This is a genomic window from Streptomyces sp. AM25 (assembly GCF_058146165.1).
In genome coordinates this window covers 1-56923 of record NZ_JBKIWN010000041.1, presented here as the reverse complement: position 1 = coordinate 56923, position 56923 = coordinate 1, and the positions used below count along the sequence as shown (strand labels likewise).

At 71.7% G+C, this 56923-nt stretch carries 49 protein-coding genes and 2 pseudogenes (1 of these 51 cut by a window edge); 28 read left to right on the top strand and 23 right to left on the bottom strand.

What is annotated here, in order from left to right; translation table 11 throughout:
* Positions 1–66, top strand: the 3' portion of a protein-coding gene (narI, locus tag ACLHRZ_RS33330; protein WP_490422348.1) for a respiratory nitrate reductase subunit gamma. It extends 678 nt beyond the left edge of the window; only the last 66 of its 744 coding nucleotides appear in the window; the start codon falls outside the window, past its left edge; its stop codon occupies positions 64–66.
* Positions 67–76: 10 nt separating this feature from the next.
* Here narI and ACLHRZ_RS33325 read toward each other — a convergent pair whose 3' ends face one another.
* Complete coding sequence (locus ACLHRZ_RS33325; RefSeq protein WP_490422347.1) at positions 77–637, bottom strand: hypothetical protein; 561 nt, start codon at positions 635–637, stop codon at positions 77–79.
* Positions 638–833: 196 nt separating this feature from the next.
* Between ACLHRZ_RS33325 and ACLHRZ_RS33320 the strand changes: the two genes are divergently transcribed.
* Genes ACLHRZ_RS33320 through ACLHRZ_RS33310 form a run of 3 tightly spaced genes read left to right on the top strand, consistent with a single transcriptional unit; the run spans position 834 to position 4182 of the window.
* On the top strand, positions 834–2234 hold the full coding sequence (locus ACLHRZ_RS33320; RefSeq protein ID WP_490422346.1) for a family 2B encapsulin nanocompartment shell protein: 1401 nt from the start codon (positions 834–836) through the stop codon (positions 2232–2234).
* On the top strand, positions 2231–3322 hold the full coding sequence (locus ACLHRZ_RS33315; protein WP_490422345.1) for a terpene synthase family protein: 1092 nt from the start codon (positions 2231–2233) through the stop codon (positions 3320–3322). Before ACLHRZ_RS33320 ends, ACLHRZ_RS33315 begins: the two co-directional genes overlap by 4 nt.
* Entirely contained in the window at positions 3319–4182 is an 864-nt protein-coding gene (locus tag ACLHRZ_RS33310) for a geranyl diphosphate 2-C-methyltransferase (protein WP_490422344.1), read from the top strand. The genes ACLHRZ_RS33315 and ACLHRZ_RS33310 overlap by 4 nt, the downstream gene beginning before the upstream one ends.
* A 20-nt stretch (positions 4183–4202) precedes the next feature.
* Here the strand turns inward: ACLHRZ_RS33310 and ACLHRZ_RS33305 are convergent, their stop codons facing one another.
* The 4 genes from ACLHRZ_RS33305 to ACLHRZ_RS33290 are packed head-to-tail and all read right to left on the bottom strand — an operon-like array spanning position 4203 to position 13577.
* Positions 4203–4910 carry a thioesterase II family protein gene (locus ACLHRZ_RS33305; protein WP_490422343.1) on the bottom strand — a complete coding sequence of 236 codons (708 nt, stop codon included), beginning with the start codon at positions 4908–4910 and terminating at the stop codon, positions 4203–4205.
* Between the two features lie 60 nt (positions 4911–4970).
* Positions 4971–6746 carry an amino acid adenylation domain-containing protein gene (locus ACLHRZ_RS33300; RefSeq protein WP_490422342.1) on the bottom strand — a complete coding sequence of 592 codons (1776 nt, stop codon included), beginning with the start codon at positions 6744–6746 and terminating at the stop codon, positions 4971–4973.
* On the bottom strand, positions 6739–7920 hold the full coding sequence (locus tag ACLHRZ_RS33295) for an FAD-dependent monooxygenase (RefSeq protein ID WP_490422341.1): 1182 nt from the start codon (positions 7918–7920) through the stop codon (positions 6739–6741). The genes ACLHRZ_RS33300 and ACLHRZ_RS33295 overlap by 8 nt, the downstream gene beginning before the upstream one ends.
* The gene (locus tag ACLHRZ_RS33290) at positions 7917–13577 is read right to left on the bottom strand and encodes an amino acid adenylation domain-containing protein (RefSeq protein WP_490422340.1); all 5661 of its coding nucleotides are present in this window, start codon (positions 13575–13577) and stop codon (positions 7917–7919) included. Before ACLHRZ_RS33290 ends, ACLHRZ_RS33295 begins: the two co-directional genes overlap by 4 nt.
* A 248-nt stretch (positions 13578–13825) precedes the next feature.
* Here ACLHRZ_RS33290 and ACLHRZ_RS33285 point away from each other — a divergent pair, with 248 nt between their 5' ends.
* The 5 genes from ACLHRZ_RS33285 (at position 13826) to ACLHRZ_RS33265 (ending at position 19284) form a co-directional block, all read left to right on the top strand.
* A complete protein-coding gene (locus tag ACLHRZ_RS33285) occupies positions 13826–14572 on the top strand; it encodes an HAD family hydrolase (protein WP_490422339.1) in 747 nt (248 codons plus the stop codon).
* On the top strand, positions 14569–16977 hold the full coding sequence (locus ACLHRZ_RS33280; protein WP_490422338.1) for a glycoside hydrolase family 65 protein: 2409 nt from the start codon (positions 14569–14571) through the stop codon (positions 16975–16977). Before ACLHRZ_RS33285 ends, ACLHRZ_RS33280 begins: the two co-directional genes overlap by 4 nt.
* 23 nt (positions 16978–17000) lie before the next feature.
* On the top strand, positions 17001–18224 hold the full coding sequence (locus ACLHRZ_RS33275; protein ID WP_490422337.1) for a M20 metallopeptidase family protein: 1224 nt from the start codon (positions 17001–17003) through the stop codon (positions 18222–18224).
* Entirely contained in the window at positions 18221–18733 is a 513-nt protein-coding gene (locus ACLHRZ_RS33270) for an O-acetyl-ADP-ribose deacetylase (RefSeq protein WP_490422336.1), read from the top strand. Before ACLHRZ_RS33275 ends, ACLHRZ_RS33270 begins: the two co-directional genes overlap by 4 nt.
* A gap of 128 nt (positions 18734–18861) precedes the next feature.
* Positions 18862–19284, top strand: a complete 423-nt coding sequence (locus ACLHRZ_RS33265) for a hypothetical protein (protein WP_490422335.1) — start codon at positions 18862–18864, stop codon at positions 19282–19284.
* A gap of 270 nt (positions 19285–19554) precedes the next feature.
* Here ACLHRZ_RS33265 and ACLHRZ_RS33260 read toward each other — a convergent pair whose 3' ends face one another.
* Positions 19555–20043 (bottom strand): hypothetical protein, encoded by a 489-nt coding sequence (locus tag ACLHRZ_RS33260; RefSeq protein WP_490422334.1) that lies wholly within the window; start codon positions 20041–20043, stop codon positions 19555–19557.
* A 205-nt stretch (positions 20044–20248) separates the two neighbouring features.
* Here ACLHRZ_RS33260 and ACLHRZ_RS33255 point away from each other — a divergent pair, with 205 nt between their 5' ends.
* Complete coding sequence (locus ACLHRZ_RS33255) at positions 20249–22378, top strand: PIG-L family deacetylase (protein WP_490422333.1); 2130 nt, start codon at positions 20249–20251, stop codon at positions 22376–22378.
* A gap of 24 nt (positions 22379–22402) precedes the next feature.
* On the opposite strand, the gene ACLHRZ_RS33250 is transcribed toward ACLHRZ_RS33255, so the two are convergent.
* Together ACLHRZ_RS33250 and ACLHRZ_RS33245 are read right to left on the bottom strand one after the other, a co-directional pair.
* Positions 22403–23341, bottom strand: coding sequence for an NADP-dependent oxidoreductase (locus ACLHRZ_RS33250; RefSeq protein ID WP_490422332.1), 939 nt, complete (start codon positions 23339–23341; stop codon positions 22403–22405).
* Between the two features lie 105 nt (positions 23342–23446).
* A complete protein-coding gene (locus ACLHRZ_RS33245) occupies positions 23447–23932 on the bottom strand; it encodes a hypothetical protein (RefSeq protein WP_490422331.1) in 486 nt (161 codons plus the stop codon).
* Positions 23933–24347: 415 nt separating this feature from the next.
* Between ACLHRZ_RS33245 and ACLHRZ_RS33240 the strand changes: the two genes are divergently transcribed.
* The 4 genes from ACLHRZ_RS33240 (at position 24348) to ACLHRZ_RS33225 (ending at position 27676) form a co-directional block, all read left to right on the top strand.
* Positions 24348–24728 (top strand): STAS domain-containing protein, encoded by a 381-nt coding sequence (locus ACLHRZ_RS33240; RefSeq protein ID WP_490422330.1) that lies wholly within the window; start codon positions 24348–24350, stop codon positions 24726–24728.
* Positions 24729–24894: 166 nt separating this feature from the next.
* Positions 24895–25635: a GAF and ANTAR domain-containing protein gene (locus ACLHRZ_RS33235; protein WP_490422329.1), complete on the top strand. Its 741-nt coding sequence runs from the start codon at positions 24895–24897 to the stop codon at positions 25633–25635.
* Between the two features lie 62 nt (positions 25636–25697).
* Positions 25698–26390, top strand: a complete 693-nt coding sequence (locus tag ACLHRZ_RS33230) for an ANTAR domain-containing protein (RefSeq protein WP_490422328.1) — start codon at positions 25698–25700, stop codon at positions 26388–26390.
* Between the two features lie 158 nt (positions 26391–26548).
* A complete protein-coding gene (locus ACLHRZ_RS33225) occupies positions 26549–27676 on the top strand; it encodes a hypothetical protein (RefSeq protein WP_490422327.1) in 1128 nt (375 codons plus the stop codon).
* On the opposite strand, the gene ACLHRZ_RS33220 is transcribed toward ACLHRZ_RS33225, so the two are convergent.
* The 5 genes from ACLHRZ_RS33220 to ACLHRZ_RS33200 all read right to left on the bottom strand — a co-directional run bounded on the left by ACLHRZ_RS33220 (position 27654) and on the right by ACLHRZ_RS33200 (position 35074).
* Positions 27654–30152 (bottom strand): collagenase, encoded by a 2499-nt coding sequence (locus tag ACLHRZ_RS33220; RefSeq protein WP_490422326.1) that lies wholly within the window; start codon positions 30150–30152, stop codon positions 27654–27656. The genes ACLHRZ_RS33225 and ACLHRZ_RS33220 overlap by 23 nt on opposite strands.
* A 149-nt stretch (positions 30153–30301) precedes the next feature.
* Positions 30302–31621 (bottom strand): cytochrome P450 family protein, encoded by a 1320-nt coding sequence (locus ACLHRZ_RS33215; RefSeq protein ID WP_490422325.1) that lies wholly within the window; start codon positions 31619–31621, stop codon positions 30302–30304.
* A complete protein-coding gene (locus tag ACLHRZ_RS33210) occupies positions 31618–33078 on the bottom strand; it encodes a class I SAM-dependent methyltransferase (RefSeq protein ID WP_490422324.1) in 1461 nt (486 codons plus the stop codon). Before ACLHRZ_RS33210 ends, ACLHRZ_RS33215 begins: the two co-directional genes overlap by 4 nt.
* Positions 33079–33123: 45 nt before the next feature.
* Positions 33124–33909: a hypothetical protein gene (locus tag ACLHRZ_RS33205; RefSeq protein ID WP_490422323.1), complete on the bottom strand. Its 786-nt coding sequence runs from the start codon at positions 33907–33909 to the stop codon at positions 33124–33126.
* A gap of 199 nt (positions 33910–34108) precedes the next feature.
* Positions 34109–35074, bottom strand: coding sequence for a LysR family transcriptional regulator (locus ACLHRZ_RS33200; RefSeq protein WP_490422322.1), 966 nt, complete (start codon positions 35072–35074; stop codon positions 34109–34111).
* A gap of 144 nt (positions 35075–35218) precedes the next feature.
* Here ACLHRZ_RS33200 and ACLHRZ_RS33195 point away from each other — a divergent pair, with 144 nt between their 5' ends.
* From ACLHRZ_RS33195 to ACLHRZ_RS33165, 7 genes are read left to right on the top strand one after another with little or no spacing between them, the layout of a single operon-like run.
* Positions 35219–36592 carry an aminopeptidase P family protein gene (locus ACLHRZ_RS33195; protein WP_490422321.1) on the top strand — a complete coding sequence of 458 codons (1374 nt, stop codon included), beginning with the start codon at positions 35219–35221 and terminating at the stop codon, positions 36590–36592.
* Between the two features lie 60 nt (positions 36593–36652).
* Positions 36653–37795, top strand: coding sequence for an NAD(P)/FAD-dependent oxidoreductase (locus tag ACLHRZ_RS33190; protein WP_490422320.1), 1143 nt, complete (start codon positions 36653–36655; stop codon positions 37793–37795).
* 40 nt (positions 37796–37835) lie between these two features.
* The gene (locus ACLHRZ_RS33185; RefSeq protein ID WP_490422319.1) at positions 37836–38150 is read left to right on the top strand and encodes a (2Fe-2S)-binding protein; all 315 of its coding nucleotides are present in this window, start codon (positions 37836–37838) and stop codon (positions 38148–38150) included.
* On the top strand, positions 38131–39606 hold the full coding sequence (locus tag ACLHRZ_RS33180; RefSeq protein WP_490422318.1) for an FAD-dependent oxidoreductase: 1476 nt from the start codon (positions 38131–38133) through the stop codon (positions 39604–39606). The genes ACLHRZ_RS33185 and ACLHRZ_RS33180 overlap by 20 nt, the downstream gene beginning before the upstream one ends.
* A 16-nt stretch (positions 39607–39622) precedes the next feature.
* Positions 39623–40531 carry a dihydrodipicolinate synthase family protein gene (locus tag ACLHRZ_RS33175; RefSeq protein ID WP_490422317.1) on the top strand — a complete coding sequence of 303 codons (909 nt, stop codon included), beginning with the start codon at positions 39623–39625 and terminating at the stop codon, positions 40529–40531.
* 28 nt (positions 40532–40559) lie between these two features.
* Positions 40560–41564 carry a proline racemase family protein gene (locus tag ACLHRZ_RS33170; protein WP_490422316.1) on the top strand — a complete coding sequence of 335 codons (1005 nt, stop codon included), beginning with the start codon at positions 40560–40562 and terminating at the stop codon, positions 41562–41564.
* Positions 41561–42931 carry an aldehyde dehydrogenase family protein gene (locus ACLHRZ_RS33165; protein WP_490422315.1) on the top strand — a complete coding sequence of 457 codons (1371 nt, stop codon included), beginning with the start codon at positions 41561–41563 and terminating at the stop codon, positions 42929–42931. The genes ACLHRZ_RS33170 and ACLHRZ_RS33165 overlap by 4 nt, the downstream gene beginning before the upstream one ends.
* A gap of 79 nt (positions 42932–43010) precedes the next feature.
* Here ACLHRZ_RS33165 and ACLHRZ_RS33160 read toward each other — a convergent pair whose 3' ends face one another.
* The gene (locus ACLHRZ_RS33160; RefSeq protein ID WP_490422314.1) at positions 43011–44243 is read right to left on the bottom strand and encodes an RNA-guided endonuclease InsQ/TnpB family protein; all 1233 of its coding nucleotides are present in this window, start codon (positions 44241–44243) and stop codon (positions 43011–43013) included.
* A gap of 153 nt (positions 44244–44396) precedes the next feature.
* On the opposite strand from ACLHRZ_RS33160, the gene ACLHRZ_RS33155 reads away from it, so the two are divergent.
* On the top strand, positions 44397–45071 hold the full coding sequence (locus ACLHRZ_RS33155) for a GntR family transcriptional regulator (protein WP_490422313.1): 675 nt from the start codon (positions 44397–44399) through the stop codon (positions 45069–45071).
* A gap of 248 nt (positions 45072–45319) precedes the next feature.
* Entirely contained in the window at positions 45320–45727 is a 408-nt protein-coding gene (locus tag ACLHRZ_RS33150; RefSeq protein ID WP_490422312.1) for a hypothetical protein, read from the top strand.
* A 64-nt stretch (positions 45728–45791) separates the two neighbouring features.
* On the opposite strand, the gene ACLHRZ_RS33145 is transcribed toward ACLHRZ_RS33150, so the two are convergent.
* The 4 genes and pseudogenes from ACLHRZ_RS33145 to ACLHRZ_RS33130 all read right to left on the bottom strand — a co-directional run bounded on the left by ACLHRZ_RS33145 (position 45792) and on the right by ACLHRZ_RS33130 (position 50023).
* Positions 45792–48329: an ABC transporter permease gene (locus tag ACLHRZ_RS33145; RefSeq protein ID WP_490422311.1), complete on the bottom strand. Its 2538-nt coding sequence runs from the start codon at positions 48327–48329 to the stop codon at positions 45792–45794.
* A 73-nt stretch (positions 48330–48402) separates the two neighbouring features.
* Positions 48403–49191 carry an ABC transporter ATP-binding protein gene (locus ACLHRZ_RS33140; protein ID WP_490422357.1) on the bottom strand — a complete coding sequence of 263 codons (789 nt, stop codon included), beginning with the start codon at positions 49189–49191 and terminating at the stop codon, positions 48403–48405.
* 381 nt (positions 49192–49572) lie between these two features.
* Positions 49573–49773 (bottom strand): annotated as a pseudogene (locus tag ACLHRZ_RS33135) (phosphotransferase); the annotation flags it as partial.
* Between the two features lie 100 nt (positions 49774–49873).
* On the bottom strand, positions 49874–50023 hold the full coding sequence (locus ACLHRZ_RS33130; RefSeq protein ID WP_490422310.1) for a lysozyme family protein: 150 nt from the start codon (positions 50021–50023) through the stop codon (positions 49874–49876).
* Positions 50024–50305: 282 nt separating this feature from the next.
* Between ACLHRZ_RS33130 and ACLHRZ_RS33125 the strand changes: the two genes are divergently transcribed.
* Together ACLHRZ_RS33125 and ACLHRZ_RS33120 are read left to right on the top strand one after the other, a co-directional pair.
* On the top strand, positions 50306–50695 hold the full coding sequence (locus tag ACLHRZ_RS33125) for an SSI family serine proteinase inhibitor (protein WP_490422309.1): 390 nt from the start codon (positions 50306–50308) through the stop codon (positions 50693–50695).
* A gap of 380 nt (positions 50696–51075) precedes the next feature.
* The gene (locus tag ACLHRZ_RS33120; RefSeq protein WP_490422308.1) at positions 51076–51462 is read left to right on the top strand and encodes an SSI family serine proteinase inhibitor; all 387 of its coding nucleotides are present in this window, start codon (positions 51076–51078) and stop codon (positions 51460–51462) included.
* A 154-nt stretch (positions 51463–51616) separates the two neighbouring features.
* Here ACLHRZ_RS33120 and ACLHRZ_RS33115 read toward each other — a convergent pair whose 3' ends face one another.
* The gene (locus tag ACLHRZ_RS33115; protein WP_490422307.1) at positions 51617–51958 is read right to left on the bottom strand and encodes a lysozyme family protein; all 342 of its coding nucleotides are present in this window, start codon (positions 51956–51958) and stop codon (positions 51617–51619) included.
* 769 nt (positions 51959–52727) lie between these two features.
* Here ACLHRZ_RS33115 and ACLHRZ_RS33110 point away from each other — a divergent pair.
* Positions 52728–52901: a hypothetical protein gene (locus ACLHRZ_RS33110; protein WP_490422306.1), complete on the top strand. Its 174-nt coding sequence runs from the start codon at positions 52728–52730 to the stop codon at positions 52899–52901.
* A gap of 72 nt (positions 52902–52973) precedes the next feature.
* Positions 52974–53267, top strand: a pseudogene (locus tag ACLHRZ_RS33105) (transposase); the annotation flags it as partial.
* On the opposite strand, the gene ACLHRZ_RS33100 reads toward ACLHRZ_RS33105, so the two are convergent.
* Both ACLHRZ_RS33100 and ACLHRZ_RS33095 read right to left on the bottom strand, forming a co-directional pair.
* Positions 53207–53404: a hypothetical protein gene (locus ACLHRZ_RS33100; protein WP_490422360.1), complete on the bottom strand. Its 198-nt coding sequence runs from the start codon at positions 53402–53404 to the stop codon at positions 53207–53209. The pseudogene ACLHRZ_RS33105 and the gene ACLHRZ_RS33100 sit on opposite strands and share 61 nt — an antisense overlap.
* Before the next feature lie 5 nt (positions 53405–53409).
* On the bottom strand, positions 53410–53886 hold the full coding sequence (locus ACLHRZ_RS33095) for a MarR family winged helix-turn-helix transcriptional regulator (protein ID WP_490422305.1): 477 nt from the start codon (positions 53884–53886) through the stop codon (positions 53410–53412).
* A gap of 100 nt (positions 53887–53986) precedes the next feature.
* On the opposite strand from ACLHRZ_RS33095, the gene ACLHRZ_RS33090 reads away from it, so the two are divergent.
* Complete coding sequence (locus tag ACLHRZ_RS33090) at positions 53987–54361, top strand: cupin domain-containing protein (protein WP_490422304.1); 375 nt, start codon at positions 53987–53989, stop codon at positions 54359–54361.
* A 38-nt stretch (positions 54362–54399) separates the two neighbouring features.
* Here the strand turns inward: ACLHRZ_RS33090 and ACLHRZ_RS33085 are convergent, their stop codons facing one another.
* On the bottom strand, positions 54400–55653 hold the full coding sequence (locus tag ACLHRZ_RS33085; protein ID WP_490422303.1) for an ATP-binding protein: 1254 nt from the start codon (positions 55651–55653) through the stop codon (positions 54400–54402).
* 5 nt (positions 55654–55658) lie between these two features.
* Positions 55659–56381, bottom strand: coding sequence for a two-component system response regulator CseB (cseB, locus tag ACLHRZ_RS33080; RefSeq protein ID WP_490422302.1), 723 nt, complete (start codon positions 56379–56381; stop codon positions 55659–55661).
* Positions 56382–56923 lie beyond the last annotated feature (542 nt).

Below are 56923 nucleotides of genomic sequence, written 5' to 3'. Positions count from 1 at the left end.
CGCAGCCGTGAGCCCGGGCAACTGGGCACCCGGGCTCCGCGGCGCGGATGGGAACGCGCCGGATGACGCCCGGCGGTCAGCGGCCGCGCTTCGCCAGGCCGAGACCGTCACTGCGGTGCGCCCACAGCGTGGCCCCCGGATCCACGTAGGGCAGCCCGCCCGTCGTCTGCGTGCGGTCGTGCCCGCACCGCAGGCTGACGCCCGCGTCCGCGGCACTGGTGAACGCACCCTGGAGACTCACGGTGGCCACGTACGTCCCCGTGCCGGCGCTGCCCGCGCCGGGGTCGCCGACCATCGCGGTCGCCCCGCCGACGATCGTGTCGCCCACGTACAGACTGCACCGGGTGTAGTCGCTGGGTGCCCAGCTCACCAGTGAGGCGTTGGCGGACAGCACCCACGAGCCGGCGGGCAGCGACTCGTAGACCACCGCCGTCGGGACCCCGCCCGTGGCGCTGAGCTGCACCGCGGACGAGCTCTGTCTGACGACGTCCTGCGAGGTCGCGAGTTCCGGTGCGGTCACCGCGGGTCTTGCGGCACCTGCCGATGCCGAGCCCGTCAACAGGACGGTGCTCGCCAGGAGCCCGCCGGCGCCCAGCGCCATCATCAACCGGGACGGTAACCGGGACGATTTCTTCATCTTCCTGGCCTCCTTCGGGTGGAGCGGGTGAATCCTCGCGGGGCACAGGATGCTGTCCGGGGCGACGGCCGGACAGGCGGAGTCCGGCCAACCCCGGGGCGTCCCCCGAATGGCACGGCCCGGCTGGCCGGTTGGTCGGGGTGCTCTTTGACTGGGGGCGGTTCCCTCTGCCGACCGAAGGGAAGCAGGCGCCGTCATGCCGGAGTTCATACCGTTGTCGCGGTCGAGTCTGAGTACGGACGCGGCGCGCAATCTCGTCCATACGACCAAGTCCGTGCCGCAGATGCAGAGCATCTCCTCGCGCTGGCTGCTGAGGATCCTGCCCTGGGTACAGGTGTCGGGGGGTATCTACCGGGTGAACCGGCGCCTGACCTGCACGATCGGGGACGGGCGGGTGGAATTCGACACGAGCGGTTCCCGAATACAGGTCGTCCCGCAGGAGTTGCGGGAGATACCGGTCCTGCGGGACTTCACCGACGGCGAGGTGCTCACCGCGCTGTCCGGCGCCTTCGAGCAGCGCGAGGCGGCCGCCGGAGAGGTGATCGCCCGCGCGGGACAGCAGCGGGAGCAGGTGTTCCTGGTCGCGCACGGCAAGGTGGACAGGACCGGGACCGGCGACTACGACACCTCCGTCTCCCACGGCATGCTCACCGACGGCGACTACTTCGGGGAACAGAGCCTGGCGGACGGGGAACCCTGGGAGTTCACGTTCACGGCGGCGACCCCCTGCACCCTGCTGGTGCTCGAACGCGGCGCCTTCGAGCGGATCGCCGACCGCGCCCCGCACCTGCGCACGCACATCGAGGAGTTCGCCGCCCGCCCGCGGCCCCGGACGAACCGGCGCGGGGAGGCGGACATCGGGATCGCCTCCGGACACAGCGGCGAGTCCCCGGTGCCCAGCACGTTCGTCGACTACGACACGAGCCCCAGGGAGTACCCGCTCCAGGTCGCCCAGAGCGTGCTGCGCATCCACACCCGGGTCGCCGATCTGTACAACGGGCCGATGGACCAGACCGAGCAGCAGCTGCGGCTGACGGTCGAGGCCCTGCGCGAGCGTCAGGAACACGAGATGATCAACCATCCCGAGTTCGGGCTCCTGCCCAACGCCGACCGCACGCAGCGCATCTCCACCCGGACCGGTCCTCCCACCCCCGACGACATGGACGAACTGCTGTCCATGCGGCGCCAGACGAAGTTCTTCCTCGCCCACCGGCGCACCATCGCCGCCTTCGCCCGCGAGTGCACCCGGGCGGGCATCACCGAACCGGGCACCGAGTTCAACGGCCACCACGTCTTCGCCTGGCGCGGGGTGCCGTTCCTGCCCTGCAACAAGATCCCGATCTCCGGGCATCTCACCAGCTCGGTCATCGCCCTGCGCACGGGGGAGGACAACGGCGGCGTGATCGGCCTGCACCAGACGGGGATCCCGGACGAGTACGAGCCCGGCCTGTCGGTGCGCTTCATGGGCATCGACGACAAGGCCGTCATCTCCTATCTGGCCAGCGCCTATTACTCGGTGGCCGTGCTGCTGCCCAGCGCGCTGGGCGTCCTGGAGAACGCCGAGGTCGGCCACTACGACGGCGGGGACACGACGTGAGCCCGCTGGGCGGGCCCAGCGGGCTCGGCACCTCGGCCGCGCGCCTGCTGGCGCCGCGCCCACCGGCCACGGGCCCGGACGACGAGACCGTCGCGGCGCTTCGTCTCGACTGCCCTGCGCCACGGCGCGTCGATCCGCCGACCGCCGCCAGGATCACCGAGCGCCTCGTGGAATGGGCCGACCGCATCGGCCTGTACCACGGGCGGCTCGAACGGGTACGTGCCGCGGACTTCGGCAGCCTCGCCACCCTGTGCTACCCCGGCACCGACGATCCGGAGCGGCTCATGGTGCCGGCCCGCTGCGCCCTGGCCATCTGGGCCGCGGACGACCACTATTGCGACGACCCCACCCTGGGAGCCGATCCCGGCATCGCCCCTTCCCGCCTGGCGACCGCCGCCGCCGTCCTGGGGAAGATCCGCCTCCCGGCCTGCTACGAAGCCGAGTTCGACGACGCCACCCGGGCCGACCCCGCCCTGACCGCCCTCCGGGACGCCGTCACCGACCTGGCACGCCTCGCCACCCCCGTGCAGCTCGACCGCACCCGCATGAGTCTCTACAACCTGCTCACGGCCCTCGCCCAGGAGTCCTCCTGGCGCGCCACCCACTACCGGCCGCGGGTGTGGGAGTACCTGGTCAACCGGCAGGCCAACAGCTTCCTGCCCTGCATGACGGCCATCGACGCGATCGGCGGCTACCACCTGCCCTCCCGGCTGTGGTCGGACCCGCAGGTGTACGACACCGTCGGCCTCGCCGGCCTGGCCAGCTGCGTGGCCAACGACATCTACTCCGCCGACGTCGAAAGCCACAGCGCGGGCGAGGACTTCAACCTCCCGCGGGCCATCGCCGAGGAACGCCACTGCTCGCACCGGGAAGCACTGCTCCTGAGCGCCGGCCTGCACAACGACCTCATGCGCCGTGTCCGCGAGCAGTCCTGCGCCCTGGCCCACCGCGACAGCCCCGAACTGCGCCGGTTCCTCGACGGCGTACTCGACTGGTGCGCAGGCAGCCTCGCCTGGCACCGCTCCAGCCCGCGCTACCGCCCCGCAACGCTCACCGACCCGACTGCCCACGACAAGGACGGACCATGACCACCACGCCCGACCAGACCACCCCGGTCCTGCGCACCGACTACCAGAAGGCCGTCGCCGAGTACTGGGACACCCACCAGAACGACGGCGTCAACCTGCTGCTCGGCCGTGTCGACGAGCTGTACCACCACCACTACGGCATCGGCCCCTACGACCCCGGCGTCCTCGACGGCGCCCCGCAGGACCGGGAGCAGCAGATCGTCCGCGAGCTCCACCGCTTGGAGAGCGCCCAGGCCGACCTGCTCCTGGACCACCTCGGACCCCTCCCGGCGGACGCCCGTGTCGTGGACGCCGGTTCGGGCCGCGGCGGCACCGCGTTCATGGCGCACCGGCGCCGGGGCTGCTCCGTCGACGGCGTGACCATATCCGAGTACCAGGCGGACTTCGCCAACCGGCAGGCCGTGGAACGGGGCGTCGCCGACCGCGTGCGGTTCCACTTCCGCAACATGCTCGACACCGGCTTCGAGACCGGCTCGCGGCAGGCGCTGTGGACCGACGAGTCCACCATGTACGTCGACCTGGACGAGGCGTTCACCGAATTCGCCCGCGTCCTCGCCCCCGGAGGCCGCTACGTCTGCATCACCGGCTGCTCCAACGACGTCACCGGCGGCCGCTCCCGGGCCGTCAGCAGCATCGACAGCCACTACACCTGCAACATCCATCCCCGGAGCGCCTACTTCACCGCCCTCGCGGCCCACGGACTCGTCCCGATCACCGTGACCGACCTGACGGCGCAGACCATCCCCTACTGGGAACTGCGTTCGCGGTCCTCCCTGGCCACCGGCATCGAGCAGGAATTCCTGACCGCCTACCGGGAGGGCAGTTTCCACTACCTCCTCATCGTCGCCGACCGCATCTGACCCCGGCCTGCGCGCGCCGTTCAGGCGGCGGAACGGGCGAACAGCGCGTCGAGTTCGGTGAGCAGGGGCTTCGGGTCCAGGGAGAAGTACATGTGGTCGCCGGACAACTCGATCAGTTCGGTGGGTTGTGCAGCGGCCTTCGCCCACAGTTCCGCGTCCGGCCGGGACACCAACCGGTCGTCGGTTCCGCGCAGCACGGTGACGGGGACCGGCAGCGGGGCGGTGGAGCCGGGCGCGTACCGGTCGTTGATGCCCAGGTCCGCCCGCAGCGACGGCAGCAGCAGCTCGCGCAACTCGGCGTCGTGCAGCGCGGGATGGTCGTAGCCCACGACGTCGCGGACCCGTGCAATGAACTCGTCGTCGGCCAGTGAGGCGGCGTCCGTGAACGGCCTGGGCAGCCAGGGCGCAGCCGCACCGCTCACGACCAGACGTTCGGGCAGCCGCAGTCCCTCGGCGGCCAGGCGCTGTGCCGTCTCGTAGGCGACGAGCGCGCCGAAGCTGTGTCCGAAGAGCGCGAACGGTGTGTCCTGGGGCAGTTCCCGGATCCGTCCGGTGCACAGGTCGACGAGTTCGCTCATGCTGGTGCAGGGTTCCTGGGCGAACAGCTCCTCCCTGCCGGGAAGCTGGACCGCCGTCACTTCCACGTGCTGCAAAGGATGACGTTTCCACTGGCGGAAGAGACTGGCGCCGGCTCCGGCGTACGGGATGCACAAGAGCGCAACAGGCATGGGGACGTACCTTTCCGGGGTGGGGGTGAACGGGCCGCCGGCAGCGCCGGCGGCCCGTGATCAGTGCGCTGAAGCCGCGTCCGCGTCCGCGTGCGACCGGATGAGCCCGGCCATGTCCTGCAAGGTGGTGGTGAGGTACAGGTCGCGCAGCGGAACACGGCCCAGGCCCGACTCCTGGATCTCCCTGGCGAGACGTGCCAACAGCAGTGAGTTCCCGCCCAGTTCGAAGAAGTTGTCCTCCGGGCCGACGGATTCCTCCAGCAGGCGCTGCCACATGCCGGTCAGCTGCTCGGTCACGGGATCCGCCGCCTCCGTGCCGGCCGGGGCAGCGGCCCCGCGGGCGCGCGGGGCGGGAAGCCGGCCGGTGTCGATCTTGCCGTTGGGGGTGAGCGGGAACTCGTCGACCGCGGTGATCGTGGCGGGCACCAGGTAGGCGGGCAACTGCTGCGCCAAATGCTCCCGGAGTTCCGGCACCCGGTCGGGCCGGTCGGTCACCACGTAGGCGTCCACACAGGCGTTGGCCGGATCGGCGGTGGCCCGCACCACCGCTGCGGCGGACCGGACGTGCGGGTCCTCCAGCAGCGCGCCGCGGATCTCGCCGAGTTCGATCCGGTGGCCACGGATCTTGACCTGGTCGTCGAGCCGGCCGAGGTGCTCCAGCTCCCCGTTCTCCAGCACGCGCCCGCGGTCGCCGCTGCGGTACAGCAGGCCGCCACCGCCGGTGACCGTGTCGGGGACGAACCGCTCCGCGGTCAGCTCGGGCCGGTTCAGGTAGCCGTCGGCCACCCCGGCGCCGCCGACGTGGATCTCGCCGGGCACCCCCGTGCCGGCTGGCCGCCCCTGCTCGTCCAGGACGTGCAGGGTCCAGCCCGGCAGGGCGCGGCCGACCGAGCGGACGCCCTGCCGGGCGTCCTGGAGGGTGAGCGTGCGCCGGGTGCAGTGCACCGTGGTCTCGGTGATGCCGTACATGTTCTCCACCCGCGTGTCCGGACAGCGCTCGAACCACGGGACCAGCATGCGGGTGTCGAGCGGCTCGCCGCCGAACACCAGCAGCCGCACGCGCAGTTCGCCGTCGCCGAACCCGTCCGTGTGCACCAGCTGGGCGAAGGCCGACGGCGTCTGGTTCAGCACGGTCACCCCCTCGGCCGCCAGCAGGGTATGGAACGCCTGCGGATCGCGCGCGGTCCAGTGCGGCACGACCACCAGCCGCCCGCCGGTGAGCAGGCATCCCCAGATCTCCCACACCGAGAAGTCGAAGGCGAAGGAGTGGAAGAGCGTCCACACGTCGTCCTGGCCGAAGCCGAACTCCCCGGCCGTGGCCGCCAGCAGCGCGGCCACGTTCCGGTGCGGCACCAGGACGCCCTTGGGCCGCCCGGTGGAGCCCGAGGTGTGGATGACGTACGCCACGGCGTCGGGCTCCGGCAGCGGCAGCGGGCCGGCCGGGCGGGCGGCGACGGCGGTCACGGGCACCGACTCCAGGCCGGGGACCTCCGTGTCGGTGACCGCCACCCTCAGCCCGGTGTCCTCCGCCACGAACGCCAGCCGCTGCGGCGGGTATTCGGGATCCAGCGGTACGTACGCGGCACCCGCCTTGAGCACCGCGAGCAGCGCGACGACGAGGTCGATGCCGCGGGCCAGGCACACGCCGACCCGGTCGCCCGGGCGCACACCGCGTTCCCGGAGCGCGGCGGCGAGGGCGGCGGACCGGGCGTCGAGACCCGCGTAGGTGATCGTCTCCTCCCCGCAGGTCACCGCGGGCCGGTCGGGGGTGCGCCGCACCTGCCGACCGAACAGCCCGGGAATCGTGGCGGCGGACATGTCCGGCTTCTCAGACATGGCCCACCGCCGGGACCGGCGGGAAGGTGAGCACGGCGGTGTCCCCGGCCACCAGACTCCGGCGGGGGGCGCAGCGCAGCCGGAGGTCCCGGACGGTGCGGCGCAACGGGTTCTCCAGGTGCTGCGCGTCGCTGGCCGCCCGCGAGGCCACCACCAGCTGCCGGGTCCGCTCGCGGCGCACGTCCTCGTAGCGGCGCAGACCCAGGACGGGGTCACCGGCCGCCTCCTTCAGGCACGTTGCCAGCACGACCGCGTCCTCCATCGCCACGGCGGCACCCTGGCCGAGGGCGGTCAGCATCGGGTGCGCGGCGTCGCCGAGCAGCGTGACCGGGCCCTCGCCCCAGCGTTCCAGGAACGGCCGGTCCTGTGCGGGGACCGCGATGATCTCCTCCTCCGGCGTGACCCGGACGACCTCCTGCACCTCGTCGGCCCAGCCGGCGTAGGCGCGCAGGATCTCCTCCTTGCCGCCGCGCCAGTGGTGCGAGGCCTCGGGGGGCATGTTCTTGGTGCCCCACCAGTACGCCCGGCCGTGGCCGATGTCGATCAGCCCGAACCGCTGGCCGTTGCCCCAGTAGTGACCCACGTAGCCACCGGGGAACCGGCTGTGCGCGAAGGGGACGATCCCCAGCCAGCACACGTAGCCGCCGTCGCGGGCGTCGTCGAGCCCGGCCAGCTGTCCCCGGACGGCGGAGCGGAAACCGTCCGCGCCGATCAGCACGTCGCCGTGCGCCACCCGCCCGTCCTCGAAACGGACCTCGGCACCGGCGTCGGAATGCCGGAACCCGGTGACCGTCGCGCCCAGTTCGATCCGGCAGTCGCCGGCCTGGGCGAGCAGCGCGCGCTGGAGGTCCGGGCGGCCGATGCAGAAGCTCGGCGCGCCCAGCTCACGGCAGACGTCGGGGAAGGGCCTGGTCCTGATCAGCCGGCCCCGGCCGGTCCTGATCTGGAACAGCTCGATCTGCCGGCCGTAGTTCTCCAGGTGCAGGTCGATGCCCAGGCTCGCCAGCGCGTTGACCGCATTGGTCATCACCGACAGCGCGGACCCCATGGCCCGCAGCTCGGTGGCCCGTTCGTACACCTCGACCTCGATGCCGACCCGGCGCAGGGCGATGGCGGTGGTCAGGCCGCCGATGCCCGCGCCGACGACGATCGCCTTGAGCGGCCCCCGGCTCATCGGGCACCGCCGGCGGCCTCGTCGACCATCCGCATGATCTTGGCGGCCATCACGGGCACGTACGGCTCCTCCATGATCAGCAGGTGGTCGCCGGGGACCTCGACCACGGTGAGTTCACCCGTGGTGCGATCGCCCCAGCCGTTGGCGGGCTCCCGGTGCAGGGTGCCCGCGGTGGTGTGCATGTCCAGCAGGACCTGCGGCAGCGGCTGCGTGGCGCGCATCAGGGTGAAGTCCAGGTCGAACGTCTCCTTGCTGTAGTCCAGGGCGGCCTGCCAGTTGGCCGCGTACACCCCGAAGAGCCGGCGCACGATCGCCGCCGAGCTGCCGGGCGGCAGCACGCCCAGCTCCACGCCGCGCTGCGCGATGAACTCGAACTTCTCGGCCAGGGTGTCCAGTTCCTGCGGGATGAGCGCCGCCGGCGACTCGCCGCCCAGCTCCAGGAACAGCAGCTCCCAGAAGAACCAGGTCAGCAGGGCGTTGTCGTCGATGGTGGTGAGCTTGCCGGGTGTCAGCGCGACCGTGTCCAGCAGGAACACGTTCGAGGTCCGCTCGCCCTCCTGCCGGAGCTGCCGCGCCATCTCCAGCGCCACGAAGCCGCCGAAGGACCAGCCGCCCAGTGTGTACGGGCCCTCCGGCTGCACCGTCCGGATCGCCTTCAGATAGCTGCTCGCCAGCTCCTGCACCGACCGCAGCGGCTCGCTGCCCAGTTCGGTACCGGCCGCCTGGAGGCCGTAGAACGGCTGGTCGGCCGGGAGGTGCCGGTTCAGCTGCGTGAAGCACAGCACGTTGCCGCCCGCCGGGTGCACGAAGAACAGCGGGGGACGGGTGCCCTCGGTGCGGAAGGGCACGAGCGGGTCGAACGTGGACGACGCCCCGCCGGAGCGCAGGAGTTCGGCCAGGCCGCCGACCGTGGGAGTGGTGACGAACCGCGACATGGGGATGTCCACCCCGTACCGCTGCTTGATCAGCACGATCAGGCGCATCGCGGTCAGGGACGTGCCGCCCAGGTCGAAGAAGTCGCTGTGCACCCCGACCCCGGACACCTGGAGCAGCTCGGCCAGGATCTCCGCCAGCGTCCGCTCGTACGCGTCGCGCGGCTCGGTGCTCCGGCCGGTCTCCCCGGCCTGCAAGGGGATGCGGCGCAGCGCCGCGTCGTCCCGCTTGCCGCTCGGCGTGAGCGGCAGGCCCGGCAGCCACTGGATGTGCGAGGGCACCATGTGCTCGGGCAGGGTCCGGCGCAGCTCGGCGCGGATCTGCTCCAGGCCGGCCGGGGCCGCCCCGCCGGCGTCCCGGACCAGGAAGGCGGCGAGGAAGGCATCCGTGCCCTCGCGCCGGCGGGCCACCACCGCGACCTCGCCGATGCCCGGGAAGCGGTTCGGGTGGCCGGTGATCGTGAGCTCGACCTCGGCGGGCTCCACGCGGAAACCGCGCACCTTCAACTGCGCGTCCGCCCGGCCGAGACAGACGATGTCGCCGCCGGGCAGCACCCGGCCGAGGTCGCCGGTGCGGTACAGGTGGCCCTCGCCGGCGAAGGGGTGCGGCAGGAAGCGCTCCGCGGTCAGGTCCGGCCTGCCGGTGTAGCCGTCGGCCAGGCAGGCACCGCTCAGGTAGATCTCGCCCCGGCTGCCGGCCGGCACCGGTCGCAGCTGCTCGTCCAGCACGTGCACGGCGCAGCCCGCGACCGGCGAGCCGATGGGGGGCAGTGCGGGGAACGCGCTCGCCGGGCCGCCCATGGTGAAGCTGGTGACCACGTGCGACTCGGTGGGGCCGTACTGGTTCTCCAGGAGCACCTCCGGCAGCGCCGCGCACAGCTGCCGGATCTCCTCGGTCACCCGCAGCTGCTCGCCCGAGGAGATGACGACCCGCAGGTTGCCCGGCACCAGGCCGAGGGCGTGCGAGACCTCGGCGAGCTGCTGGAGCGCGACGTAGGGCAGAAAGACCCGTTCCACCCGTGCGGTGTCGATGAGTTCGAGCAGGGCCCGGGCGTCCCGGCGCTGTGCCTCGGAGATCAGCCGGAGCACGCCGCCGGAGGTCAGGGTGGAGAAGATCTCCTGGAAGGAGACGTCGAAGCTCAGCGGCGCGAACTGCAGCGTGATGCCGCCCGGTGCCCCGCCGGGCGCACTGTTCTGCCAGGCGATCAGGTTCGCCAGTGAACGGTGCGGCATCTGCACGCCCTTGGGCTCCCCGGTGGAGCCGGAGGTGAACAGCACGTAGGCGATGTCCCGGGGGGAGACGGCCACCTTGGGCAGGCCCTGCCCGCCGGGGTGGTCCTGGCCGGTGACGGCCTCCACCGGCAGCAGGGTTTCCGGGTCGTCGACGAGGTGGGCGTACTCCTGGCCGGTGATGACGCGGACGGGGCGGGCCTGCGCCAGCATCAGGCGGAGGCGCTCCACCGGGTAGGCGGTGTCCAGCGGGACACAGGCCGCACCCGCCTGGGCGATGCCCAGGACGACCGCGATCAGCTCCGGTGACCTGTCCAGTGCGACGCCGACCCGGTCACCGGTGCCGGTTCCGGCGGCACGCAGGTGACCGGTGACCCGGTCCGCGGCCTGCTGCAGCTCCCGGTAGGTCCACCGGCCGCCGTCGAAGGCCACCGCGGTGGCGTCCGGCGTGCGCGCGGCCTGCTCGGCGAAGAGGGTGACCACGTCCGGTTGTGCCTCGGCGGCCGGGGCCTCGGCGGCCGGTTCGGGCGCCAGGAACCCGAAGTCCGCCTTCTCCTGGGGACGTTCGGTCATGCGCCGCAGCACCCGGACGTAGGTGTCGACGAACAGCTCGGCGTGGTCGGGGGTGAAGACGCTCCCGTCGAAGTCGGCACGCAGCCGGATGCTCTCGTCGACCGGATCGACGTAGGCGTTGACCAGGATCTTGAAGTTGGTCTCCTCCCACGTCCGGAAGTCCAGCAGCTGCACCTGGGGCAGCCGCAGCACCGAGGCCAGCTGACGGAAGTGGACGTAGTTGAAGGCGGATTCGAGGGTGAACTCGCCGCCGTCGTCGCCCTGGATCGCGCTCAGCGGATAGCGCCGGTGGGGGTGGCTGTCCTGTTCCTGGGCGAACAGCGCGCGCACGGTCTCCAGCCAGGTCAGCCCCGAGGCGTTCACCCGTACCGGCATGCTGTTGAGGAACAGGCCGACGATCCGCTCCGCGTCGGGGAGTTCGGGCCGCCCGTGCGTGACCAGACCGGTGACGAAGTCCTCCGCGGAGAAGTGCGACCCCAGCGCTAGGCAGTGGGCGGCGAAGAGTACCGACTTGACCGGAAGCTCGTGCTCCGCGGCGAACCGGCGGACCGACTCCTGCACGGCCGCGGGCAACTCGGCGTGGTGCACCACCTGTTCCGCACGGCCGGGGCTCCGGGACAGGCGGAAGCCGTCCAGCTGCGGCAGCGCCACGCCGTCCAGGGCCTTGCGCCAGTACTCCCGGCTGTCCGCCGACTGCAGGGCGAGCAGCTCCTCGCGGACGTGGTCGGCGGGCGAGGGCAGTTCGCCGTCCGGGACCGCCGCGATGTCCGCACCGATGGCGTGCGCGTAGTCCTGGAACAGCTCCGTGATCAGGTTCGCCACGCTGCCGCCGTCCAGGATCGCGTGGTGGAAGCTGAACACCAGCTCGACCGCGTCACCACGGACGTGGGCCTGGAACAGATACAGAGGCGCCTGCTCGAACTCGTAGCGGACGAAGCGCCGTTCCTCGATGTGCGACCGGATGGCGGCGTCGGCCTCGGCCCCGGGCAGGGCGCGCAGGTCCACCACGTTCAGCCCGCCGTCCACCTGGTGGTGCACGAGCTGCAGCGGCTGGGAGTAGGAGGCCAGGTCGAACGAGGAACGCAGCGCCGGATGACGCCGGACCAGCCGGGCGAAGGCCGCCCGGAACTCCTCCTCGTGCCAGGCCACGGCGACCGTGTACTGGAACACGTCGTTGTACACGGCCGAGTTCTCGTGCCTGCGGCTGTGGTAGAGCAGCCCGAGCTGCGCCCGGGACAGCGGGAAGGCGTCCTCGAAGGCGCCGAGCCGTCCCCGGTCCACGGCCGGGATCAGCTCCAGGGGCGCCACGGCGGACGTCTCCGGCTCGTCCTCGGAGTGCAGGACCGCCCGTGCGGCCAGCTCCGCCACCGTCGGGCCCTTGATGATGTCGGTGACGGAGAAGCGGATGCCCCTGCGCTCGCCCCCGGCGCGAACCTTCAGCATCGTGATCGAATCGCCGCCGAGCACGAAGTAGTTGTCGTGGATGCCGACCGAGGGCAGGTCCAGCACTTCCGCCCAGACCGCGGCGAGCTCGGCCTCCATCGCGTTGCGCGGGCTGCCGTCACCGGACTCCGGCAGCTCCTCCTCGGCCCGCTGTGCACCGGCGCGCGGAGAGGTCCGTACGCCGGCCAGCGCGGGCAGCGTGCCGACCGGGGTGTCCGGCAGGTCGACTCCCTGCCCGATCAGCGACTGCACCGTCCGGACGACCTCGGCGACGGGGAAGTCGTCACCGAAGACATCGGCGGCGTACACCAGGTCGACCCGCACATCGCCGGAGCCTTCACCGGCGTGGACGACGACCGCGAGCGCGTTGCCGTCGAGGAGCTCCAGGCCCAGGTAGGTGTCCACCGACAGACCCGGCACACTCGGCGGTTCCGGGAAGTGCATGTAGCTGATCGTCACGTCGAACAGCGGACCGGAACGCCCGGACGACCACCAGTCGCGCAACACGTCCGCGAGCGGAAGCCGCTGGTGTTCCTGGAGCCCCCGCACCGACGTCCGCACCTGCTTGGCCATTTCGGATATCGACCCGCTGCCGTCGGCCGCCACACGCAACGGCAGTGCATTGGCGAACAGGCCGAGCACCTGCCGCTCCTCGGCGGAGTGCCGGTTCAGCATGGCCACGCCCAGCGTCACCTCGTCGGCCTGGTGCACCCGTGCGAAGCAGGCGCCGAAAGCCGCCGCGATGACGGAGAACGGCGTGTCCCCGCCCGCCAGGATCCGGTCGATCAGCTCGCCTTCGATGAGGAAGGAAGTGCGGAGGCCGGGCGCCGCGGTGGTGTCCTTCCGGGCGAAGAGCCGGGGTTCGGCACCGGACAGGGCGGAGCCGAGGAATTCCCTGTCCTTTGTGAAGGACTCGGAGGCGCGATAGTGGGCGTCCCTCTCGATGCAGTCCACGAACGACGGCGCCGCGGGGAGCGTGGCCGCCTCGCCCCGGCCCGATTCTGCTTCCGCGTAGCGGGCCCGGACCTGCTTCCTGGTCTCGTTCAGCGACCAGCCGTCCGAGATCAGGTGATGGGCCGTGAGCTGGAAGTACACCTCGGTGTCGCTCGCGCGCAGCAGGGTGGCGTCGTACAGCGGCTCGCCCGGAACCGGAAGCCGCACCGCCCTGCGCTCGTCGGCCCAGGCCAGGCAGGCCGCCTCCGGGTCGCTCTCGGCCCGGAAGTCCAGCACGGTCAGCTGCGGCTCCCCGGGCTCCAGCCACTGGTAGGGCTCACCGTCGGCGCTTCCGATCCGGATCCGGAACGCATCATTGTGCGCCAGGACGTGCCCGACGGCACCCTTCAAAGCCTCCAGGTCGATGTTCCCGGATAACTTTTCGCGCAGCACGATCGAGAACTGTGGTGAATCCGGTGAAAGAGCATCCGACAGCCAGATGTCCCGTTGGTAGGCGCTGAGCGGGTACAGCGGACGAGCGTGCACGTGACTTCCCCAACTGGTCGAAAAAATATGTATCTTGCAGTTGTCCGGATGTCACGCTAACGAGAAGGGTGGGAGAAGATAAATGCGTTCCAGCTGCAACTAGTGAAATCAGTAGATGTGTGGCCGAGGGCTTTCGGTCAGTTGAACGATTGCCGCGAGACCCCGCCGCCCCCGTCCCGGCACGCTGAACGAGTGATTCGCCCCCGCCACGGGCAGGCGTCGGACGATCCCGGGAAAGGGGGAGAAGCGTGACCACGACCCTGGGCCTGCCCGAACCCGTCCGAGCCTGCCTCTTCGACCTCGACGGCGTCCTCACCCGGACCGCCACCGTGCACGCCGCCGCCTGGAAGGAGACCTTCGACGCCTTCCTCGCCCGGCGCGACGGCCCCGGATTCCGGCCGTTCGACGCCGTCACCGACTACGACGAATACGTCGACGGCCGACCCAGAGCCGACGGCGTGCGCTCCTTCCTCGCCTCGCGCGGCATCTCGCTCCCCGAGGGCGACGACGACGATCCCCCCGACCGCGACACCGTCCACGGCATCGGCAACCGCAAGAACACCCTCGTCCTGCAGAAGATCAAGGAGATGGGCGTCGACGCCTACCCCGGATCGGTCCGCTACGTCCACGCCGCACGGGACGCCGGGCTGCGGCGCGCCGTGGTCTCCTCCAGTGCCAACTGCCACGACGTCCTGATCGCCGCCGGCATCGACGACCTCTTCGAGGTACGGATCGACGGCGTCGTGGCGGCCGAACGGCACCTGCCGGGCAAGCCCCACCCCGACACCTTCCTCGCCGCCGCCCGCGAGCTGGGGGTCGCCGCGTCCGAGGCCGCCGTCTTCGAGGACGCCCTGGCCGGCATGGAGGCCGGCCGCGCCGGCAACTTCGGCTTCGTCGTCGGCGTCGACCGGGCCGGCCAGGCCGACGCCCTGCGCCGGCACGGCGCCGACACCGTCGTGCAGGACCTCGCCGAACTGCTGGGAGACACCGCATGATCACCCATCCCGCCTACCTCGTCGAACCGTGGAGCCTGCGCGAGACCGAGCTCAACCTCGACGTGCTCTCGCAGAGCGAGTCCGTCTTCGCCCTCGCCAACGGGCACGTCGGCTGGCGCGGCAACCTCGACGAGGGGGAGCCCCACGGCCTGCCCGGCTCCTACCTCAACGGCGTCTTCGAGTTCCACGCGCTGCCCTACGCGGAGGCCGGCTACGGCTATCCCGAGTCCGGGCAGACCGTCATCAACGTGACCAACGGCAAGGTGATCCGGCTCCTCGTCGACGACGAACCCTTCGACCTGCGCTACGGGAAGCTGCAGCACCACGAACGGGTCCTGGACTTCCGCACCGGCCTGCTGCACCGCACCGCCGAATGGACCTCGCCCAGCGGCCGCACCGTCCGGGTGCGCTCCACCCGGCTGGTCTCCTTCGCCCAGCGCGCGGTCGCGGCCGTCGCGTACGAGGTGGAACCGCTCGACGGGGACGTGCGCATCGTCGTCCAGTCGGAGCTCGTCGCCAACGAGGCGCTGCCCGAGAACGGGCCGGACCCCCGCACGGCGGCCCGGCTGAAGGACCCGCTCGTGCCCGAGCAGCACGCCGCGAACGGCACCCGGATGCGGCTGCTGCACTGCACGGCCCGCAGCGGCCTGAAGATCGCGGTGGCCGCCGACCACGTGGTGGACGGCCCCGAGAAGACCGAGCTCTCCGCCGAGGCCGAGAGCGACGGCAACCTCGTCCGGCTCACCGTCACCTCGCAGCTGGGCGCCGGACAGCGGCTGCGCGTGGAGAAGTTCGTCGCCCACGGCTGGTCCGCCGTCCGCTCGGTGTCCGCCGTGCACGACCAGGTGGACGCCGCCCTCACCGGGGCCAAGAGCACCGGCTGGGCCGGACTGCTCGACGAACAGCGCCGGTTCCTCGACGACTTCTGGTCCCGCGCCGACGTCGAGGTCGCCGGCGACGCCGAGATCCAGCAGGCCGTCCGCTTCGCGCTCTTCCACGTCCTCCAGGCCGGCGCCCGCGGCGAGGCGCGCGCCCTGCCGGCCAAGGGACTCACCGGACCCGGCTACGACGGCCACTGCTTCTGGGACACCGAGTCCTTCGTCCTGCCCGTCCTCACCTACACCGCACCCCAGGCGGTGGAACAGGCCCTGCGCTGGCGCCACAGCACCCTGCCCGCCGCACAGGAACGCGCATGCCAACTGGGCCTGAAAGGCGCCGCGTTCCCCTGGCGCACCATCAACGGCGACGAATGCTCCGCCTACTGGCCCGCGGGAACCGCCGCCTTCCACATCAATGCCGACATCGCCGACGCCGTCGTGCGCTACACCTCCGCCACCGACGACGAGGTGTTCGAGAAGGAATTCGGCCTGCCCCTGCTGGTGCAGACCGCACGGCTGTGGCGGTCCCTGGGCCACCACGACCACCACGGCGACTTCCACATCGACGGCGTCACCGGCCCGGACGAGTACAGCGCCGTCGCGGACGACAACCTCTACACGAACCTGATGGCCCAGCACAATCTGCGGGCCGCCGCGGACGCGGCCGAACGCCACCCGGACGTCGCGGAAACCCTGGGCGTCGACGACGAGGAGACCGCCGCCTGGCGCGACGCCGCCGAGCGCATGAACCTGCCCTACAACGCCGAACTCGGCGTCCACGAACAGGCCAGCGGCTACACCGGGCACCAGATGTGGGACTTCGCGCACACCCGCGAGGACCAGTACCCGCTGATGCTCAACTTCCCCTACTTCGACCTCTACCGCAAACAGGTCGTCAAACAGGCCGACCTCGTCTACGCCATGGTGCTGCGGGGCCATGCCTTCACCCAGGAGCAGAAGGAGCGCAACTTCGCCTACTACGAGCAGCTGACGGTCCGTGACTCGTCGCTGTCCGCCTGCAGCCAGGCCGCGATGGCGGCCGAGGTCGGCCATATGCGCCTCGCCTACGACTACTTGGGCGAAGCGGCGATGATGGACCTCTTCGACCTGGAGGGCAACACCCGCGACGGACTCCACATCGCCTCCCTCGCCGGCACCTGGTTCGCCCTCGTCATGGGCTTCGGCGGCATGCGCGACCACCGCAGCGGCCTCCTCTCCTTCGCCCCCCGGCTCCCCGAGCAACTGGGCCGCCTCGCCTTCGTCGTACAGGTCCGGGGGCGGCGGCTGCGCGTGGAGATCACCGGGACGACCGCGACGTACACCCTGCTGGAAGGCGAGGCCCTGACCATCCGGCACTGCGACGAGTCGCTCACCGTGCCGCCCGGCTCGCCGCAGTCCCGCCGGGTACCGGCCCTGACCCCCGGCCCCGCCCCCGAACAGCCGCCCGGCCGCGTCCCGGTCCGCCGCGGAGCGCCCTGGTCGACCGCGGACCTGCAGCCCGGGAGCGACGTCCGCGACCATGGGTGACACGGCCGCCGCCGAGGAGGACCATGACGGACATGCGGACACCGGGCACCGACGTGGCGGCCGAGGCACGGAAACTGCTGCCGGAGGTCGTGGCGGTACGGCGGCGCATCCACCGCGCACCGGAAGTGGGCACCCATCTGCCGCGCACCCAGCAGACGGTGCTCGACGCGCTCGCCGGCCTGGACCTGAGGGTGAGCGTCGGGGAGAAGCTCAGCTCCGTGGTCGCCGTCCTCGAAGGACACCGCCCCGGACGGACCGTCCTGCTGCGCGCCGACATGGACGCACTGCCCCAGCAGGAGAACACCGGACTCGACTACGCCTCCGAACTGCCCGGCGTCATGCACGCGTGCGGCCACGACACGCACACCGCCATGCTCGTCGGAGCGGCCCGCCTGCTCACGGCCCGCCGCGAACGGCTGCCGGGCCGCGTGGTGTTCATGTTCCAGCCGGCCGAGGAACTCGGCGGCGGCGCCCTCCCGATGATCGACGAGGGAGTCCTGCACGGCCCGGACGGCCGGCCGGTCGACGCCGCCTTCGCCCTGCACATCAACGCCCGCGACGAGACCGGAACACTCCACCTCCGCACGGGCGCCCAGTACGCCGCCGCCGACACCGTCCGCATCACCGTCCGCGGCAGGGGCGGCCACGCCGCCGGCCCGCACAAGCTGCTCGACCCCGTCCCGGTCGCCTGCGAAATCGTCCAGGCCCTGCAGACGATGGTCACCCGGACCGTCCCCGTCTTCGACCCCGCCGTCCTCACCATCACCACCATCACGGCCGGACGGGCCTTCAACGTCATCCCCGAGACCGCCGAACTGAACGGCACCTACCGCACCCTCACCGACACGAGCCGCCGCGCCGTGCGCGAGGGCATCACCAGGGTGGCCCACGGCGTGGCCGCGGCCCACGGCATGACCGCCGACGTCGACCTCCCCGAGGGCTACCCCCCGGTGCACAACGACCCGGCCTTCACCACCACCGTGCGCCGCGCCGCCACCCGCGCCCTCGGCCCGTCGGCCGTCCACGACCTCCCGCACCCCACCATGGGCGGCGAGGACTTCGCATACGTGCTGCAGCGCGTCCCCGGCGCCATGGCGTTCCTGGGCGCGTGCCCGCCGGGCAGCACACCGGGGGCGGCTCCCGACAACCACTCCGACAAGGTGGTGTACGACGAGCGCGCCCTGGCCGCCGGCGTCGCGGTGCACTGCGCGGTGGCGGAAACCTACCTCCGTGGCGAGGCGGCGTGAAGGCGGCCATCACCCTCGTCCAGGGCGACATCACCGAGCAGCACGTCGACGCCGTCGTCAACGCCGCGAACTCCTCGCTCCTCGGCGGTGGCGGCGTCGACGGCGCCATCCACCGCAAGGGCGGCCCCGAGATCCTCGCCGCCTGCCGCGACCTGCGCGCCGCACAGTACGGCAAGGGCCTGCCCACGGGCCGGGCGGTGGCGACGACGGCGGGCCGGCTCCCGGCGTGCTGGGTGATCCATACCGTGGGGCCGGTGTTCTCGGGGGCGGAGGACCGCTCGGAGCTGCTGGCCTCGTGCCACCGCGAAGCGCTGCGGGTCGCGGACGAACTGGGCGCGCGGACGGTGGCGTTCCCGGCGATCTCGACGGGGGTGTACGGCTGGCCGTTGGAGGACGCGGCGCGTATCGCCGTGGAAACGGTGCGGGGGGTGGAGACGGAGGTGGAGGAGGTGCGCTTCGTGCTCTTCGGCGAGCGGGCGTACGAGGCGTTCGCGGCGCAGGTGGGGTGACCTGCCTCCGTCTTGGCTGCGGCGGGCGAACGGAGAGCAAAGACTCTCCGATTGCCCGTTTCGGGCCTGCATGAACCGGTCACGCTGATAGTCCGGAGCCGGCCACGTTATGCGACGGGGGGCTTGGCATGACCGTCGAACGCAGGCCTCTGGGACAGGTCGTCAGGGCACTGAGCATCGGGACGCTCACGGTCACCTACGCCGTGGGCCTCTGGCTCACCTACCGTCAACTCCGTGCCAGAACACCTCTCGACGGTGCTCTCGGGGCTCCGGGCTGGACGCACGCCGTGCTCGTCATGGGGCTGATGGTGGGCGGCGGGCTGGGGGTGGCGGCGGCCGTCGTCGATGCGCGCAGGGAGCAGCCGTCCTGGCTGATCATCGTGGTGGGGACGGTCGCCGCACTCGCCTGGAGCCTCTGGGTCTCCGACAGCGAGGGCCCGACCGTCGTCCGTACGGTGTTCGCGGCCGCGCCGCCCCTCGTCGCCCTGCTCGTACTGGCGGAACTGATGCGGCAGTTGCGGGGCGCGGTGCGGCGCAAGGGGGAGACGTAGGGCCTAGGGCGTGTCCGATGGGTCAGTGCGGGCCCCGCGGCGTCGGGTGCTGGGGGCACCTCCTGGGGGCACCTCCTGGGGGCACCCCCAGCGGTAGCTGGGGGAGCATCGCAAGGCGGAGCATCACTCGCGTACTGGGCGTACTCGGGTGATGCGACAACGCAGCGAGGTGCCGTGCCTGGGGGCACCTCCTGGGGGCACCCCCAGCGGTAGCTGGGGGAGGTAGCTGGGGGAGCGTCGCGGGGCCTGTGCTGACCCATCGGACACGCCCTAGCCGCAGGCGTGCGGGCGGTAGTGACTCACAGACACGCTGCAGAGCCTGGGCTCGTCCTCTTCGTCCGTCGCGAAGACGAAGGTCGCGCCGGAGGCGGGGACGCGGATCGCGCACTGGTCGTCGAGGGTCAGCGGCTCGTAGATCTCCCAGGAGCATCCGGCCTCGTCCAGCGCCCGCAGGACTTCGCTGTACGCGGGATATCCGGGGAACGTCTCCGGCCGGCCAGGCTCCTGCGACGGCCACTCCATCGTGGCCCAGTCCGTCTGGACGACGATCGCCTCGATCACCTGGCAGTGGGCCTGGCAGGTGGCGACCTCCAGGCTGCCGTACGCGTACAGACAGGGCAGCCCGTCGGCTCCGGTCGAGGAGCCGTGCGCCCATGGAGGCCCCAGCGTCTCGGTGACGTCCTCGAGCCGTGCCCCCAGGCGTGCCGCGCCGATGCGGCCGGTGCGGGCAAAGGGTACAAGGATCTCTAGAACGCGCATACGGCGCAGAATTTCATGGCAGCGCCGGTCCGGTCCAATGCCGTGATGATCCGGGGCAGGCCCCGGGTGCGGAGAAAAATCACGATACGGCGGAACCGGGTGCCCCTCGATTCCCTCTCCTTGTTCAAGATCCCCTGGCTCAGGTTCGTCATCGCGACGGGCGCCGGCTGCCGGCGCCCGTCGGGAATCCTTCGAAAGCTCTCCCATGCACCTCTCGCTCCACAGCGTCCACTCCGCCGCCCGGCGGCTGCGCGGTGCCGTCTTCCCCCCTCCTGCGCGCCCGGCGCTCCGGTTCTCCGGTCCGCAGGGCCAGGGGGTGGAGGCCAGTGGTTCCGCCCTGGGCACGCACGTGCAGATCCTGGCCCACCCGGATGACGATCTCTTCTTCATGACGCCCGACCTCTTCCACGCCGTCGCCGCCGGGGCAGAGGTCGTCAACGTGTATCTCGTCGCGGGTGAAGCCGACGGCCGCAATGCCGCCCACGGAGCAAGGAACCGTGACCGGCTGGCAGTGGATTACGAGGGGTACACGGCCGCCCGCCAGCGTGGATTGCGCGCGGTGTACGCGGACGCCGCGCTGAACGACGCGTCGGCACCCTGGAACCGCGAGACGTACCGCACTTCGGGCGGCTTCCACGTCGAACGGGCGTCTTTGACGGGCCGCGCGCCGGTCACGCTCTATTTCGTCAACCTCGCGATGACGGGCGGCCGTCCGCCCATGCGGCTGAATACACTGTGGACGGGAGAAATCGAGCAGCAGCGGACCCGGCGCCCCATCGGTTCGCCCCTCCCGGACGCACCCGATGCCGTCACCCGGGAAGGCCTCCTCGACGCCCTCGTCGGCCTGCTGGCGGAACACCGGCCCAGCACGGTGCGCACGCTCGACCCGGACCCCGACCACGCCACGTACGAGAACGGCAGGGTCACCTACCACGACCACCAAGAGCACACGGCAGCCGCACTGTTCGCCTTCGAAGCCCTGCGCCGATACGGCGAACGGGCACCGGAGCACGCGCCCGTGGTCGAGAGCTACCGGGGATACGGCAACAAGGTCTGGCCCGGAAACCTCAGCCGGCAGGTGTTTCACGACAAGACCCGCCGCCTCGACATCTACGGGGGCCAGGACGGCCGCCGACGCAAGCACGGTATCGATCCCGGCGACTTCCAACTCGGTGGCGGTGCGCACCGCAAGGCGTACAGCCGGAGCACCTACGCACGCTATTCCCACGCTTCGACGTGGCTGCAGCGAGACGGTGACGGAGCGCTCACGGCATTCACCGTTCTCAACGGCAATCCCGTCCAATGGCGGGAGACCGGCGGGGAATTCACGTCGGGACCGCTGGGCGTCGACGCCCCGGAAGGCGGATTCTTCTCGCCGCAGTTGCATGCTGTCGCCACCGACGACGGACTGCTGCATGTGTTCGGCGTTCACATGTCGCTCGCGGCAGGGCGCTACGAGCACCGCCGCGACGTCATGCTCGTATCCCAGCAAGAACCGGGAGGCCGCTTCGGCGCCTGGCAGAACCTCGGGAATCCGTACAACGCCGAGGGCCTCAACCCCGTCAAGCGCAGGGAGATCGGCCAACCGGAACCCGTCGCGCTGCCCGGCGGCGGCCTCGAGTTCGTCGTGCGCAACTTCGGCCGGGCGCTGAGCCACCGCCGCCTCGAGCCCACGGGCGCCTGGAGTCCGTGGCGCGATCTGGGAGGCACCGTCCAGGAGGGGGTCGCCTGGGGCACACTCCCCGACGGCACGGTCGAGTTGTACGCCCCTGCCCCGGACCGGATCATCCAGTGGAACCGGGACGAGCAGTCGTCCTCCGCCTTCGGCCGCCCCCGTCCGCTGCCCTTCCCCGCCCCCGCCGGGCCCGTCACCCATGTGACGGCAGGCCGGGGCCGCGCACTGCTGCTCATGCGCCGTCCCGGCACCGGCGAGATCCTCTGTTACGACCGGCCGGGCCTGCAGGAACCCTGGCGAGCCGAGCCGCAGTTGCTGGGCGGACACGGCGGTACCGGTCCCGTCACGGCCACCAGGACCCGTGACGGCCGGATCGCCCTGGCCACCCGCAACGATCACGGCACCCTCAGCTTCGCGAGGCTCCCGGAACCGTCGGACGGGGAGCCGCCCGTGTGGACGGCATCGGGCCCGCTGTCGGTCCACGCGCCCTCGTCGGCCCCGGACGCGGACGGACGTGTCGTGACCGCGGTTCTCGGCGTGGACGCCCGCCTGCACGTGGCCCGTTGGAAGCCGGGGACCGCCGAGCCCGTATGGACGGCACACGCGCATGACAGCGGACGGCACGCCCGTCGGCCCGCTCGTACCGCGCAGGCCGTCTGAGCAGCCGGCACCGGGCCGGGGCCGTCAGAACCGGAGGATCAACCGCCCCCGGACGCCGCCCGCTTCCAGGAGGCGGTGGGCTTCGGCGGCCTGCTCCGCCGGCAGGATCCGGGCGACGCGCGGCGTCAGGTGGCCGTCTTCGACCTGCTGCCGGAGGCGGTCGAGCTTCGCCTGCTCGCGGGCGTAGTCGGTGACCATGACCGGACGGAAGGTGATGCCGCGCTCTCCGGGCTCGGAGAAACTCCGCAGCGTCGCGATCCGGCCGCCGTCCCGGACCGCGGGGAGCGCGCGCCGGTCGAAGAGCGCGCCGTCGATGAGCCCGTCGACGCCGTCGGGTACGGCCGCGCGGACCCGCTGGGGGAAGTCGTCCCCGCGCTCCAGGACGATGTCGGCGCCCAGCTCCTCGACGAGCTGTTCGTCGCGCGGCGCCGCGTCGGCGATCACGCGGAGGCCTTCTGCTTTGGCCAGTTGGACGGCGTAGCCGCCGACCGCGCCGGCCGCTCCGGTGATCGCGACGGTCCGGTCCGGGGCGAGGCCGAGCAGGTCGAGCGCCAGGCGCACGGTCAGGCCGTTCATCGGCAGGGAGGCGGCCTCGGCGTCGGTCGTGCCGGCGGGGACCCTGACCACGGATGCGGCGGGGACGACGATCCGTTCCGCGTAGGCGCCGTGGGCGCCGTCCGGCACCACGACGGCCATCACGTGATCGCCGGTCCGCAGGCCGGCCGCGACGCCCTCGCCGATCCGGTCGAGCACCCCGGCCGCGTCCATGCCCGGCACGTACGGCGGCGGTACGTCCTTGTAGCGCGAGGCCACTGCGCCGCTGCGCCGGAGCGTGTCCGTCGGATTGACCGCCGCCGCATGGACCCGGATGCGCACCTCACCCGGTCCGGCTTCCGGTTCCGGGAGGTCCAGGGTGCGCAGCACCTCGGGTCCGCCGAATGTCTCGAATCCCACAGCTTTCATGACAGTGCTCAACGGCCCCACCCGGCAGGGGTATTCCCCCGCCGGGCGTGGACGAAGGGGTCGGTGTCGCCGGGTCCGGCGGCGGCCGGGACCCCGGGAAGCGGATCAGCAGGTGGGCCAGGAGCCGCGATAGGCGAGGCGGAGGTGCCCGTCCGGGGTGCGGTGCAGGGCCAGCCCGCGGTCGGCGCGGTCTCCGGGCGCGTGCACCACCAATGGAGCGGTGGTGGGCTGGAGTTGACCGGTGCGGGAGACGGGCAGCCAGGCGGGCGGGTTGACGGTGTCGTGCACGAGGTAGTCGGTGACGGCCAGGGTGACCCCGTCCGCGTCGGTGGTGATCCGCAGCTGGCAGCGGGGCTGCTCGCTGTGTCCGGCCAGATAGTGGCCGGCGATGCGGGCCGCGTCCGCAAAGTGGCGGGCCAGCGGGGCGGGGGCGCCGAGCGCGGAGAGCAGGCTCTGCGCGGCCCCGCCCAGCAGGACCTGGAGGTGCTCGGCCCGGTCGGCCTCCACGGTCAGCGACAGATGGGGAAGGGATGCGCGTGCGGCATCCGGCGTGCGTGAGGCCGGCGCGGCGTGCGGAACGGAGGTGGGCATGGCGGGCTCCTGCTGTGGCGGGTGGGGCGGGCGGATGCAGCGGAGGCAGGACCCGTCTCGGGGACCCTCGCGACTGCGCGTCTACAGCAATGGCCGGGGTCCGGGACCAAGGGCAGGCTACGCTGCGCTGCCGACCACGCCTAGGTGAGGCTTCGGCCATCCGGGCGGCGAGCTGGGGCAACGCCGCGCCGGATACTCCGAATTGACGGTCACTCAATGTCAAGGAATCCGGTTGAAGTTCCCCCTCCCGAGGGGATGTTCTCTCGTGTAAACCGATTCTTCGCCGCATCTGCCCGCAGTGGCTGGTCTAGGCTGGCCGCACCCTGCCACCCCGGACCCGGTGGTCTGCTTCGACCCTCGTGCCACCCGTACCCGGTGAGGGGCGGGTGGCCCGGTGTTCTCAGGTGGTACCACCATGCCCCAGGGCATCACTCCTTCCCTTGACGATTACCTCCGCACCCAATGCGTCGGCGGGTGGACCGTGGTCACCTTCCACGGCGAGATCGACATCGCCGCCGTCCTTGCCGTCACCGCCCGACTGGACGCGGTCACCGCGCTGCCGCGCTGCCGGGTCGTCCTGGACCTGAACGCGGTCGACTTCCTGGACGCCTCCGGTCTGGGGCTGCTGTGCCGGGCACGCCGGCACACCCTCGCACACGCCGGCCAGCTGCTGCTGGTCTGCAACCGGCCCCACATCCTGCGGCTGCTGCGCCTTGCGCGCCTGAACGGCGTCTTCGCCGTGCTGCCGTCCCTCACCGACGCGGTCCCCAATACCGGCCCGCCACCCCTTGTATGACTCCCGGCCGGGGCCGGGCGCGCGCAGAAGACCCCCCAAAGCATGCCGGAAACCGGCGCACGTCCCGGCCGGGAGGGCGCCAGAATCACCCTACGAGCGCGGGTGGCGAACTCCCGGGCACGGACCACGACTTCCGTGTTCACGCGGACGAAACGAGGTGACCCCGATGCCTGAGGCGTCCCGTGAGGAACGGCTGGCCGCCGCCTTCGTCGAGCTGGCCGACACCCTGGTCGGCGACTTCGATGTGATCCACTTCCTGCACACGCTCACCGACCACTGCATCAAGCTGCTCGACATCACCGCCGCCGGCGTCATCCTGACCACCCCGCGCGGCGACCTGCTGGACGCCACCGCCTCCGACGAACGGACCCGCGAGCTGGAACTGGCCAGCATCGAGTGGGACGAAGGCCCGTGCCGCGACTGCTGCCGTACCGGGCGGCCCCTGCCCGACATCCTCCTCGACCACCCGTACGCCCGCACCCACTGGCCCCGCTTCCGCCGGCGTGCCCGGCAGGCGGGCTTCACCTCGGTGGCCGGCGCACCGCTGCGCCTGCGCGAGGAGACGATCGGCGCCCTCAACCTGTTCCGCTCCCAGCCGGGCCGCCTGGACCCGGGCGACCTCAAACTCGCCCAGGCACTGGCCGACACGGCTGCCATCGGCATCCTCCAGCAGCGCGCCGTTCACGAGCACGCGACCGTCGCCACCCAGCTGCAGACCGCCCTGAACTCCCGCATCATCATCGAACAGGCCAAGGGCGTCCTCGCCGTCCGCTGGGCCGTCAGCGTCGACGAGGCGTTCAGCCGGATGCGCCGCTACGCCCGCCACCACGGACGCCTGCTGACCGAGGTTGCCCGCGAAGTCGTGGAAGACGGCGCCGAACCCACACTGCCCCGAGAGGAACGGTGACCACATGACACCCACCGCAGGGGTAACCCAGGCAGTGGCACAAGTGGAACCGAGGGAGGGCCATGACGGTCAGCGCGAACATGGACCGACTTCTGGCCTGCCTCGCCCGCACCCCCCAGCCGGGCGCCCTGACCACGCATCTGCGTATCGGCGCCCGGCTGTTGCACCTGGACGGTCTGGCCCTGTCCCTGGCCCGAGACCACGCGGCTCCCGAACTGCTGTGCCACACCAGTGAAGCCGCCGCCCTCCTCGACGACCTCCAGTACACCCAGGGTCAAGGGCCCAGCCCCGACGCCGCCCGCGCCCTGGCCCCGGTCCTGGCCTCCGACCTCGCCCGCATCCCCCCGCAGCGCTGGCCCGGCCTGTACCCGGCCGTCCACGACCTCGGCATCCGGGCCGTGTTCGCCTTCCCTCTCACCCTCGGTGTCATCCACCTCGCCACCCTCACCGGCCACCGCACCACCCCCGGTCCCCTCGACCTTCAGCAGACCACCGACGCCCTGGCCCTGGCCGACGCCCTCGCCGACCTGCTCACCGCACCCGGCACCTCCGCTCGCCTCGCCAACGGCCGCCACCACCTGCACCGCGCCGAGGTCCACCAGGCCACGGGCATGATCGCCGTCCAGCTCGGCATCCCCGCCGCCGACGCCCTCGCCCGCATCCGGGCCCATGCATACCGTCACAACCAGCCCCTCCTGGAGACCGCCCACGCCATACTCGACGGACGCCTCCGCCTGAGCGACAACGCCTCCTGACGGGACCGGCGGCGCCCAGGCGCATGACCTCGGCCCTCGAGGCCCCCGCTCGACAGTCACCCCACGGCGACAGGAGTCAACTTTCCGGGACTGCAGGCCGGTCGCCGTTTCTGCGATCGTCCTTCCCGTCCCCGGCCACCCTCGTCGAAGGCTCCCGCTTGTACCAGACGGCGCCGAAACCCACCCGGTCCCCGCGGCCGAAGCCGGCCGGAGAGGTCCGGAGCGGCCCGGCTCCGACGGCCCGACCCGCCCTCCCGCGCGGCGGGGCCGCGTGGCCGCACCCGGCCGATGACGGAGCGGCCTTCGCCGCCTCGCTCATCGGCCGTACCGTCGAGGAACTGGACCGGCTGGCCGAGCAGTTCGCGGACCGGCAACAGGACGAACGGCTGAGGGCCGTGCTGCACAGCCGGGCCCGGCAGGCCGCCGCCCGCGCAGCGGATCCCGTCGCCGAGATCGACGGATTCCACCGGCGGGCCGCGGCCCTGCGTGCGGAACTGGCGGACGTGGAGGAGGCGGAACAGTGGCTGGCACGCAAGCGCGCCAAGCGGCGGCTTCCCGTCGTCCGCCGGGTCTACGACTGGATCTACTCCGCCGGGGACCTCGCGGATCTTCGGACACGGATCGCGGCACTGCGCCCCCGGCTGGCCCGCGCCGAGGCGGAGCTGGACGGAGTCGACTCGCCCGAGGGGCGAAAGACGGTCAGCGCGCTGCACATCGCACAGCGGTGTTCCCCGGACCGGGACACCGCATGGATCGCCACCGTGCGCCAGGACCAACTCGGGCGCACCGAACAGTTCCTGACCGACCGCATCACCGAACTGGCCGGCACCGGCCACCCGGCGGACGCGCTCGAGCGCGCACGGTCCGACGTGCAGGACGCCGGGCGTGCGCTGGCGGTGTACTCCCGCATCGCCTGGCAAGGAACGGACGGACTGCTGCACGACCGGCAGACCATGGAGGAGGTGCTCGGCCGGCTCCTGCGCACCCGGGGGGCCCTGGAGAAGGCCTGCGCCGAGCGGAGGTGGGGCGGCCTGCCGTCCTGGCTCGGCGGCAGCGGGGGCGGGAGACAGGACGCCCTGCGCACCTCCCTGGACAAGACACAGGAGAACATCGCCACCGTCGAGGGACGGCTGGCGGAGCTGGACCGCTGCACCCGCATCGCCGCCGACGAACGCTACGCACCGCTGATGGCCCGCGCCGGCCAGGTCCATTCCCTGCTCGCCCTGACCGGGCGGAGCGCGGATGCGTCCGCACGCTCGGCCGTCAGTACCGCGCCGTCACCGTGACCCCGCTGAACGAGGTCTTGGCGTACAGGCTGATGTACCGGTAGCCCGCCGCCGTGTTCGTGACGGTGATGCTCTGGGCAGTCCCGGACTTGGTGGACGACGTCGTGCTGGCCTTGTCCGTCGCCCAGGTGTCGGGGTTGTAGTAGAGGTAGGCGTCGCCGGTGCCGCCGGTCGTGGAGACGGTCAGGGTCGTCGTGCCGGCCGGGAGGTAGAGGTACAGGTAGTCCAGGTTGCCCGCCGTGGCCGAGCGGCCGGTGCGGGAGCAGTTCCTTCCCAGGACGCGGGTGTCCGGGTCCGCGCACGCGGTCACGTCGCCGCCCACCGTGACCTGCTTGCGGGCGGTGGAGGTGCGCCCGCTGTCGTCGGTGACGGTGAGGGCGACGGTGTACGTGCCCGCGGCGGCGTACGTCTTGCTCGGGTTGGCCTCCGCCGACGAGGTCCGGTCGCCGAAGTCCCATGAGCGCGAGGTGATGCGGCCGTTGCCGGACGCGGTGGACCTGTCGGTCAGGCCGACGGTCAGGCCCGAGACCTTCGTGTCGAAGCCCGCCGTCGGTCCCGCCGTGGCGGCGCAGGCGCCGGACGCACAGGCGGTGAGCCAGCTGTCGAAGTCGGCGTCGTACCGGGTGCCGATGCCGGTGGTGTAGACGGCGTAGCCGCCGGCGTAGTCGCCGGTCCGGAAGTGCGCGAGCATGGCGTCGAGGTCCGCGGGGTGCTTCTCGGCCATGTAGCGGACCGCGAGGTATCCCCACGGGTAGGTGCGGGTCACGTCGCTGTTCGCGTAGGTGTTCTGGAACAGGGTGCTCAGCCGGTAGGTGTGCTTGCCGGCCTCGGCGACCGCCCCGTCGTCGGTGACGCCGCGGTAGCTGTAGGAGACGTACTCGGCGAGGCCCTCGATCCACCACACGTCGGGGACGGCCGTCTGCTGGGCGAAGTCGCCCTTCATGTCGTAGCGGGCGTCGAGGTAGTGCGTGTACTCGTGGTTGAGGTTCCATATCCGGGCCGTGAAGCCGTCGTCCTGGGCCTTCTGGTACATGATGGACGTGGGCCGGTTGTCGGCCTTCGTCGGGTCGCCGGTCAGCGTGATGCCGCCGTTGTCGGTGCTGACGCCGAAGATCGCACCGGCATAGGTCCGGTAGTCGGTACGGCTGCCGAACACGACGAGCCGGATGGTGGATTCGTACTGGCCCGGTATCGCGCCGCCGTCCTTCACGAGGGCGTGGAAGTACGGGTCCTGGCCCAGGAGGCTGGCGCAGGTGGCGGCGAGCTCGTCGTCGGTCAGCGCCTGCGCGCTGACGGTGTGGGACGCGTCGCAGGAATGGGTGACCGGCAGCGCGGCCTTGGTCAGGCGGTCCGGGAGGTTGCAGGTGCCGAAGTAGTCGCAGCCGGCCTGGTCGTAGTAGTCGGCCTGGGAGGCGACGGTCACCCACAGCGGAGCGGTCGGGCCGGTGATCTGCGAGGCGCCCAGCAGCTCTTTCGCCAGCGGCCGGACCTTGTCCCGCAGGGCGGGGTGCTCGAGGTAACGGGCCACGTTCATCCCGGCGTTGGAGTCCAGATAGGAACGGTCGGTGCCCAGCAGCCCCAGGTGGTTCACCGCGAACGCCTTGAGCGTGTCGACGATGCTCGGGTCGGCCGTGACCGCGTTGACGTAGGCCGTGTTCCAGTTGCCCCGCCAGAGCGGCGTGTAGACGTCGTTGACGGCCGCCAGCATGCTGGGAATCGCGTCGTAGGAGCTGTCGTACCCGTCGAGCACCTGCTTGTAGACGTTCAGGTAGCGGGCCTGCTCGTCGGCGCTGTCCGTCAGGATGAGCACCTCGCCCAGGGTGTCGCCGTTCGCCGAAGTGATGTCCTTCGCATGCGCGTTGGCGAAGAAGGCGTCCAGGCCGGCCTCTGTTGCCTTCGCCAGGTCCGGACCGTAGGAGCCGACGTCGGACGGGTGGTTGAACTGCACGTAGTAGCCCGCGCGCAGGAAGAGCGTCAGCTGCAGTGCGCCGGTCGAGTCGTCGCCGGGGTATGTCTTCGCCGCGTTCCCGAAGGCGTTGGCCATGGTCACCATCTGGGCTTCGCGGAAGACGTTGTGCGCGTCCGCGCCCGTGACGGCGAACAGGGTGTTGACGCAGTCCTTGGACGAGGCCTCGACGAACGAGACCAGGTCGGAACCGGACCGGCTGCCGAAGTCGGCCGGGGTGCAGGAGGCCGCGGCAGGTTTCCCGGAGGCGTGCGGTTTCTGCGCAGTTGTCGGCCTGGCCGGGCTGAGCGGCGGGAGCCGGTCGACGGACAGCCGTTGACGTTGCACGGCGTCCCGCTCGCCGGTGCCGGCCGTCGAGCCGGTCGGTGGTACGGGAGAGGCCGTCCGGGTATGGGAGGCGGTTGGGGACGGGGGTGCCGCAAGTGCCGGGGTCGCCAGGAGGCCGGCGACCGTGGCACAGGCGGCCAGGCTGCCGGACACGCATCTGGACAGGGCGGAGCGCTGGAGCATCCGGACTCCTTCGTGGGAGGTGCGTGGGGGGTGCGCCTCGGGAGAGGAGCCGAGGCGCATGCGGCACCGTCCCACCGCGTGCGGGTCCGGACAATGGGGTGTGACATAGCACATTGCATGTGCACGCCATAACGCCGGGCCGGCTCGACCTACCAGACGGCGTCGAGCCGGTCCGGCCCGCGGGTCAGGGCGTTGAGCGGCCATGCGGCAGTGCTCTCCACGCCCTCTTCGCAGGGGGCGGCGAGAACGAGACCGGGGCATGCCCGGGTGACGGCGGCCAGGGCGTGGCGGGCCAGGCGCAGGCTGAAGGGGGCTCCGGGGCAGTAGTGGACGCCGGTGCCGAAGGCGGGAGTCGGCGCGTGGGGCGGGGCGTCGTGGCAGGCGGAGCCGAGGAGGAGCAGGAGTTTGGCGTGGGCGGGCACGGGGGTGCCGGCCAGGTGGAGCGGGCGGGCGGTGGCGCGCAGCCAGCCGATGAGAGGGGTGTCGTGGCGCAGGGTGTCGGCGATGGCCCGGTCGAGGTGTTCGGGCCGGCACAGCTCGGACAGCCGAGAAGGCTGCGCGGCGAGGCGCGAACGCGAATTCAGGTGGCGGTGGAGGGTGTTGGCGATGAGTTTGGGCATCACCTCGGCGGTGGTGATCAGCATCTCCATCAGGACGGAGGCTGCTTCGTCGGGACAGAGGGCCGTGCCGTCCCGGGGCCGGTGAGCCAGCAGAGCGGGCAGGAGGCTGCCCGGGGCGAGGCTCCGGGGATCGTCGGCGAGGGCGCGGCAGAACGACCACAGGTCGCCGATGGCATGGGCGGCATCGGTCTGTTGGGCGGGGGTGAGGCGGTCGGCGACGAGGCGGGTCATCGCCGCGGCCCGGGCGGCGACGGCGGGATGGTGTGCGGCGGACACACCGGTGATGTGGCCGAGCGCGGCCAGGCACAGGGGGCGGGCGTAGTCGGCGACGAGGTCCCCGGTGCGCGAGGGGCGCTCGGCGAAGGCGGCGGCGTGGGCCGTCGCCGTGGCGTACAGGTCGCCGTCGAGGGCGTCGACGCGTCGTTCGGTGGTGGGGAAGGCGGAGTTGACGGCGCGGCGCAGGCGGGTGTGCTCGGGCGGGTCGAGGGCGCTGGCGGCAGGAGCCATGCCGGTGGCGGCCAGGACGGTCCCGGCGTGCGGGGCGGGCGGACACAGGGGCTCGAAGGTCCGCCGGCTGGTGAAGTCTCCCGGTGTGTCGCGGAAGGCGCGGACGACGTCCTGGTGGCGGGAGACGACCCACACCTCCAGCAGCGGGTCGTGGAAGACGGGATGGTGCGCACGCAGATGCGCATACAACGGGGCGGGGTCGCCGGCGCCGTGATGGAGGATCGTGCCCGGATTCGCAGCGGGGCAGCCGGGCGAACCGGCGGCGCAGACCTCACGGGCCGGCACGGTGCGGTCGCCCTCGGTCTGCACCCGGGCCGCGTCTCCGGGGGGAACGGTGGTCATCGTGCGGGGCGGGGCCGGGCCACGAGGAGGACGCCGTCGTCCGTGAACCGGTCGGTCCCCGTGGCGAAGTGCTCCCGCATGGCGGGCAACAGGGCCTGGCGCAACCGCGCCGGGGCGGGATCGCCGGTGCTCCAGAACTCGGCCAGGACCTGCGCGGCCGCCTGAGCCCTGGCCTCCGCCCCGTCCTCGGGGAAGACGACATCGACCCGTGCGCGGGTGAACGAGATGTCCTCGAAACCTCCCGCGGCCAGCTCCTGCGCGGCGACGCTGAGCAAGTAGCCCTGGTGGTCGGGGCCTTGGCCCGTCAGCGGCGCGCAGGCGCGGTTCCACAGGCCGATGAGCTCGTTGTCGGGGGCACCCTGGACCAGGACGATCCGGGCCGCGGGGTGGGTGCGGTCCACGACGCGCACCATCTCCCGCACCGCTGCCCGCGGGTCGTCGGTGTAGTGCAGCACCCAGGTGGCCACCGCGGCATCCACCGCGCCGTCGGGCACGGGCAGGCTCTCGGCGCGGCCGGGCAGGACGGTGACCCCGTCGCGGACGAGGGGCTGCATGCTCTGCTCGCGGTCCGGGTGCGGCTCGACGGTCGTGCAGGCCCCCAGCCGGGCGGTGATCTCCTTGACGACCGCTCCGGTGCCGCCGCCGATGTCGAGCACCCGGGTGTTGCCGGCCAAGGCGTCGGCGACGAGGGCGATGTCGTGGCGTTCGAAGCGGGCTTCCATGCCCAGCCAGCCGTGCTGGCTCAGTGCCTGCGGCCCCCGGTAGGCGGCGGGCAGCGGATAGGGACCGGCCAGGGCGTGGGACGGCGCGCCGGGGCCGCCGGGCCTGACGGCGTGGACGAACAGGTGGTCCTCCTCGACGGCGCCGGGGAAGTCGGGGCGGAAGACGCTGGATCCGGCGTGCACGATGTGCAACCCGGCCTCGCGCACCAGGTCCAGGAACGCCTCGGAGGGGAAGCTGGACGCCCGGCACACCCGGCCCATCCACTGCAGTTCGACGTCCTCGGCGTCGGCGGGGACCGTGGCCAGGGCCAGCAGTCCGCCGGGCTTGAGCCAGATGCCGATCCGGCGCACGGTGGCGGCGATGTCGGCCCGGGACATCTGCAGCAGGGGGAAGAACGCCGTCACCGCGTCCCAGGTCTCCGGATCGTCCGGCAGGGCCCGGACGTCGACCTGCTCGAAGCGGGCGTCCGGGACCCGGGTGCGGGCCAGTTCCACCATGGTGGCCGACACGTCGCACCCGAACACCGCGTGCCCGGCCGCGGCCAGCCGCTGCGCGGTCGGACGCCCCGTTCCGGAGCCGATGTCCAGCACCTTCGCCCCCTGGGGCAGCCGTGCCGTCAACCATTCGAGTGCCGCCAGGAGTTCGGGGATCCGCCCGTGCGTCTCCTCATAGGTGCTTCCCAGCACATCGAACGTACGGGCCGCGCCGTCGTCGGCCCCTGCAACCGTCGTCACGAAAGATCTCCCGTCAAGTGATGCCGTCCGGTGTCACCGGACGGGTCAGCCGTGGAGCCGGTAGAGGTGGAAGTCCATGTTGGCGCCGTAGGGCAGCTGGGGCGTCGGGGTGACGGTCGCCAGGTGCTCGGCACCGGCGAAGGACCGTGCCAGGGAGTCGTCCGCGATCTGGTCGTTCGTCTTGATCGCGACGTGGCAGGGCACGCCGTCACGGGAGCGGCGGATGTCCTGCAGGATCTCCGGCACGGGCGGAGAGGTGCGGGTCAGGTCCAGGCCGGCGGCGGTGAACGCCGGGCCCCAGGGCGGCTCGACGACGTAGGTGTCGTGCGTGGAGCGGGCGGGCAGCTTCCCCAGCAGGTCACGGTAGTCCATCGGGTGCAGGGCGATGGCGGAGCCGATGCGCTCCAGGTTGTTGCGGGTGGTGGCGTACACCATCGGGTCGAGTTCGGTGGCCTGCACCGGGCGCGACAGGCGCCGGCCCAGGTGGTATCCGAAGTTCCCCGAGCCGCAGAACAGGTCCACGATCAACGGTGCATCGGTCTCGGGGCCCTGCGGCGCGGCGGCGGCCAGGAGGCCGGCCAAGGTGTCGGCGAAGGGGGAGACGTAGGCGTCGACGGAACACTCGATGGTGGTGCGGCCCAGCAGGGTGATTCCCTTGACGGCCATGTCGGAGGCCGGAATCCCGTACAGGGACAGGCCGTCGGGGTCGCCGTAGATGAGGCGACCGGCCTCGCACAGCTGCTCACCGGTGAGGATGGTGGTCCGCAGCGGGCCGAGAAGCCGGTCACGGAAGGCGAAGTATGCCGCCGGGTCCGGGGCGGTGGAAAGCACGGGGATCGCTTCTCCAGAAAGGAAACGGGCAGCACCGAGCGTCGAGGAGACGACGCGTCAGCACTGAGGGTTGCCGAATACGAGCGGAGTGTAATGACCTTGCCGGTCGTTTCCGCAACCTCGGGAAAGCCCCGCTGCAGCGCGTTGACAGCGTCGTTGACGCCGGGTCAACGAGCCCCTCACCCCGCGCGGGGGATCTTCAGCCCTGGATCCGCGCCCCGCTCCAGGTCCGCGACACCCACGCCCGGAAGTGCGGTGCATGCGCGATGAGTTCGCGGTACGCCGCGGTGGCCGAGCCGAAGAGCGTGTCGGCGATCTCGTCGGCCAGGCCCCCGCGGCGCCAGGCCAGGACGTAGCGGCACCACAGCGGGGTGCCGGACAGCGGCTTGACGACGACGTCGGAGGTCGGCCGGTGCGTCGCCTGCACGACGGACACCCCCAGCCCCTCCGCGATCATGTCCTGCAACTCGAGCCGGTCGCCCAGGAATTCGTGCACCGCCACCGGCGTGAACCCGGCCGATCCGCACGCCGCGTAGAACACCCCCGGCCAGCCGGCCCCGTCGTCGGGGGTCAGGAACCACGCGTCGCCGGCCAGATCGGCGAGCGCGATCTCGGGGCAGTGCCGAAGCCGGTGATGCGCGGGCAGGGCGACGAAGGACGGCTCCGTGACGATCCCGCGATGGGCCACCGCGGACGAATGCCGCAACTCCCGCCCGGGGTAGTCCGCCGCGATCGCCACGTCCACGTCGCCGTGCTCCAGGAGTTCGACGATCTCCGAGGACGCGTACACGCTGCTCACCGTGACATCGAGGCCCGGCAGCAGCGTACGGAGCCGCATGACCATGCCGGACAGGACCGGCGAGTTGGTCGCGGCCAGACGCAAGGACCGGTGCGCCCCCGCAGCGCCCCCGGCGGGCCGGCGCCCGATCGCCGCCGCGCGGGCCAGGACGTCACGGGCCTGGGTCACCACCTCCACGCCGTACCGCGTCAGTTCGACGCCCGACGCCCTGCGGACGAACAGCGGCTCGCCGAAGAACCGCTCGATCCGCCGGAGTTGTGTGCTCATGGCCGGCTGGGAGTACCCCATATCCGCCGCGGCCCGGCCGACGCTCCCGGCATCGGTGATCGCACACAGCACCCGCAGGTGCCGAAGCTCCAGGTCCATATGGCGGATGGTAGGGAGTGGCGGCGGTGTCCGGACAGGGGGCGTGGCTCCGCGGTCTTCTGCGAAATCTCGCGCGGTCGACACTGATGGAATGTGACCGGTAACACAGTAGTGTGAAATTGCACTGACGAGAGGGGAGGCCCCATGACCAAGTCGGTTACGCCCGCGCCCACTTCCGCGATCCGCACAGTCGGCCACGACCTGCCCGTATCACCCGAGCTCGCCTCCTTCATGGCGTCCGGCTGGCAGGCCGCCCCGCCGGCCGGCGACGTCCGGCTGCCCGTCGCCGCCCTCACCCCGGCCCGCCGGGCCCGGCTCTCCGCGAGCTTCCCCGGGGAGCGGCTCCTGGTCCCGGCGGGGGAGTTGAGGGTGCGGTCCAACGACTGCGACCACCGCTTCCGCCCGCACAGCGCCTACACCTGGCTGACCGGCCTGGCCGGCGAGGAGCAGGCGGGGCACGTGCTCGTCCTCGAACCCGACGGGCCGCACGGCCACGAGGCGGTGCTGCACGTGCGCCCGCGCTCCCCGCGCACGGACGAGGGCTTCTACCGGGACCGCCGCTACGGCGAGTTCTGGGTCGGGCGCCGACCGGACCTCGCGGAGGCCGGGCGGATGGCCGGCATCCGCTGCGTCGCCCTCGGCGAGCTCCCGCCCGGACGGAACGCGGCCGCCGACACCGAACTCGCCTGCGTGCTCAGTGAATTGAGGCTGGTGAAGGACGTGTGGGAGGTGGCGGAGCTGCAGCGGGCGGTGGACCACACCGCCGCAGGATTCGAGGACGTGGTACGGGCCCTGCCGCGCGCCCTCGCGCATCCGCGCGGCGAGCGCTGGATCGAGGGCATCTTCGGCCTGCGCGCCCGCACCGAGGGGAACGGCACCGGCTACGAGACCATCGCCGCCTCCGGCGCCCACGCCTGCGTCCTGCACTGGATACGCAACGACGGCCCGCTCGACCCCCGGGAGCTGCTGCTCCTGGACGCGGGCGTGGAGACCGACAGCCTCTACACCGCCGACATCACCCGCACCCTCCCGCTCTCCGGCCGCTTCTCGCCGGTCCAGCGGCAGGTGTACGAACTCGTGCTGGCCGCCCAGGAAGCGGGCATCGCCGCGCTGCGGCCGGGGGCGTGCTTCCGGGACTTCCACCGGGCCGGGATGCGGGTCATCGCCGAAGGGCTGGCCGAGTGGGGCGTGCTGAAGAGCGCGGAGAGCGACTTCCACCGCCGCTACACGCTGTGCAGCAGTGGCCACATGCTCGGCCTGGACGTCCACGACTGTGCCCGGGCGCGTGCCGATGCCTATCTGGACGGGGTGCTGAAGGAGGGTCAGGTGCTCACCGTCGAGCCCGGGCTCTACCTCCAGCCCGACGACGAGACACTGCCGCCCGAGCTGCGCGGCATCGGGGTGCGCATCGAGGACGACCTGGTGATCACGGCGGAGGGGGCCCGGCTGATGTCCGGCGGCCTGCCGAGGACGCCGGACGCCGTCGAGGAGTGGATGGGCCAACTGCTCGACGGCTGAAGGGAATACGGGGCCGGCGGCACCCTTGGCAACGTCAGTGCAATGTGAAATATTACTGATGTGCCAACGGGAAACCTCTCGGACGTCATCGTCGTGGGTGCCGGCATGGTCGGAGCGGCCTGCGCCCACTACGCCGCCGGCGCCGGCCTCCGCGTCACGGTGATCGACCGCGGCTCCGTCGCGGGCGGCACCACCGGCGCCGGTGAAGGCAACCTCCTGGTCTCCGACAAGGAACCGGGACCGGAACTGGAACTCGCCCTGCTGTCGGCCAGGTTGTGGACGGAACTGGCCGGGGCGCTGCCGGCACGGATCGAGTACGAGCCCAAGGGCGGCCTCATCGTCGCCGCGGACGAAGCCGGCGCAGCCGCCCTGCGGGCCTTCGCGGACCGGCAGCGCGCCGCAGGCGTCACCGCCGAGGAGATCCCCGCGGACCGGCTCCACGACCTGGAACCCCACCTCGCCCCCGGCCTGGCCGGCGGCGTCCACTATCCCCAGGACGCGCAGGTCATGCCGGCCCTCGCCACCGCACACCTGCTGCACGCGGCCGGCGACCGGATGCACCTGCGGCTCGGCGAGGAGGTCACCGGCCTGCTCACCGGAACCGACGGTACCCTGCGCGGCGTGCGCACCCGCCGCGGGGAGGTCCACGCCCCGTACGTCGTCAACGCCGCCGGCGCCTGGGGCGGCGAACTCGCCCGGCTCGCGGGCGTGGAGCTGCCCGTGCTGCCCCGCCGCGGATTCGTCCTCGTCACCGAACCGCTGCCGCGCGTGGTGCGGCACAAGGTGTACGCCGCCGACTACATGGCGGACGTGGCCGGCGGATCCGCCGCGCTGCAGACCTCGGCCGTGATCGAGGGCACCCCGGCCGGCCCCGTCCTGATCGGCGCCAGCCGCGAACGCGTCGGCTTCGACCGGTCGTTGTCACCGCAGGCCCTGCAGCGCCTCGCGGCCGGCGCCATGGCCCTCTTCCCGGTCCTGGGCACGGTGCGCGCGCTGCGCACCTACACCGGCTTCCGCCCCTACCTGCCGGACCACCTGCCCGCCATCGGCCCCGACCCGCGCGTCCCCGGCCTGCTGCACGCCTGCGGCCACGAGGGCGCGGGCATCGGACTCGCCCCGGCGACCGGGCTGATCATCGCACGCTGCCTGACCGGCGGCGAACCCCCGCTGGACATCCGCCCGTTCGACCCCGGCCGCTTCTGAACTCCCTTTCTGAACTCCCTTCACCGAGAGGAGGCCCCCGGTGGCCCGTACCCCCGCCGACCTCGTCGGGGCGCAGCCCGATCCGCCGTTCGAGATCACCTTCGACGGCCGGCCCGTCACCGCCCTGCCCGGACAGACCGTCGCCGCCGCCCTGTGGGGAGCCGGGATCCTGGCCTGGCGCACCACCCGCGACGGCGGCCGCCCGCGCGGGGCGTTCTGCGGCATCGGCCAGTGCTTCGACTGCCTCGCCACCGTCAACGGCAGCCCCAACCGCCGGGCCTGCCTGGTCCCCGCCCGCCCCGGCGACGCGGTCACCACCCAGGAAGGACACGGCCTTGACCGCCTCGGCGTCTGAACCGTACGACTTGGCAGTCGTCGGCGCGGGCCCCGCCGGCCTCGCGGGCGCCGTCACCGCCGCCGAACTCGGCCTGCGCGTCGCCCTGCTGGACGCCGCCGCGCACACCGGCGGCCAGTTCTACCGGCACCCCGCACCGCAGGCCCGCGCAGCACGGCCCGAGGCCCTGCACCACGACTGGTCCGCCTACGCCGGACTGCGCACCCGGCTGGCGGAGAGCGGCGTCGGGCACCTGCCCGGGCACCACGTGTGGAGCGTCACGCACGAGGCACCGGCCTGGTCGGTGCACTGTCTCACCGGGCCCGACGGCTGCGACGAGCAGCCGGTGCGGGTGCGGGCCCGCGCGGTGCTGCTGGCGACCGGCGCGTACGAACGCCACCTCCCCTTCCCCGGCTGGACCGTGCCCGGCGTGGTGAGCGCCGGGGGAGCGCAGGCCATGCTCAAGTCCGGCCTGGTGCTGCCCGGCATCGGGACATCCCCTGCTCGGGCGAAGCCGAGAGCTCGGGGAAGGATCGTGGTGGCCGGCAGCGGCCCCCTGCTGCTCGCGGTCGCCTCCTCGCTGGCCGCGGCCGGCGCGCACGTGCCCGCCCTGGTCGAGGCGTCCGGATACCTGGCCTACGCCCGGCACCCCCGGGCCCTCGCCGCCAACCCGCACAAGGCCGCCGAGGCGCTCGCCCACGGCGCGGCGCTGCTGCGGCACGGGGTGCGGCTGCGGTCGCGCAGCGCGGTCACCGCCGTGCACGGAACCGACAGGGTGGAGGCCGTCACCGTGACCCGGCTCGACCGCACCTGGCGGCCCGTACAGGGGTCGGACCGCCGGATCGCCTGCGACGCCCTGGCCGTCGGGCACGGCCTGGTCCCGCAGATCGAACTGGCCACGGCGCTCGGCTGCGCGACCCGCACGACGGTGGACGGATGCCTGGCACTCGTCCTGGACGGTCTCCAGGAGACCTCGGTGCGCGGCCTGTGGGCGGCGGGCGAGACCGGGGGAGCGGGCGGCGTCCGACTGGCGCTGGCGGAAGGCGAGTTGGCGGGCAGCGCCGTCGCCGCCCGGCTGGGCGCAGGGCGCGCCCGCGGCAGCCGGATCCGGGAGCTCCGGCGCCGCCGGGACCGGCTGCGCGCCTTCGCCGACGCCATGGGCGCCGCCCACGCCCCCGGCCCGGGATGGCGGCAGTGGCTGACCGACGACACCGACGTGTGCCGCTGCGAGGAGGTCACCGCCGGGCGTATCCGCGAGGCGGTCGACGGCCTGGGGGCGGGGGACGTGCGGACCGCCAAGCTCCTCACCCGGGCCGGCATGGGATGGTGCCAGGGACGGATGTGCGGCCCGGCCGTGGCCTGCCTCGCCGCACGCGACGGCATCCCCGAACCTCCGCCCGAACGCCGCCCGTTCGCCGTGCCCGTCCCGATCCCGGCGCTCGCCCAGTGCGCCGATCAGCCGAACGCCGCACCGTAGAGAGAGGTCCGCCGCAATGACCCCCACCGGCTGGAACAGTGCCCGCCCCTGGCGCGGCATCATGGTCGCCACCGCCCTGCCCCTGCGCGACGACCTGTCCGTCGACTACGACGTCTACGCCGAACACGTCCGCCGGCTGATCGCCGCCGGCTGCGACGGTGTCGTCCCCAACGGCTCGCTCGGCGAGTACCAGACCCTCACCGACGAGGAACGGGCCCGGGTCGTCGAGGTCGCCGTCGCCGCGGCCGGCGACGGGGCCCGCGTGATGCCCGGGGTCTCCGCCTACGGAAGCGCCGAGTCCCGCCGCTGGGCACAGCAGGCGGCCGAGGCGGGCTGCGGCTCCGTCCTGCTCCTGCCCCCGAACGCCTACCGGGCCGACGAACAGGCCGTACGCGCCCACTACACCGAGGTCGCCGGGGCGGGCGTGCCGGTCGTCGCGTACAACAACCCCGTCGACACCAAGGTCGACCTCACACCCGGCCTGCTCGCGCGGCTGCACCAGGACGGCACCATAGCCGCCGTCAAGGAGTTCAGCGGCGACGTGCGCCGGGCCTACGAGCTCGCCGAACTGGCCCCCGAGCTCGACCTGTTGATCGGAGCCGACGACGTCCTGCTCGAACTCGCCCTGGCCGGCGCCGTCGGCTGGATCGCCGGCTACCCCAACGCCTTCCCCGCCGCCTGCGCCGAGCTGTACCACGCGGCCGTCGCGGGCGACCTCGCCACGGCCCTCCCGCTCTACAGGTCCCTGCACCCGCTGCTGCGCTGGGACTCCAGGACCGAATTCGTCCAGGCCGTCAAGCTCTCCATGGACATCGCCGGACGCCACGGCGGGCCCGTCCGCCCGCCGCGCTCCGCGCTGACGGGGGAGACCCGGGCCGCGGTGCGGTCCGCCACCGAGAAGGCCGTCGCCGACGGCCACCGCTGACCCCCCACCCCGGACCGAGAGGCAGTTCATGCGGACGCGCCATGTCTTCCACGCAGTCGACTCCCACACCGAGGGCATGCCCACCCGCGTGATCACCGGCGGCGCCGGGGTGATCCCCGGCGCCACCATGGCCGAGAGGCGGCTGCACTTCATCGAGCACCTCGACCACCTCCGCACGCTCCTGATGTACGAACCGCGCGGCCACGCCGCCATGAGCGGCGCGATCCTCCAGCCCCCCACCCGGCCCGACGCCGACGTCGGCGTCCTCTACATCGAGGTCTCCGGAGTGCTCCCGATGTGCGGGCACGGCACCATCGGCGTCGCCACCGTCCTCGTCGAGACGGGCATGGTGCAGGTGACCGAGCCCGTGACGACGGTGCGCCTCGACACCCCCGCCGGCCTTGTGGCCGCCGACGTCCGGGTGCAGGACGGCGCGGCGAAGGCGGTCACGTTCACCAACGTGCCCGCGTTCTGCGCGGGGCTCGACCGCAAGGCGGAGGCGCCCGGGTACGGGACGGTCACCTACGACCTCGCCTTCGGCGGCAACTTCTACGCCTTCGTCGAACTCGACGCGCTGGGCCTGCCGTTCGACCGCGCCCGCAAGGACGACCTGCTGGCGGCCGGGCTCGCCGTCATGGACGCGATCAACGCCTCGCCCGACCGGCCCGTCCACCCCGAACAGCCCGCGATCACCGGGGTGAAGCACGTCTACCTGGCCGCGCCCGGTTCCGACGAGCACCGCTCGCGGCATGCGATGGCCATCCATCCCGGCTGGTTCGACCGCTCGCCGTGCGGCACCGGCACCTCCGCCCGGATGGCCCAGCTGCACGCCCGCGGCCGGCTGCTGCTGGGCCGCGACTTCGTCAACGAGTCCTTCATCGGCACGCAGTTCACCGGCCGGCTCGTCGCCGGGACGACGGTCGGCGGGCTGCCCGCCGTGATCCCCACCGTCACCGGACGCGCCTGGATCACCGGCACCGCCCAGTACTTCCTCGACCCGGACGACCCCTTCCCCGGAGGATTCCTGCTGTGACCACTCTCGTCTCGCGCAACCCCGCCGATCCCGCCGACGTGGTCCTCCGGTTCACCGCCCCCGGACCCGCCGCCGCCGTGGACGCCGTCGCGCGGGCCCGGGCCGCCCAGCCCGGCTGGCAGGCCGGCGGCGCGGCCGCCCGCTCGGCCGCGCTCACCGCGGTGGGCGCCGGCATCGAGGCCGCCGCGGACGAACTGGCCGCGCTGGCCGTGCGCGAGGTGGGCAAGCCGGTCGCCGAGGCCCGCGCCGAGGTCGCCCGCGCCGCCGCGATCTGGCGCTACTACGCCCAGGCCCCCTACGAACCGGCCGGCGCCGTCCACGAAACCGCCGCGGGCGCCGGACTGCTGCTGACCCGCCGCCGCCCGCACGGGGTCGCCGGGCTGGTCACCCCCTGGAACTTCCCCTTCGCCATCCCGAGCTGGAAGGCCGCCCCCGCACTCGCCGCAGGCAACACGGTCGTCCTCAAACCCGCCCCCGAGGCCACCGCCTGCGCCCGGCGCCTCGCCGGCATCGTGCAACACGCCCTGCCCGAGGCCGTGTTCACCGTACTTCCCGGCGGCGCCGCCGAGGGCAACGCCCTGGTCTCCACCGCCGACGTCGTCTCCTTCACCGGCTCGACGGCCGTAGGCCGGGCCGTGGCGGCACGGGCCACGGCCCGGGGCGTGCCGGTGCAGGCCGAGATGGGCGGCCTCAACGCGGCGATCGTCCTGCCCGACGCCGACATCGCGCAGGCCGCCGCCCACATCGCCGCCGCTGTCGCCGGATACGCGGGCCAGAAGTGCACCGCCACCAGCCGCGTCGTCGCCGTCGGCGCGGCCCTGGCGCCGCTGCGCGAGGCGCTCGCCGAAGCCCTGCGCACGGTCCCGGCCGGCGACCCGGCCGACGCGGCCACCGTGTGCGGGCCGCTCATCAGCGAACAGGCCCGCGGCCAGGTCGAGGAGGCCTGCCACGGGTCGGTCGTCCTGGCCGGCGGCACCGTGCCGGACGGCCCGGGCTGGTACGCGGCCCCGGTGCTGGCCGAGAAGGTGCCGCCCGGTCACCGGCTGCTGCACGACGAGGTCTTCGGGCCCGTTGCGGCCCTGCTGTCCGCCGAGGACCTGGCCGAAGCGGTGCGGGTCACCAACTCCGTTCCGTACGGCCTGGTCACCTCGGTCCACACCACGGACCTGGACGCGGCGCTGCACGGGCTCGACCGCCTGGACACCGGCATGATCCGCATCAACGCCCCGACCACCGGAGTCGACTTCCACCTGCCCTTCGGCGGCACCAAGTCCTCCGGCCACGGCCCCCGCGAACAGGGCCGCGCCGCCCTGGAGTTCTACGCCTCCAGCCGCACCTACACCCTGTCACCTGCAAGAACAACGTGACATTGTACAGTGATCACCCGCTGCGGCCGAAGGGATCACACAGCCGTGACTCCACCCGTGACTAAAGGTCGAGGGCTTCCTACGTCGGTGGCTGAGCACCGTCGCAGAGGGCCAGCCCGGCCCTGTGTGCAACGTTCAGCGCGCCCACCGTATCGGCGTTCTGTGTGAACCCGCACATGGCGCACTCGAACTTCGCTTGGGTGACGCGGTTCTCCGCTGCTGTGTGCCCGCAGCCTCCGGCGGCTGGCGGACAGGTGCGGGAGGTGTTGCGGGCGTTCACCGGGATCACTCGGCGACCGGCACTTTCAGCCTTGTGCGCCAGGATTCCCAGGAACTGTCCCCAACCCGCGTCGAGAATACTTCGGTTGAGCCCGGCCTTGGCGGCGGCACCGTTCGCAAGGAACGTGCCGTCGTTGCCGGGTCCGGGCTTCGGTTGCGGGCTCTTGGTCATGCCCGCCGTGTTCAGCTTCTCGTGCCCGATCACGTCATGCTCACGCACCAGGGCGAGGGCCTGCTTGTGGTGGTAGTCGGCCCGCTGCCGCCGGATCCTGGCATACAACCTGGCCACCCTGCGGGCGGCCGTCTTGTGTTTCTTGGAGCGGCATTTCGTGCGCTTGGGAAACGTCGCGAGGTGTCGCTGGGCTGCGGTCAGCTCGTTTGCCATCGATGCCAGGAAGCGCGGATTCTCTACATGGTTGCCGCGCGAGTCGGTCAAGAAATGCACGGTGCCCATGTCGATGCCGATGATCGAGCCGGTGGCCGGAAGCGGTTGGGCGGGTACGTCGTCACAGGTCAGGATGACGTACCACAGGCGGCCCTCCCGCTTCACCGCGATCGTCTTGACGCGGCCCTTGACTGCCCGGTGTTGGTGTACCCGGATGTGCCCGACGCCTTGCAGGCGCACGCGGACCTGCCGGTCATGCGGAGTGGAGTTCCAGCGGCAACCGTCCCCGTCCCTGGGGAAGATGACGGTGTCAAAGTGGCCGGCGCCCTTGAACCTGGGATAGCCCGGGGCCTGACCGGCCTTGACACGTCGGAAGAACGCGGCGAACGCCTTGTCCAACCGACGCAAGGTCGCCTGCTGCGAGCTGAACGACCATCGGCCTTGACACTCCGGATCGAACGCCCGGATCTCCTTGAGCTGCGCAGACTGATCGCCATACCGGACAGTCGTCTTCGAGACGTGCCGGTAGGCGTTCCGACGCTCCTGCAACGCGGCGTTGTACAGGCAGCAGTGGTCAGTCAGCATTGCCCGCAGCGCAGCTTCCTGACCGGCAGTGGGCCTGAGAAGGAACTTGTACGCACGTATCAAGCCCGTTCCCCTCCCTTGCGGTTGTGCCGGTCAATGCAGGCGGAGTCACTCTACCGCCAGGCACTGACAACGAAATGAGCTCCGGCGCCTTGCGCCTCCAAAGGATTCGATCCCCCCACCGGCAAAGCCGGTGGCCCCTTGAAAGAAGAACTGATGGGGCATCTGAAGCACCGCGACCTGAACGCCAACCGGGAACGGCTGCGCGACCAGGTCGCCCACGCCCTGCGGGCCGCCCTGATATCCGGTGAACTGCGCCCGGGCCAGGTCTACTCGGCGCCCGGCCTCGCCGAGGACTTCGGCATCTCCGCCACCCCCGTGCGCGAGGCCATGCTCGACCTGGTCCGCGAGGGCCTGGTCGAGCCGGTCCGCAACAAGGGCTTCCGCGTCACCGAGGTCAACGAACGCGACCTCGACCAGTACACCGAGATCCGCGCCCTGATCGAGATCCCCATGGTCGGCCGGGTCACCCGCACCGCCACCCGCGAACAGCTGGGGGCGCTGCGCCCGGTCGCCGAGGAGATCGTGCGGGCCGCCCGCGACCACGACCTCATCGGCTACCTGGAGGCCGACCGGCAGTTCCACCTCTCCCTGCTGGCTCTCTCCGGCAACGAACGGCTCGTCGAGACCGTCGGCGACCTGCGCAAGCGCTCCCGTCTGTACGGGCTCACCGGCCTGGACGAGCACGGCGAGCTGCTCCCCTCGGCCGAGGAACACCTCGAGCTCCTCGACGTGATGCTGACGGGCGACGCGAAGAAGGCGGAGACGTGCATGGCCCGCCACCTGGGGCACGTCCGCTCCCTGTGGGCGAAGAGCGACGGGGCGTCGTAACGCAGCACGGGTGCCCCTCCGGTGGCGATTTCGTACCTCCACCGGAGGGGCAACTGATCAGTGCTGACCACACGTTCGCGGGAGCGCGTCACAACCGGGCCGTCACACATGCCCTGTTGGTGACGTTTCTTCCCGTGCGCTCCCCAAAACGTCACCAACTTCTCCCAGGGACGAAATCGTCCACGATGGCGGCGAAAGGGCGAGAACAACCTCGTACCTGCCTCAACATCCATCACTCGGAGGAGAACGTGACGTTCCTGAGGAACGCCGCAGTTGCCGCAGCGGCCACCATCACGGCGGTCGCCGGCCTTGCCGCACCGGCAGGCGCCGACCCGGCGCACAACGCCGCCGAAGCCCATGCGGTCGGCACCGACGGTCAGAGCAAGAACAGCACGGCCGGAGTGACGCCGGTCGCGCAGAACACCCCGGTTCAGCGCGCATCGAGCTCCGCCGACCGCGATGCGGCCGCGAAGTGCTGGAACGGCCGTACGGACGGCGGCCGCAAGGCCTTCACGACGTGCAACGGCACCTCGTACCGCGTGTACGTGGACTGCACGGACGGCCGCCACCTGTTCCCCGAGACCTTCTCGGGGCAGTGGGACTTCCGCCTGACCTGCCCCGAGGGGAGCCACGCCGACTGGGGCGGCAACTGGTAGGACACACACCACATCGGCCGGACGCCGCGGGGCGGCGTCCGGCCGATGGCCGTTTCCGGGAGGCCTACTGCGCCGACGTCGCAGCCGGGATGTCGACGCGGGCGGCCCGGCGGGCGGGCCAGAGCGAGGCGAGCAGCGCGCCCGCCAGGGCGATCACGATGCCGAGGGCGAGCCGCCCCCAGGGAAGGACCAACGCGTAGCCTTCGACGCTCTCCTGGAGGGTGCGGCCGAGCGCCCAGCCGAGGAAGACGCCCAGGACGGTGCCGACGCTCGCGCCGAGCGCGCCGACGAGCAGGGCCTCCAGGCGGATCATCCGGGTCACTCCGGCGCGGTCGAGACCGACGGCGCGCAGGGTGCCGAGCTCCTTGCGGCGTTCGAGGACGGACATCGCGAGGGTGTTGGCGATGCCGAGGGCGGCGATCACCAGGGCCATGCCCAACAGGGCGTAGAAGACGTTGAGCTGGCCGCCGATGTCCCCGCTGTACTGGGCCTTGACGCCGTCCCGGTCGAGGACGGCCAGGGCGGGGTTGTCGCCGAGGGCGTGGACGACCGAGCGGCGCGCGGCCTGGCCGGGGCCGCCGTCCGTGGAGACGAGGATCGCGGCGGTGTTGGGGGCGCGGTCGTAGCGGGCGACGAGGGAGTCGGGCGCGGTGATGCTGGGCATCAGGTTGCTCTGCGGGTCCGCGTGGTAGACGGCGCCGATGGTGACGCTGCCGTGCCCGCCGTCGGGGCGCTGGAGGGGGAGGGTCTGGCCGAGGTGCCAGCCGGCCTCCTTGGCCTTGAAGTCGGCGACGGCGATCTTCCCCTCGGCAAGGCTCTTGAGGGAGCCTGCGACGACGTCGTAGCGCAACAGCCGGTCGATCGCGGCAGGGTTGACGCCGGTCAGGACGGATTGAGTGCCGGCCAGGCGGTACTGGGTGGACTGGTTGAGCGGGCTGACCGCGGAGCCGGGCAGCTTCTTCGCGAGGTCCGCCGCCGCACCGGGAGTCAGCTGCATGCCGTCGGCGGCCTTGACCAGGTAGCCGGCGGTGAAGTCGTGCGTGGTCGCGCGGTCGAGGTACCGGGCGGTGGAGGCCCCGAGGACGGAGAGGCCCGAGGCGAGGGTGAGGGCGATCGCGAGGGCGGCGGCGGTGGCGCCGGTGCGGCGCGGGTCGCGCACGGTGTTGCGGGCGGCGAGGGTGCCGTGCACCGGCTGGAGGCGGGTGAGCAGCGGCTGCAGCAGGGCGACGAACGGCCGGGACAGCAGCGGGATCAGGACGATCGCGCCGGTCAGCGCGAGGGCCGCACCGAGGCCGATGACGGTCCGGTCGTCCTTCCCTCCGCTCAGGGCCCCGTACACGACGGTCGCCGTGCCGGTCAGTGCGAGCGCGGCGCCGAGGCCGGTGCGCAGGGAGCCGGCGCGCGCGGGCGCCGTGGGCTCGGCCGTGCCGAGTGCTGCGACGGGCGGGATGGCCATGGCCCGGCGGACCGGCAGCCATGCGGCGACCACGGTCAGGACCGTGCCGACGAACAGGGAGCCGATCACGGTGACCGGGGAGACGACCAGCGGTCCCGACGGGGAGTCGGCGGAGGTGAGGAAGGTCCGCAGCAGGGCGGCGACCGCGGTGCCGATGACGAGGCCGACCGCGGAGGCACCCGCGCCGATCAGGACGGACTCCGTCAGCAGGATGCGGCGCACCTGCTTGCGCGAGGCGCCGACGGCCCGCAGGAGGGCCAGCTCCCTGGTGCGGCGGCCGACCAGCATGGAGAAGGTGTTGGAGATGAGGAAGGCGGCGACGAACAGGGCGACCGCGGCGAAGCCGAGCAGGATCTGGCTCATGGTGTCGCTGTCGTGGGTGGCGAGGTTCTGCTGGATCTGGGCGAGCCGGGCCCCGGTGACGCCGCTGGTGCCCTTGGGCAGCTGCGGCTCGACGCGCTCGAGGAGCTGCTGCGGGGTGGTGCCGGGGGCGGCGGTGAGCTCGATGCTGCGGAACTTGCCGGATTCGAGGAAGAGTTGCTGGGCAGCGGGGTTGGTGAACAGGACGAGGCTGCCGCCGGAGGGGAGCTTGGTTCCGTCGGTGCGGAACACCCCGCTGAGCGTGTACGTGGCGGCGCCCTTGCCGGTGGCGACGCGGACGGTGTCACCGACGCGGTAGCGGCCCTGCTTCGCCGTGTTCTCGTCGAGGGCGACCGTGCTGTCCTCGGCCGGTCCGGCACCCTGGACGAAGCGGTAGGCCGGGTCCGTGCCGTCCGCTCCCGGGGCGAAGTTGCCGCCCTGGTGGGACGAGCCGTGGCCGATCAGCCCTCCGTCGCGGTCGGCGACGGCGGCGAAACCGTCGACCCGGCCCGCGGCGACCGCGACTCCGGGAACCTTGGCCAGGGCGGTGGCCGTGCGGGCGTCGATGCCGGCCTGCCGGGCCTCGCCGCCGGGCGGGGCATTGGGGGAGACGCTGACGGCGATGCGCGTGTAGCCGTCGGTCGCCTTGGCGGCGGCCGCCTGGGACAGGCTGTCGCCGAAGACGAGGCTGCCGGAGAGGAAGGCGATGCCGAGCACGACCGCGAGTGCGGTCATCAACAGGCGGGCCTTGTACGCAAGGACGTTGCGCAGGGCGGTGCGGAACATGGCGGTGGCGGATCCTGGGAGGCGGGCTCGGCGGGTGCGAGCGGGCGGCTGGGTCGGTGCGGGGGCGACGCGGTCAGCCGGTGCGTCGGGCGTCGGAGGCGGGGGTCTGGGGGTTTCCCCCAGGAAAATGCCGCATCAGTTCCAGGACCCGGTCCGGGGTGGGGCGCGCCATCTCGTCGACGAGACGGCCGTCGGCGAGGAAGACCACGCGGTCCGCGTAGCCGGCGGCGACCGGGTCGTGGGTGACCATGACCACGGTCTGGCCCATCTCGCGCACCGAGTCGCGCAGGAAGCCCAGGATCTCGGCGCCGGCGCGCGAGTCGAGGTTTCCGGTCGGCTCGTCGGCGAAGACGATCGAGGGCCGGGAGACCAGGGCGCGGGCCACCGCGACGCGCTGCTGCTGACCGCCGGACAGCTGCCCGGGCCGGTGGTCGAGGCGCCCGGAGAGACCGACCATGGAGACCACGTGGTCCAGCCACTGCGGGTCGGGCCGGCGGCCCGCGATGGTCAGCGGCAGCGTGATGTTCTCCAGCGAGGTCAGCGTCGGCAGCAGGTTGAACGCCTGGAAGACGAAGCCGATCCGGTCCCGGCGCAGCGCGGTGAGCTGCCGGTCGTCGAGCGAGCCCAGCTCGGTGGTGCCGATGCGGACGGAGCCCGAGTCGAAGGAGTCGAGCCCGGCGGCGCAGTGCATCAGGGTGGACTTGCCGCAGCCGGACGGGCCCATGATCGCGGTGAACTCGCCCTCCCGGAAGGAGATGCTGACGCGGTCCAGGGCGACGACACGGGTCTCGCCGCTGCCGTAGACCTTCGACAGGTCGGTGGTGGCGGCCGCGATCCCGGTCGCCGGGTGCAGCGCGAGCAGGTCACCGGGTGTGGTGGTCACGGGGGACTCCTCTTCGAGTGCGGAAAGGTGCACGTCGGAGGATGTCCGGGGAACGTATCGGGATCTCGGCAGCGGGGTAGCCGCCGTGTATCGGGTCGGGCGCTGCTGTGCAGCAAGGGTGCAGCGGCCGGGGCGCCGGCCGGCCGCCGGTGCGGTCGGCTGCCCGGGCCGCGCGGCCGCCGACAGCCTGTCGAGGACGGCCGGGACGGCCGCACACTCCGCGTCCGCCAGGGCTTCACCGTACGCGTGCCGATGGCGGGCGGTATGGGCGAGCAGGGCGATCGTCCGGTAGCCGACCAGGCACCGCAGCCCGTCGCCACCGGCCACCCGGGCCGCGCGGGCCGGCATACGGTTCGCCGCGGCGTGCGCGCCGCCGCGCTCGCAGTCCAGGGCCAGGGCGACCAGATCCAGCGCACGGCTGCCCAGCCCGAACTCGTCCCGGTCCACCACACCCGTGACCCGTTCCCTGTCGGTGAGGATGTTCGACAGGTTCAGGTCGTTGTGGGCGTAGTCGACCGGCGGCAGCCGCAACCCCCATACCGGCTCCAGCCAGCGCCGCACCCGCCTACACGGGGGACCTGCCGCCGCGCATGCCCGCGGGGCGTCGGCCCACACCTCGTCCCAGTCGCCGAACAGCACGATCGCCACGTAGGACGTGAAATCAGAGGTCGTTGTGGACCAGGGACAGTCCCGGGGTCAGGTAGCCGCCGGAGCCGTATCCGCTGGTCCGGTCCAGGGCGGAGAGCGAACCGTAGCGGTGCAGGGCGTAGTTGAGTCCTGCGTGGATGTTGGCCAGCGGGTTGACGGACATCCCGTACAGGAACGGACCAGGGTCTGTACGGGCTCTCACCGTTGGTTCGATGAACTCGTCGATAGTCGATGGTTGATCACTGCAGGCCAGCTTTCGACCGGTACGAGACGTCTGGCTAAAGTATGCCGCATTCGGTGGAGTTCGGTTTCAAGTCTCTGGACAAGCCCTCTCGCGGGTGCTGTTATCACCTTCATCCCGCATCATCCGATCCGGGAACGGTGTCAAGGCACAACCACGCATGGGGGTTTTATGTCTATTCGCCATTTCAGGTCCGGGCGCCGCATGGCTGCTGTCGCCGCGGCCGTTGCGGCTCTCACCTTGCCCATGGCCGGATCGGCACATGCCGACCCGAACCACGAAGGGAAGTGGAGGCACGCAACCATTAGCTTGTCCTGGGGTGAAGAGTTCTCTGAAGCCGCGTTGTACTGCAGTCCGGACCGGAGCGCAGTGTTGCCGGATCCGCAGGCCGCGTGCCGCGCGCTCCAGAAGGAACACAGCAACGGGACATCGTGGGATCTCGCTTCTCACCCTTCTTGCTCGATGCCCGCCACCGACCCGGTGGACGGCTATGCCTACGGCGCGTGGAAGGGCTCCATTTTCGTGGAGTATCTGCACTACCCCAACCTTGAGTGTGCGCGAGCATCCTTGGGCGTGCTCGCTCCGTTCCGCTGAGCCTGTCAGCTGTAGAGGGAATCCGTGAATCGCAGCGCGGACACAATCTGTTGCTCGCTGGGGATGCCGGGGGCGGCGTGCAGGCGTATAACCGGCACGCTGCCGCGCGTTCCCCGTTCCCCGTTCCCCGTTCCCCGTTCTACGGGCCGGAGTTGCCGAGAGTTGATAGTCGATCTCTGCAGGCTGGATTCCGACCGGAACGATACTTCTGTTTGCGGTAAGTCGCATTTCGTGGACTTTGATTTCGAGCCTCTCGACAAAGCCCTCTCGTAGATGCTGTTATCACCTTCATCCCGCATCATCCGATCCGGGAACGATGTCAAGGCACAACCACGCATGGGGGTTTCATGTCTATTCGCCATTTCAGGTCCGGGCGCCGCATGGCTGCTGTCGCCGCGGCCGTTGCGGCTCTCACCTTGCCCATGGCCGGATCGGCACACGCCGACCCGAACTATGACTTGAAGCAGGACCAGGCAACCATTACTGTATTTCATGGGGAGGACAGCTACATATACAAATTCACATGCGGCCCGGACCGGGGCGATCACCCGGATGTGCGTGCCGCGTGCCGCGAGCTCCAAAAGGTACACGGCAACTGGACATCGTGGCGCCCCGGTTCTCACCCTTCCTGCTCGGAGCCCGTGACCGACTGGGTGGGCGTCGACATTAGAGGCGTCTGGAAGAAGCAGATCAAGGTCAATTTCATGGAATACCCCAACCTTGAGTGTGCGCGAGCATCCTTGGGCGATCTCGTTCCGATCCCCTGAACCTGCCAGGTGTAGAAGGCATCCACGAGTCGCACTGCGGCCGCGATCTGCTGGTCACCGGGGATGCCGGGGGCGGCGTGCAGGTGAATCACGGGCGCGCCGCCCTGCGTTTCTCCGTTCCGTGGGCCTGAGTTGGTCTTCTTGTGCTGGGCGATCAGGTTCCACTGTGCCGGGGTGAATACGGTCTGGGGACGTCCCGAGCCGTTGTGGACCAGGGACAGTCCTGGGGGCAGGCAGCCGCCTGAGCTGTGCCCGCCCGGCCCAGGGCGGAGAGCGAAACGTAGTGGTGCAGGGCGTAGTTGAGTCCTGCGTAGATGTTGGCCAGTGGGCTGACGGACGTTCCGTAAAGGAACGGGCCGGTGTTGCGGAACGGTCCCTCGCAGGCGTCGAACGTGGGCCCGATCACTTGCGTGAAGCCGACAGACGGTGTGCCGGTCTGCCAGTTCTCGTCCCACGTGTTGACAAATGCTGGGTTTCCGTCCGCTTCGTCGTTCATGCGGCGCAGGACCGTATCGAGCCACGATGAGGACTGTCCGAGTATGGACAGGGCGGTGAGGACCTTGTTGTGTCCATCATCTGTGTGCCGGCCGCCTGGAGGAGCCCGAGGGCGCGAGAGCGGTACTTGGGGCCGGTCGGGATGACGTATTCGGGGTGGTGTGGTACCCGGTTTCCGGCGTTCCGCCTGCGAAGCGACGGAGTAACTCCTCGGCCACTTGGTAGATCGCGCAACGGCCGCTCCGCCTCTGCCGAGCCTCCTGAGCGTGTTGTGCACTGTTGCCCACGCCAACTTTTACAGGCGTGAAACCAGCGGCTCGCGCCGCGGGCTGGGAATCCGTCCCACGTCGGCCGCGGTCGTAAGCCGCCAGGCCGACGAACTTGTGTGGGCACTCAACGCCCATCGCGCACCATCGCCCATGAGGGGTCATCTCCCGTGCAAGGGCGAGCACGGCGGGGCTCGTCGTGCACACCACCGCACCTTGGTCCGGAGGCCGTGCGGGCAATGAGGCGAATGCCAGACGGATGTCCGCTTCGGCGGTGGTGATGCACGGCAAGTGCAGCGTCTCGTAACGGACGGGCGCGCAGGGCGCGTTGCGTACCGTCACCTTTCCTCTGTCGACCGCGAGTTTGAAGAACCCCCGGTCGCCGGTCCAGGCTCAGGCGCCGGTGGACGTGGCCGAGTGCCCAGTAGCCGTAGCCGCGCTGCTCCAGGGTGCTCAAGAGGCGGGAGCGCACATCCGGCGGCTCCAGGCAGCGTGCAGGCTCGTGTGCGGAAGGCCGATGTCGAGGTGGTTCCGGACGGGACGCAGGCCCCGACCAGATCCAGGAACTCCCCGCACGTCCGGCTGTTCCCCAAGAGTCGCTGGGTGAATTACGTCGTCTCCCAGATGAACGCGATCCAGAGCTCGCTGGAGATGATCGCCCACCCGCAGGTCCAGTGACCACAGGGCGACGGTCGGCGCATTAGTGAAGGAGAGACAGGGCCGGTCCACGTCCGTCCGTCTCACGGCGAGATGGACCGGCCCTTTTCGCCTGGTGACGCGTACACCCCGCTACCCTCGGACATGACGGATGCCAAGTGGGCCCTGCTCGAACCTCTCCTCCTGTCGCTAGCCTGCACGTTGCGAACGGGCGGTCGTCCGGAGAAATGGCCCCGCCGGGAGATCGTGGGCGGCATCCGCTATCTGGTCGATAACGGCATAAAATGGCAGGCCATGCCCACCGGCTACCTGCCCTGGCGCACGGTCTACGGGTCCGCCCGCCGCTGGGCGGCCGCCGGGGTCATCGGCCTCCTGCGCGACTGGCTCCGCACGATCGGGCCGGTTTTCTGCGTGCGGGCGGCCCAGGTCATCGCCGGGCGGGCCGGCGTGAGCGGCCGGGTGCCGGACACCTGCTCGCCCAGTTCCCGGGCGAGCGGTGTGCCGACCTCATGCCACGCAGGCATGCCGGTCACCATACCGGGCGGAAGGGGACGGGCTCGTCGCCGTAGGTGTGGTCGATATAGGTGTCCAGGGCCCGGCTGAGGGAGGCGAGTCGGTCGGGCCCGATGACTTCGCCGAGGTGCTGTTCGACCTCTGTCCACAACTCGTCGGCCAGGTGCAGGTAGTCGCGGCCGTGCTCGGTGAGGGTGAGCAACTGGGCGCGTTTGTCGGTCGGATGGGGGAGGCGCTCGACATAGCCCCAGTCCTGGAGCTCGGCCACGGCCTTGGAGGCGGCTTGCTTGGTGATGCCGAGGTGGGCGGCGAGGTCGACCGTCGTGGCGGCCGGGTGAGCGGCGAGGTAGCGGAAGGTGTGGCCGTGGGCCGGGCGCAATGGCTCGCGGCCCAGTTCGGCCAGGCGGTCGTGGAAGCGGTCCGTCATCGCCCGGTGGACGACGGCCAGTTGCAGGGGGATCCGGCCGGGCTCGGGGCGGGAGCGGGACGTCATCGGCCCTCCTGGAGGAGATGGTCAACGTGGTTGACCTATGTTCGCACAGCACTTACGGTGAAGTAGTCAACCAGATTGACCATGTCTTCGGGAGGAACCCATGCCCCTGTCCACACTGGCCGACGCGCCGGTCTTCGAACGTCACGGCTTCACCTTTCGTCCGCTCGCCGTTCCCTCGCGGGGCAGTACCGAACTGGCCGTCTGGGCACTGGAGATACCGCCGGGCGCACAGAGCGAGAGCCATCACATGGACCGGGAGGAGGTCTTCGTCGTCGCAGAGGGCAAGGTGTCGGCCAGCATCGCCGGACAGGAGGTGACCGCCGGCCCCGGGGACGCCCTCATCGTGCCCGCCCACGCCCTCCTGCAGCTGCGCAACGCCTGTCCGCACACCCCCGCGACGCTCACCGCCGTGACCTCGGTGGGCATGCGGGCGACCATCGGCGCCACCGTCGTCGCGCCACCGTGGGCACAGTGACCGGCCACGGGGCCCAGGACGACGGCGTCGGCCCCGGCTCAGTGCGGCAGGCGCAAGGTGGCGACGGCGCCGCCGTCCGGGGCGTTGGACAGGTCTAGTCCGGCGCCCAGCAGCCGGGCCTGGCCCAGGGCGATCGTCAGGCCCAGGCCGTGCCCCGAGCCGCGCTCCTTCGCGCCGGTGTGGAAGCGGCGCGGGCCGTTCAGCAGCAGGTCCGGAGGGAAGCCGGGGCCGTGGTCGCGCACGACGACCGTCCGGCCCTCGACGGTGACCTGCACCGGGACGTCCCCGTGCCGGTGGGCGTTGACGACGAGGTTGCTGACGATGCGTTCGAGGCGGCGGGGATCGGTCTCCACGGTCTCCACGTCCTGCGCATCGGCGACGGTGACCTCGGCGTCGAGGCCGGTGCGTGTCACGGCCTCGGTCACGACCGCGCCGAGCGGGACGTGGGCGCGGACCGGCTGTTCGGCGCCCGCGTCCAGCCGGGAGATCTCCAGCAGATCCTCGACCAGGCCGCGCAGATCGCGCACCCGGGCCCGGAGCAGGTCCTCCGTCTCACCGGGCGGCAGCAGGTCGACGGCGGCCAGCAGGCCGCCGACGGGAGTGCGCAGCTCGTGGGCCACGTCCGCGGTGAACTGGCGCTCGGTGCGCAGCCGTCGGCCGAGGCTGTCGGCCATGAGGTCGACGGTGGCGGCGATGTCGGCCACCTCGTCGCCGCCCTTGGTCGGCCCGGTCCGGGCATCGAGATCCCCGGCGGAGATCCGCCCCGCCGTCTCGGATACCCGCCGCAGCCGGCGGCCGAGCAGCCCGGCCCCGTAGACCGCCAGGGGCGTCGCCGCCGCGAGGACGACCAGCGAGGCCACGGCCATGGTGGCGTCGAGCTGGCGCAACGTGTGAAGCTCCGTGCTCATGTTGGCCCGGACGGCCAGCACCGGGCTGCCTGGACCGCCGACCCGCTGGGCGGCCCAGACGCTCGGCCCCGTGTTCCCCTCGACGCGCCCGTCGTAGGCCGTGTGCCGGTCACCGTCGGCCGGGTGCCGCAACGCGGCGGGCAGCTCCGGCGGATCGAGCTCGGCGCCGTCCGTCAGCGTGCCGGTGCGCCGGTAGACGTCCATGGCCGCGTACACGCTGTTGAAGGCCCGCATCTGGGCCCGTTCACGGATGTCCCGTGCGGTCCACAGGTGCACCAGCACGCCCACCGCCGCCGCGACCAGGCACGCCGTGGCCGCGGCCAGTGCGGCGATCTTCCAGCGCAGGGACACGCGTTCCGGCCGCAGCCGGGAGAACGGGCGCACCGGTCTCAGCGCCTGAGCTTGTAGCCGAAGCCGCGGACCGTCTCGATCCGGTCCCGGCCCAGCTTCCTGCGCAGCCGCTGCACGCACAGGTCCACGACGCGGCTGTCGCCGTCCCAGCCGTACTCCCAGACGTTGCGCAGGAGGGTGTGCCGCTCCAGCACGATGCCCGGGCTGGCGGCGAATTCCAGCAGCAGTTTCAGTTCGGTCGGGGTCAGCGCCACCGGGTTCCCCGAGACGAAGACCTCCATGCCGCCGGTGTCGATGGTCAGGTCCCCGAAGACCAGCACCTCGCTGTCGTTCACGGCCTGCTCGGGCTCCGCGGCAGGCGGATAGGCCGCCCGCCGCAGCAGCGAGCGGATGCGGGCCACGAGCACGGAGGTGTCCACGGGCTTGACCACGTAGTCGTCCGCCCCGGCCTCCAGGCCGGCGACGACGTCGAGCCCGTCGCCGCGGGCGGACATCATCAGGACGGGCACCAGGCTGGTCTCCCGGACCCTGCGGCACAGGCCGATCCCGTCCAGGCCGGGCAGCATCACGTCCAGGACCAGCAGGTCGAAGCTCCCGTCGCGGAACAGTTCGAGCCCCGTGAGCCCGTCGGCCGCGGCCTCCATCTCGTAGCCGTAGCGCTCCAGGGCGACGGTGAAGGAACGGCGCATCAGGTCGTCGTCCTCCACCAGCAGCACACGAACAGGCCGCGGAGAGGCCGGAGACGGGACGGGTGAGGACACGAGCGGGCGACTCCTGTTCGGGGAAGGAACGATCCTCGAGAACGATATGGCACACATCGGGCGGCACGGCCCGGCGCACGGCTTTCGATGAGGAACGAAGCGTTCGCCGATACGTGGCCGATACGAATCCCGCTAGGCCAATCAGATGAATTGCGGCAATGATTGACCTTTATCCGTTTATGCTCGTTTCGGTGCTTCTTGTGCGGCCACGGACAGGGGCCGCGCCCGATGGAAGGGGGCGCCGATGGGGTGCCACACGAGGGAGCGTCCGCCCTGGGTCATCCGGGCGAATGTCCGGAGCTCGGCGCGGCGGGTGGCCTGGGCAGCCGTGTGCGGGCTGGTCGCCCACCTCGTCGGGTGGGGTCTCGATGAGGTTCTGAACCGTGAGGTCGGCCCGCTGTCCCCCGAGGTGCGGGGGACAGCGGGCCGCTAGCCCAAGCGGGCGCTCACTGCGCCTGGGGCACCGCCTGTGCCGCCTGCTTCACCGCCGAGGCCACGGCCTCGGTCGCCTTCGCGTTGAAGACGCTGGGGATGATGTAGTT

Excerpts from the sequence above, each read along its gene's own strand:
- ACLHRZ_RS33255 (WP_490422333.1), top strand. The coding sequence starts at position 20,249 with ATGCACCTCTCGCTCCACAGCGTCCACTCCGCCGCCCGGCGGCTGCGC.
- ACLHRZ_RS33130 (WP_490422310.1), bottom strand. The coding sequence starts at position 50,023 with ATGTCCGTCAACCCGCTGGCCAACATCCACGCAGGACTCAACTACGCC.
- ACLHRZ_RS33320 (WP_490422346.1), top strand. The coding sequence starts at position 834 with ATGCCGGAGTTCATACCGTTGTCGCGGTCGAGTCTGAGTACGGACGCG.
- ACLHRZ_RS33145 (WP_490422311.1), bottom strand. The coding sequence starts at position 48,329 with ATGTTCCGCACCGCCCTGCGCAACGTCCTTGCGTACAAGGCCCGCCTG.
- ACLHRZ_RS33280 (WP_490422338.1), top strand. The coding sequence starts at position 14,569 with ATGATCACCCATCCCGCCTACCTCGTCGAACCGTGGAGCCTGCGCGAG.
- ACLHRZ_RS33325 (WP_490422347.1), bottom strand. The coding sequence starts at position 637 with ATGAAGAAATCGTCCCGGTTACCGTCCCGGTTGATGATGGCGCTGGGC.
- ACLHRZ_RS33240 (WP_490422330.1), top strand. The coding sequence starts at position 24,348 with ATGCCCCAGGGCATCACTCCTTCCCTTGACGATTACCTCCGCACCCAA.
- ACLHRZ_RS33115 (WP_490422307.1), bottom strand. The coding sequence starts at position 51,958 with ATGAACGACGAAGCGGACGGAAACCCAGCATTTGTCAACACGTGGGAC.
- ACLHRZ_RS33095 (WP_490422305.1), bottom strand. The coding sequence starts at position 53,886 with ATGACGTCCCGCTCCCGCCCCGAGCCCGGCCGGATCCCCCTGCAACTG.
- ACLHRZ_RS33125 (WP_490422309.1), top strand. The coding sequence starts at position 50,306 with ATGGCTGCTGTCGCCGCGGCCGTTGCGGCTCTCACCTTGCCCATGGCC.
- ACLHRZ_RS33155 (WP_490422313.1), top strand. The coding sequence starts at position 44,397 with ATGGGGCATCTGAAGCACCGCGACCTGAACGCCAACCGGGAACGGCTG.
- ACLHRZ_RS33230 (WP_490422328.1), top strand. The coding sequence starts at position 25,698 with ATGACGGTCAGCGCGAACATGGACCGACTTCTGGCCTGCCTCGCCCGC.
- ACLHRZ_RS33310 (WP_490422344.1), top strand. The coding sequence starts at position 3,319 with ATGACCACCACGCCCGACCAGACCACCCCGGTCCTGCGCACCGACTAC.
- ACLHRZ_RS33295 (WP_490422341.1), bottom strand. The coding sequence starts at position 7,920 with ATGAGCCGGGGGCCGCTCAAGGCGATCGTCGTCGGCGCGGGCATCGGC.
- ACLHRZ_RS33220 (WP_490422326.1), bottom strand. The coding sequence starts at position 30,152 with ATGCTCCAGCGCTCCGCCCTGTCCAGATGCGTGTCCGGCAGCCTGGCC.
- ACLHRZ_RS33200 (WP_490422322.1), bottom strand. The coding sequence starts at position 35,074 with ATGGACCTGGAGCTTCGGCACCTGCGGGTGCTGTGTGCGATCACCGAT.
- ACLHRZ_RS33305 (WP_490422343.1), bottom strand. The coding sequence starts at position 4,910 with ATGCCTGTTGCGCTCTTGTGCATCCCGTACGCCGGAGCCGGCGCCAGT.
- ACLHRZ_RS33275 (WP_490422337.1), top strand. The coding sequence starts at position 17,001 with ATGACGGACATGCGGACACCGGGCACCGACGTGGCGGCCGAGGCACGG.
- ACLHRZ_RS33300 (WP_490422342.1), bottom strand. The coding sequence starts at position 6,746 with ATGTCTGAGAAGCCGGACATGTCCGCCGCCACGATTCCCGGGCTGTTC.
- ACLHRZ_RS33245 (WP_490422331.1), bottom strand. The coding sequence starts at position 23,932 with ATGCCCACCTCCGTTCCGCACGCCGCGCCGGCCTCACGCACGCCGGAT.
- ACLHRZ_RS33090 (WP_490422304.1), top strand. The coding sequence starts at position 53,987 with ATGCCCCTGTCCACACTGGCCGACGCGCCGGTCTTCGAACGTCACGGC.
- ACLHRZ_RS33265 (WP_490422335.1), top strand. The coding sequence starts at position 18,862 with ATGACCGTCGAACGCAGGCCTCTGGGACAGGTCGTCAGGGCACTGAGC.
- ACLHRZ_RS33175 (WP_490422317.1), top strand. The coding sequence starts at position 39,623 with ATGACCCCCACCGGCTGGAACAGTGCCCGCCCCTGGCGCGGCATCATG.
- ACLHRZ_RS33235 (WP_490422329.1), top strand. The coding sequence starts at position 24,895 with ATGCCTGAGGCGTCCCGTGAGGAACGGCTGGCCGCCGCCTTCGTCGAG.
- ACLHRZ_RS33260 (WP_490422334.1), bottom strand. The coding sequence starts at position 20,043 with ATGCGCGTTCTAGAGATCCTTGTACCCTTTGCCCGCACCGGCCGCATC.
- ACLHRZ_RS33120 (WP_490422308.1), top strand. The coding sequence starts at position 51,076 with ATGGCTGCTGTCGCCGCGGCCGTTGCGGCTCTCACCTTGCCCATGGCC.
- ACLHRZ_RS33100 (WP_490422360.1), bottom strand. The coding sequence starts at position 53,404 with ATGCCTGCGTGGCATGAGGTCGGCACACCGCTCGCCCGGGAACTGGGC.
- ACLHRZ_RS33170 (WP_490422316.1), top strand. The coding sequence starts at position 40,560 with ATGCGGACGCGCCATGTCTTCCACGCAGTCGACTCCCACACCGAGGGC.
- ACLHRZ_RS33250 (WP_490422332.1), bottom strand. The coding sequence starts at position 23,341 with ATGAAAGCTGTGGGATTCGAGACATTCGGCGGACCCGAGGTGCTGCGC.
- ACLHRZ_RS33195 (WP_490422321.1), top strand. The coding sequence starts at position 35,219 with ATGACCAAGTCGGTTACGCCCGCGCCCACTTCCGCGATCCGCACAGTC.
- ACLHRZ_RS33215 (WP_490422325.1), bottom strand. The coding sequence starts at position 31,621 with ATGACCACCGTTCCCCCCGGAGACGCGGCCCGGGTGCAGACCGAGGGC.